A 57,119-nucleotide genomic window follows, 5' to 3' on the forward strand; every position below is an offset into this window, starting at 1 on the left:
TTAGACATGGAGGACACATCTGCGGTTGCCCTGAAATCACTTTTTTTCAATTTGTCAAGAACTGTCTTTTTCCCTTTTACCGTAAAGCTCACGGTTGAGCCCTCTGTGATCTTATACGTCCGGTTCAGCTCATCCAGTACCTGCTCATTGAGCATATCCACAGGGATATTTGAAAAAGACTTGGTTATCACCGGATCTTCTGTGTTGATGACAAACAGCCAAAGCAGGATGGCAAGGACAAGAGAAAATATTTTTAAGACAAGATCATTTCCTAATTTTTCTTTCATTGCGGTTCAATCCTTTCCAAAGCCTGAATTTCCTTCCGTCGCTATAATCGTTCTTCACCACAGCCAGCCGGTCTCTCAGCTGCTGCGGAGTCAATCCTCTGTAAATCCTGCCGCCCTGTGCAATGGAAATACCTCCCGTTTCTTCTGAGACAACAATCGTCACACTATCAGAGACTTCACTGATCCCCACTGCCGCCCTGTGCCTGGTTCCCAGTTCCTTTTCAATCTCCAGGCTGTCGCTCAGAGGCAGATAGCAGGTAGCTGACACAATGCGGTTATTTCTCACGATCACTGCCCCATCGTGAAGCGGGGTATTGTGTTCAAAAATATTGATCAGCAGCTGACTGCTCATCTTGGCGTCAACAGGAATTCCTGTCCGCTCAAATTCACCCAGAGGGACTTCACGTTCCATCACGATCAGTGCACCGGTCTTGACCTTCGACATCTCAATGGTAGCCCTAACGATCTCCTGAAGAGTCCGGTCTGTATATCCCACCTTCTCATCCCGGCTTTCGTCGGATGAAAACAGATTTACAATAGGATTCTTCCTGCCCAGCTGCTCCAGGGCATTCCTGAGTTCCGGCTGAAACACAATGATCGCCGCAGTGACACCCACACCCATGGTATTATTGATCAGCCAGGATATTGTGTGCAGCTGACATACATAAGCTGCCATAGCTACAAAAACAAGCAGCATAATGCCTTTCAGAAGGGTCCAGGCTCTGGTATTCTTGATCCATTTGGCGATTTCATAGATCAACACGCTGACGATCAGGATATCCAGGATATCCGTGATTGACATCTGGGGAATGGATAACCAATATAAATATTTTTCGATGACTGATAAAAACTGCTCCAAATCTACTCTCCCTTATGTTTTTTAAATCCAAATTTCTTCCCGGCAGGATTGATCTTCGTGATATTGATCTCTTCCTCATTGACCCTGCTCTTGGGAATCGCCTTGACATAATAGTAATAATCCTCATCCTCAAACTCCAAGGTCTCTTGTCTGGAGTAGTCAATGACGATCTTGAAAAACTGCATGATCATCACAACCAGAATGCTTACCGCCGCAATGATCAGCTCTCCGCCGATATCTACGCGGTTTCCAGTAAAAAATCCGCCAACCAGCACGATGGTCACATAGGCAATACCTCCGATAAAGATTGAAAAATACCATCCGTAATCCACCTGCATCCTGCGAATCCCCACAATCAGGGCTGCCACAAAAATAAAACACAGAATATAGATAATTAACTGCTTATTCTCTATCGTTCCCTGAAGTACAAAATTATACAACTGGCTGCCAAATGAACCGTTATTTACCTGTACTACTCCGCTCTGGACTGTCTGTGCAAAGATGTACAGAAATGTTCCCATAACAATCGCCGGGATTCCCGTGATCCCAATGAAGCTGCCCACAAACAGTGGGATGACGGCAGTCAAATGGAAAAAGAAAAATACCGGGGTCATAAAAAATAAATATCTCATTTCAGGAAACATCCGCTGATACAGCAGATAGTAAATACCCATGATAATAAAATACAATATTGCGATCTCCATCGATACCACAGATAAATGAATGATAATGATCAGATTGCACAGCAAATATGTCATCGAAAATGGCAGGAATACGCAGATACCCGCCAGAATCAATGTGCTGAACGGCTGGCTTAGTATTTTAGAATATCCAAACAGTGAATTGATCACATAAAATATGAACACCCCTCCTATGAACTTTCCCAGAGGTCCGCAGACCTGCCAATGGGATGACAGGAATTTTAATAGCTTTTCTCTATAAATCAATAATTTTTCCATCTGCCAACTCCTCTGTATCTATCTTCGGGCTTTTATCTTCGTTCTCTTCTTCCTCATAAACTTCCAGAAGCTTCTCCAACTGTCTTTCATATGCATTGATGCGCACCATAGCCTCATTATAGCGATGCTCCGCTCTGGACCGGGTGGTCTTTACATAGCAAAAGAAAAGGATTCCAAAACAGAATAAAATCAATATTGCCGGTACAGCGATGGTCCCTTTCCGCATCATAGAAATTACGTTTTCTATCTGAAATATGATTATGATCCCGCTGAGAAGCAAGAGCGCCACCACTAGAGCAACTCCTACTTTCATTGTTTCCATTCTTACATAATCACTGCAGCTATAACGGTTGATCCTTAAATCCTTGACGCCCTCTTTTTTTTCGTACTGGGCGAGCGAAGTCATAATCTTTATTTTTTTTTCTGAAATCATAGGATTCACCCCTCCTTTTTAGCTGCACCGCCGGACATGGTGACATTATATCACAAAATGAGGTACAGACCAAGGCGTCTGTACCTCATTGTTTACTCTTTTATTTTCTTTCTCATCCGTGTGTACTCTGTGAGAGATGCCGGCCCCTCCAGCACTTCCCGCTCCACTCTTAAGATTCTGTCTCCTCCGGAACGGACAGACCATTTCACCAGAGAGATCTCATTATCTTCAATCTCAATACATGTGATACACCGCGGATGCACACAGCTCCCGGAATTAAAATAGAATCCTTCCTCCGGTGTGGAGAATGCGGGCCGGTGTGTATGCCCGGCGATCAAGATCTGCTGCCTGTTGCAGCTGTAGTCAGCCAGCCTTTTCTCAACTCGTTCTTTGGCTTTTCTAGGGCGTCCGGCACCGGTTGGATCCAAAAATCCTATCAGCTCCATATGACGCCACACATACCGCACTAAAAACCGGGCCAGCGGCCATAGTGTATCATTCAGGAAATCTCCCTGGAAACCGTGTACCATAAATATTTCATTTCCATCTTTCCTGTTTTGGAAGACCAAACCTTCTTCCACAGTAATTCCGGGAAGAAGAGGCTGTTCAGTATGGGCGGAATTACAATAATAATTGTGGCAGTGGCGGTTCATATACCCCTTATTCCGTTTGACTATGTCATGGTTTCCATACACCATATAAAGCCGTTTTTGTTCGTAAAATCTGGACAAGATCCAGAAGATGTCATCGTGAACCTCCGCAATGGTCTTCAGTCTCCTATTTTCCCACAGTTCATCACCGTCTCCAAGTTCAATATACGTAAATCCTTCATGGAAATAATATTCCAGAGCGCCAAGACACACATCCTGATTGGCCAGAAAATTATCTCCTGCGTTCCCCTGTCCTCGGTGACAGTCGCTCATGATCACCAGTTTTGAATCAGAATCAAACGTTACAACCGGTGCATGTTTATAAACCTGATCCAGTTTTCTCTTTACGGTCCTATAACTCATTCTTCTTTCTGCCCTTTGCAATCATCACAGGAGTCTGTATTCTGGCAACGGCAGTCATGCGGCTTGCATTCCCGTTTCGGAGGAGAAGGGTAACAGAGATGACATACGGGCCCCTGCGGACATGAAGGGTCTTGAGAACACGGCGGCTCTGGCGGACGCGGTGGCTTCGGCGGTCTTGGATCCGGTCTCTTACCTATCAGCCAGTCTTTGATCCATTCAAATGCCCCATAGAGACCTTTTGTATATAGGGAGTCCACAAATATCGCGTAGAGCTCCGGCATGATGGCTTTTATATATTCCACCTTATCAAGTGTGTCACTATACTTTTCAGTAGAGAATTCATATAATCTACAGTTATTTCTGTTTGTTTTCTGAACAACAGCTTCCTGCAGTCCATCCCTTGCTTCCGGCTGCACTGAATGAGGTGTCGTATAATGGATACGCACCGTGTTCCTGCGTACAGAAAATTCCCTTTTTCTATATCCAAGATTCCTTAAACTGTCTATAAATACATCTCTCATTTCCCGGTTAGGAAATGTTATGGATGCATCCATAACAAGTGAATCCGGTTCTGAAAATTCCCCCAGCTTGAAGCCAGTCAGCCACCAGTGGACATCCTTACGGCGCAGAATAACTTTTCCATTTCTCTTTAGAACATATGACATTGGCAGTCTTTCATCATCCCGTATATTTTCATAAAAAGTTCCTTGAAACTTTTCATGATCGATGTCTTCCCTCTCCGTATTATATATACCAATCTCCCCTCCGGTAGTGATTCCGTACTGACCTTTCCACAGTTCTATCAGCCATCTTTTTCCCCCATAAGAGAAAGTGATAGGCTCACAATCCATAATCATATTAAACAAGGGCGCACCCTCATCATAAAGACGACAATATCCAACTTCCCGCTGCCAACAGTCCATCAGAGAATAGAAGTAATCACCATTTATTTCATATGCAAACCCGGCTTCTTTGAGGTCGGCATTTAATTCCATTTGTTGTTGCCGTTTATTCGCATTCGGACGAAACCTGCGGCTTCTGATCCGCCATACGATGACAACAGCCAGCACAGCTATTATGACAACAGCTGCAATAATTATAATAGGCGTCGCTAACACAATAATCCTTCCTTTATTTATCTTAGTAATACATTTTATTCCACGCCTCCTTCTTTCGTTACATTTGGCACGTGTATGATACTCTTTTTTGGACTTACTATTTCATCCACGCAAATGTCACTATAAACAACAAAAGAAGACCACTTCTCAGTAGTCTCCCTTTCTTTTCATTATCTCTTATATTTATTGTATAAACAATCGTCTAGTTCTGTTGATTACAGCTGCCTCTATTTATCCAGGCTCTTCATCGTCGGGAATAACAATACATCCCTGATCGCAGATGAGTCTGTCAGCAGCATGACCATTCGGTCTATTCCAAAACCAATGCCTCCTGTCGGCGGCATACCAATCTCTAATGCATTCAGGAAATCTTCGTCTGTGGAATTTGCTTCTTCGTCACCCTGGGCGAGCAGTTCTTCCTGTGCCTTAAACCGTTCTCTCTGATCGATGGGATCATTAAGCTCGGAGTAGGCATTTGCCATCTCCCATCCGTTCATGAAAAACTCAAACCGTTCCACATAGTCCGGATTTTCCGGCTTCTTCTTCGTAAGAGGAGAAATCTCAACCGGATGATCCAATACAAATGTAGGCTGTACCAGATTGTCCTCCACGAACTCCTCGAAGAACAGATTAAGGATATCGCCTTTTTTATGGCGTTCTTCATATTCTACGTGATGTTCATCCGCAGCTTTTCTTGCCTCTTCAACCGTATGGATCTCGTCAAAGTCAACACCCGCATATTTCTTTACAGCCTCAACCATTGTGATCTTTTCAAACGGTTTGCCCAAATCCATCTCAATGCCATTGTATGTGATCGTGGTGCTTCCCACGACTTCCTGTGCCAGATAGCGGTACAGATTCTCTGTCAGTTCCATCATTCCATTGTAATCTGTATACGCCTGGTATAATTCCATCAGAGTAAATTCCGGATTATGTCTTGTATCTACACCCTCATTTCGGAATACACGGCCAATCTCATACACCTTTTCCAGGCCGCCGACGATCAGTCTCTTTAAATAAAGTTCCAGGGAGATGCGGAGTTTTACATCTTCATCCAATGCATTATAGTGGGTCTCAAACGGTCTGGCCGCCGCTCCTCCGGCATTCGGCACCAGCATCGGTGTTTCTACTTCCATAAATCCCTGTCCGTCTAAGAAGGAACGGATCTTGCTGATGATCTTAGAGCGTTTAATAAACGTGTCTTTGGATTCCTCATTCATGATCAGATCCACATACCTCTGACGGTATCTGGCGTCGGTATCCTTTAAGCCATGGAATTTCTCCGGAAGGGGCTTCAGGCTTTTTGATAAGAGTACAACCTCTTTTGCGTGGATGGACTTTTCGCCGGTTTTGGTCGCAAATACAGTACCTTTGATTCCGATGATATCTCCAATATCCATCTTTTTAAAGTCCTTGTATTCCTCCACACCGATTTCGTCTCTGGCCACATATGCCTGAATCCGTCCCTCAAGATCCTGTATATTACAGAAAGAAGCCTTTCCCATGACCCTCTTGAACATCATCCGGCCTGCAACAGACACTTCTTTTCCTTCCAGTTCTTCAAAATGGTCTTTGATCTCCATAGAGTGATGCGTTGTATCATACTTCATGATCTCAAACGGATTTTTTCCTGCACTCTGTAATTCTTCCAGTTTATTTCTGCGTACCTTGACAAGTTCGCCCGCATCTTTGTTCTGTTCTGCCACTTTCCAATCCTCTTACTTTCTCTTAACGTCTAAAACTTTATATTTATTCACCTGGCCTACGCCTTCCACTTCTACCACATCTCCGATCTTCGCTCCGAGCAGTGCCTTGCCAATCGGTGCTTCATTGGAAATCTTGTTATTCAGAATATCAGCCTCTGTGGAACCGACGATATGATAAGTAACTTCTTCATCAAATGTGATGTCTTCTAATTTTACAAGGCAGCCAAGGCTGATGACACCGTGCTGAAATTCCTCATCGATCACCTCTGCATTTTTCAGGATCTGTTCTAATTCTTCGATCCTTGCCTCAATGTCCCTCTGCTCATCTTTCGCAGCATCGTACTCGGCATTCTCTGATAAGTCTCCCTGCTCCCTCGCTTCTTTGATCTTCTGGGCTACTTCTTTTCTTTTGACAACTTTTAAATCCTGTAATTCATCCTCTAATGTCTTTAAGCCCTCCTGAGTCAGAATATTCTTTTTTGCTTCTGCCATATTTTCGCTTCCTTTCCTTCTATATCAATGCTTTTGTCCGTCTGGTTCGTACACGCTCATCCGTAAATTATATCTCAGCGGTAATTTGTTTGTCAACTAAGGATGTTCTCTTTCTTTAGTTTTTCTCTTTTACAATGAAGATCGGCCTGTTTTTTGTCTCCAGGTATGCTTTTGATAAGTACAATCCTACAATACCAGTACATAGAAGCTGTACTCCACCCAAAGATGTTATAATACACACCAGAGAGGGCCAGCCCGCTACTGGATCACCAACCAATAATGCCCTAATAATAATCACGAGCAAAAGGATAAACGACAAAAAGCAAATTACCATTCCAATGACGGATACAATTGACAGAGGTGTCGTTGAAAAAGCAATAATTCCTTCCAAAGCATAACGAAATAGTTTCCAGAATGACCATTTGGTTTCTCCGACTACCCGTTCAACATTTTCATACTCAAGCCATTTTGTTTTAAATCCGACCCATCCAAAAATACCTTTTGAAAACCGGTTGTATTCCTTCATTGATAGAATAGCATCCACCATAGACCGCTTCATAAATCGGAAATCTCTGGCACCATCAACAATATCCGCATCTGACATCTTATTAATAATCTGATAAAACTTCCTCGCAAAAAATGACCGGATCTTAGGCTCCCCTTTTCTTGTTACCCGCCTGGTAGCAACGCTGTCGTACTCGCCTTGCTGAATCACCTTATACATTTCCGGAATCAATGACGGAGGATCCTGTAGATCCACATCCATCGTCACTGCATAATCTCCGCCTGCATTCTGAAGCCCTGCGTAAAGTGCTGCTTCCTTTCCAAAGTTTCTTGAAAAAGAAATATACCTGACTCCAGAATCCTTTTGAGCAAGTTCTTTCAATACCTTAAGTGTCCCGTCACAGCTTCCGTCATCCACAAACAGCAATTCAAAATCCAGTTCAGGGACTTTCTGCATGACCTTCTGCATTTCTTCATAATAATAGGGTATAGCCTCTTCTTCATTAAAACACGGCACTATACATGTACATACTTCCATACCAAGCTCTCCTATCCTTCGTTTTTGTATCCGCTCAGAAGCTCAGCCAGCTTTCCGATACTTTCCGCATGATTTACCTGATCTCTCAGCTTTGCTGCTCCGGCAAGTCCATGCGTATACCACGACACATGCTTTCTCATCTCCCGAATCCCAATGTATTCTCCCTTACAGTCGATCATCATCCTGGCATGCCTAAGAACCATCTGGATGATCTCCTCCATGTCCGGCCTGTCAAGGAGTTCCCCTGTCTCAAAATAATGACTGAGTTCCTTAAAAATCCAGGGGTTTCCTTTGGCGCCTCTGGCAATCATCAGGCCGTCACATCCAGTTTCATCCAGCATCCTCTCCGCATCCAGCGGTGAATTGATATCCCCGTTTCCTATGACTGGAATAGAAACTGCCTCTTTGACCTGCCTTATAATGTCCCAATCCGCTTTCCCGGAATAATACTGCTCCCTTGTCCTGCCGTGCACAGCCACCGCTGCCGCTCCGCTTTGCTCTGCGATCTTTGCCATTTCCACCGCATTGATGTGCTGGTCATCAAAACCTTTCCGGATCTTTACGGTAACCGGAACGTGAAGCTTATCTGACATGGCCCGGATAATCCGTCCGGCAAGCTCAGGATTTTTCATTAAAGCTGACCCGTCTCCATTGTTGACGATCTTTGGGACCGGACAGCCCATGTTGATGTCAATGATGTCAAAACCCATATCCTCGATCCTGACAGCCATGTCTGCCATCAGTTCGGGATCGGAACCAAAAATCTGGGCTGCAATGGGCCTTTCTTTTTCCTCTTTTGCAAGAAGAGGACCTGTGTTGGGGCTGTTGTAGTACATTCCCTTGGCACTGACCATCTCTGTACAGAGAAGCCCAGCCCCCATCTCCTTACATAAGAGCCGGTAAGGAAGATCCGTGACCCCTGCCATAGGTGCCAGCACAAAGGGATGTTCTATTTTAATATCCCCAATGGCCAATGGCTTTAATCTACTGCTGCTTTTCATAAATAATCCGCAATCCCTTCAATGTCAGTGTATCATCAAAACAGTTGATCTCCGGAACCTCTCTGGAAATCATCTTGCCCAATCCTCCTGTTGCCACGACTTTCATGTCCTCAAACCCAGTTTCTTTCTTCATCTGCTCAATGATATATTTTGTCTCTCCGATGACCCCGTACATAAGTCCTGCCTGCATGCTCGTGATCGTATTGGTGGCAAGTATACTCTCCGGCGTCTTTATCTCGATCTCCGGAAGCCTTGCCGCTCCCTTCCACAAGGCATTGGCAGAGGTCCGGATGCCCGGCGCGGTGACTCCGGCCAGAAATACTCCGTCTTCCGTAACCACGTCATAGGTGGTCGCAGTCCCGTAATCAATCACCAGAGTAGGCCCTCCGTAAATTTCATAGGCAGCTACAAGATCCACGATCCGGTCTGCTCCTACTTCCCTGGGATTCAGCCTTCCCAAGTTAATCCCGGTCTTGATGCCGGGTCCGACGATCACCGGAGTCACATCAAAATATTTGATGATTCCGTTGGTGAGAGAATACATGATATTCGGCACTACCGATCCGATGATCGCAGCGCTGATCTCCTTTGTATCCAAACCCTTGGCGGCGATCATATCCCGGATCAGAATTCCGAACTCATCTGAAGTTCTCGGAAGTTTCGTTGTGATGCGAAACAGTTCCACCAGATCCTTCTCCACAAAAATACCGGCTGTAATATTGGTATTTCCCACATCCATTGTCAATAACATTGCTTATACCTCTTCTCCCAGAAAGAACACCCGAAAAAACAGTTCCAGCGATTGCCAGAGGTCCGCTCTGTCCCGCTGCATTTCTTTTATCTTCAGTGCACTTCCGATTTCATCATAAAAATAATCATTTTCCCCGGCTGTCGTTTTAAATGACAGCTTCCCGTCCTCATCAAACTCAAGCGTTAAAATGCCCCCGATCTCTTCTGTGTACAGCACACAGGCAATCTTTAATTCATCCTTGATCTGCTGTGGAAGGGATTCAAAATCTTCATTTAAATAATACTTCTTTTCATATCCATTGGAACCGCATAGAGTTATGGTCTCCTGATACATACTTCCTCCTGTTTATACACTGTAACCGTGGATTCCCCGTATCGATACTTCTCCGGAAAAAATCTCTCTGGTCCGTCCGAGAGAATCTTCCACGATCAATTCTCCGCGCCGGTTGATCCCCCCGGACTTACAGATATATTCATCATTTCCCCTTACAACTTTGATCTCCTGTCCGCGATGTGCAAGAAAACTGTTATATTCTTCCATCAGAATGGAAAAATCCTGAGTTTTTTTAAAGATTTCATAATCACACTCAAAATATTCCAGCACCCTGCAGAGAAGTTTGATCCGGTCGGCAGATTTTCCCGTCTCTAAAAGCAGAGATGTAGCTTTGTCCCTGACTTCTTCCGGAAATTGTCCAATATTGGCATTGATCCCGATTCCTACAACAATATAATTCAGTTCATCCATCTGAGCGCTCAGTTCCGTGAGGATTCCGCATACTTTTTTTCCGTTGATCAGGACATCATTGGGCCACTTGATCTTTCCGTCAATGCCTGCTTCATCTTTGATTCCTTTTTCTACGGCCAGAGCCGCCACAAGAGTCAGCATGGAGCTGTTTTCCAGCTCGACATCCGGTCTCAGTACAAAACTCATCCAGACACCCTGTCCCGGCATTGAAACCCAGGAACGGCCTCTTCTGCCCTTCCCTGAGGTCTGTTCTTCCGCTGTCACAAGTGTCCCGTGGGAAGCTCCCGCCTCCGCGAGTCTCCTCGCCTCCAGATTGGTGGAATCCACTGTTTTCATCACCTTGACCGTTTTACCAAGCCAGGAAGTTGAAAGACTGCTCTTTATATCTTCTGCCAGGAGAATATCCGGACATTTCACCAGTTTATATCCCTTATTACTCACAGAGTCAATAACATAGCCTTCTTCTTTCAGAGCCTTTATGTGTTTCCAGACTGCGGTTCTCGACACCCCGAATGTTTCGCACAATTCCTGCCCGGATACATAGCCTCCGCATTGTTTTAATTGTCTGAGGATCTTTTCTTTCATTGTTTATTTTTCCCCAAGAGTTGCGACCATAACCGCCTTAATCGTATGCATGCGGTTCTCCGCCTCATCAAAAATCACTTCCGCATGCTTTTCAAATACATCTTCCGTGACTTCATTTCCTTTTACCGCCGGCAGACAGTGCATGACAACGGTTGTGTCTTTCTCTGTTTTCTTCATCAGTTCATCGTTGACCTGGAATGGCTTTAGCAGAGCCACCCTCTCTGCGGCTTTGTCTTCTTCACCCATAGAGCACCAAACGTCGGTGTAAATACAGTCGGCTCCCTTTACAGCATCGGTGTCTTCAGTAAAGGTAAGCTTGGCTCCGGACTCCTGGGCATACTTTCTGCACTGCTCTATCAATTCTTCTTTCGGCCAAAGGCTTTTAGGGGCCAGACAGGTGAAGTTGATCCCCATCTTTGCACATCCTATCATGAGAGAATTGCCCATGTTATTGCGTCCGTCCCCTGCGAAGACGAAGTTTAAGCCCTTTAATTCTCCGAACTGTTCTCTCAGCGTCAGAAAGTCTGCCAAAATCTGTGTCGGATGATAATCGTCGGTGAGGCCGTTCCATACCGGAACACCGCTGTATTTCGCCAGCTTTTCCACATTTTCATGTAAAAATCCCCTGAATTCGATGCCGTCGAACATTCTTCCGAGGACTCTGGCCGTATCCTCCACGCTTTCTTTATATCCAAGCTGAATATCGTCCTTTCCCAAATACTCAGGATGTCCGCCTTCATCAATACATCCGATGGTAAATGCGCATCTCGTCCTCGTGCTCGGTTTTTCAAAAATAAGGGCGATATTTTTACCCTTCAAACTGTCTCCTGTTTTGCCTTTTTTCTTATCTTCTTTTAACTGTGCCGCAAGGTCCAGCAGATAACCGATCTCTTCCGGGGTAAAATCCTTCAGTGTTAAAAAATTTCTTCCTTTTAAATTCATCTTTCTTCCTCCGTTTTATGGCCTTTGCATAACAATCATTATATAGCACCCAATATGTTTTCACAAGCCTTACTGATGGCTTCTCCCAGCTTTCTGTGTCCCTTTGCACTCAAATGGCATGCATCTTTTTCGGACGGTTCTGCAAACTGTGCGGCATCCATAAAATGAATACCGTAACGGTCTGCCCACTCTTTATAAACAGGCGCCAGACGCCTGGAATATTCACACGCCCGCTCAAAGCCCATTGTCTCTCCATCTGCCACTTCTCTTATATTCTCCCCGATCAGGATCGGCGACACCAGGAGAATTTCGGCCGGTTTCCCATCCTCTCTCTTCTGAGGCGTGATCTCCAATATCTTTTTGATCAGCCGTTCAATGGCTTTCCCAATATCCACCGGTGTCAGCTGAAACCGGATCTTCAGATCGTTGGTACCCAGCATGAGTACCACGAGGTCCAAAGGCCCATGCGAATGGAGACAGGGCTCCAGGTAGGCAAAACCGTTTCTTCCAGGACGGATCTCATCTTCAAAGCAGGTGGTCCTTCCGTTGAGGCCTTCCGGGATCACCCTGGCCCGTCCCTCCATATTTTTCTCTAATATACTCGTCCATCTCAAGTCATATGGATACCGGAAACCGTTTTCCGGGTTATAGCCGTATGTATTTGAATCTCCGTAACACAGAATTGTCTTCATGAGAAACCTCCTTATAGAATAAAAACAGCCGCTTCTTATTTTCATATCATAAGAAGCGGTTGCTCTGTATCGTTTATTATAATACCTGATTTAAGAAATTAATGGTTCTTGGTTCCTTTGGATTGGCCAGCAGCTCATGCGGTTCTCCCTGTTCGACGATATATCCACCGTCCATGAAGATGATACGGTCCGCAACTTCTCTCGCAAAGCCCATCTCATGTGTCACAACAACCATGGTCATTCCGTTTTTGGCCAGCTGTTTCATAACATTTAGAACTTCACCGACCATCTCCGGGTCCAGCGCGCTGGTCGGCTCGTCAAACAGCATGATGTCAGGATGCATGGCAAGCGCTCTCGCAATCGCCACACGCTGTTTCTGTCCTCCGGAAAGCTGTGCCGGATAGACATCGGCCTTTTCTTCGAGTCCCACATCTTTCAGTAAGTTTCTTCCGACAGTCTTGGCTTCGTCCAATGTCATTTTCTTTAACTGTACCGGGGCCATTGTGATGTTTTCCAGTACGGTCTTGTGCGGGAACAGATTGAAGTGCTGGAATACCATGCCGATATTCTCTCTCACTTTGTTAATATCTGTACCCTTGTCCGTGATGTCGAATCCGTCGACAACAACTTCTCCGCCAGTGATAGTTTCAAGGCGATTAAGGCACCTTAAAAATGTACTCTTTCCGGAACCGGAAGGTCCGATCAGACATACGACCTCTCCGTCTGCGACTTCCAGATCCATTCCTTTTAATACCTCTAACTCACCGAAACTCTTGACCAGCCCTTTTACTTGAACCTTCACTTTTTTATTATCTTTATTTTCCATAAGACAACTTCCTTTCCACAATATTTGCCACCTTAGAAAGGATGGTGCAGATCACCAGGTAATAGATAGCTGCCATCACATAAATGCTCATGACAGAGGTCGGCTCGTTCGCCGTAATGATCTGGCTGTTCATCGTAAGTTCCCGGATACCGATGGCATACACCAGAGAGGTATCCTTAATGGAAATAATGAACTGGTTAATGATAGAAGGAAGCATTGTCCTGATCGCCTGCGGAAGAATGACCTTTGACATGGCCTTTCCGTAAGGCAGTCCGAGGCTTCTTGCCGCCTCCATCTGGCCCTTGTCCACAGACTCGATCCCCCCGCGGACGATCTCAGCCATATATGCGCCGGCATTTAAACTGAGGGCTACTACGGCAGCCATAAAAGGACCTCCGAAATCATCCCAGTTTAAATCCATAGGCTGCAGAAAGGCTCCCGCCACTCCGTAGTACATGATAAATACCTGTACGACAAGAGGAGTTCCCCGGATAATATCTACGTAAATCTTGCAGATAATATTCAGTATCTTGTTTTTTGATACGCTGAACATACCAAAGATAATACCGATGATGCTGGCACAGATCAGAGAAGCCAGGGCAAGCTGCAGTGTCAGTCCCAGCGCCGTCGAGAATGACGGAAAATACTGTTGAAATAGTTCTATAAAGTTCATAATCTGTCCGCCTACTTAGTCTTTGTATATTTATCTACAATTTCCTGATATTTTCCGTTGTCTTTAATCTTCTTTAATCCGCTGTTAAACTTCTCTACGAGTTCAGAGTTTTTGCCCTTCTTTACAGCAAATCCATACTGGCTTCCGCTCTCGGATGTGAAAGCTACCTGTAATTTCAGATTCTTCTGCCCAATCTGATAAGAGATGACCGGGAAATCTTCAAAGCATGCGGCTGCATTTCCTGTCAGCACTGCCTGGTACATTGTCGGTGAATCCTTGAACTGTCTTACTTTATAGCCATACTTTTCAGCATTTTCATTGGCATATGTGGCACCTACCGTACCTACTTTTGCTGCCACTGTCTTTCCTTTCAGGCTGGAAAGTGCTTCTTTTTCTGCTTTTTTCTTGTCTTTAATATTATCAAATGTCTTTCCGCCTTTTTTTACAGCGAAAGCGACTTTGGAATCATAGTAAGCTTCAGAAAAATCGTATTTCTGCTTTCTTTCCTTGGTTATAGACATACCGGCGATCATTGCGTCGCTCTGTCCGGACTCTACAGAAGCCATGGCAGCATCGAAACCAACCGCTGTCACTTTGTACTTGAATCCTTCTTCTTTTGCAATCGCATCTAATAAATCAAGGTCGATCCCTACACGGTTACCATCCTTATCCTCAAATTCAAATGGTGTAAATGTTGTGTCAGATGCAATCTTATATGTCTTTTCCTTGGAGTCTTTCTTATTTCCGCCGCCGCATGCAACCAGGCTGATCCCCATGACAGCTGCGAGACCTACTGCTAAAACTTTTTTCAATCTCATTCCTTTTTCCTCCTAAATGATAATATTCGTGCCTTTTCGTTTTGAAAAAGTACACACTAATGGATATTATATCTTATTTTGAAGAATTGGTCAAACTCTCTTCAATTTCGTCCCTTAGAGAAGGTTTTTCGTCCGCGGCCACTTCCGTGATGGATTTCACCAGTCCTGCGATTCCCTGGATCTCAGATGGGACAATGATCTTCGTAGCTTTTCCGTCTGCCGCCTTTGCAAATGCTTCCAGGCTCTTTAACTGGAGTACCGCATTATCTGGGGAGGCTTTCTTTAAGAATTCAATACCGTCTGCGTTAGCCTTCTGGATCTGTTTGATCGCTTCCGCCTGTCCCTCAGACTCCCTGATGGTCGCTTCTTTATTCGCCTCTGCACGGAGGATCGCAGATTCTTTGTCACCCTCTGCTTCCAGGATCACTGATTCCTTATGGCCTTCTGCGCGGAGGATGGCGGATTTCTTTTCACCTTCCGCACGGAGGATCGCTTCTCTTCGCTCCCTCTCCGCCTTCATCTGTTTTTCCATGGCATCCTGGATCGCTGACGGCGGAATGATGTTCTTTAATTCCACCCGGTTGACTTTGATTCCCCATGGGTCTGTCGCTTCATCTAAAGTAGCACGCATCTTCGTATTAATAGTTTCTCTGGATGTCAATGTCTGGTCAAGCTCCAGGTCACCGATGATATTTCTCAATGTTGTAGCTGTCAGATTTTCGATGGCCATGATCGGATTCTCAACTCCATATGAATAAAGCTTTGGATCTGTGATCTGAAAATAGACGACTGTATCAATCTGCATGGTGACATTGTCTTTTGTGATAACCGGCTGAGGTGGAAAATCCACAACCTGTTCCTTCAGGTTTACTCTTCTTGCCACTCGGTCAATGAACGGGACCTTGATATGAAGCCCTACAGACCACGTTTCCTTGAATGCTCCCAGACGTTCCACCACATAGGCATTTGCCTGCGGAACGATCCGGATGCTGGAAAGCATCGCCATGATGATAATGAAAAATAAGATCAATAATAAAATAAACATTCTGCACCTCCTACTTCTTGCTCACGATTAGTTTCACACCTTTAATTTCCTCTACGATTACCTCTGTCTCTTCCGGGATTTCCTCATCATCGGCAGAACGCGCCGTCCAATCCATACCCTGGATGTAGACCATTCCCTGGCCTTTAATATTGATGATTCTTTTTTTAACAATACCTGTCTTCCCAATCAGGCTCTCTGCATTGGTCTTTTCTGTCTTGCTGTTCAGATATTTTTTGGCCCACGGCCTTGCAAATACAAAAACGACACAGGAAACTGCCGCGGCCAGGATCAACTGCCCGAAAAATGGCAGGCCCAGTCCCGCGCCGATGGCTGCTGCCAAAGACCCGACCGCAAACCAGATGCTCGTAAGTCCCAGGGTCAATATCTCCAACAAGAGGAAAACAGCGACCGCTATCAACCAGTATACCATATACATAATCAGCTACCTCCTTTTCTCTGCCTCCTGGCCTCATACATGAGAAGTCCTCCGGCCATAGCTGCATTTAATGATTCGACCTGGCCTTCCATCGGGATCCTGATCCTCTTATCTGCCAAAGCCGCAATTCGGTCTGTCAGCCCATTCCCTTCGTTGCCTATGAGAAATGCACTGATTTTATCATAGCATTCATCCGTGTAATCTGAACCGTCCAGATGCGCCGCGTAAACATGAATGGAACGCTGCTTTAACAGTTCCACTATCTCAGCCAGATCCTCCACATAACAAAACGGCACCCGGAAGATGGAACCCATAGTAGAGCGTATGACTTTTGGGTTGTAGATATCCACCGTATCTTTACTCATGATGACACAGCAGACTCCTGCTCCTTCTCCGGTCCTGATCAATGTCCCCAGATTTCCCGGATCCTGTAGGTTCTCCAGCAAAAGAATGCTGTTGCCGTCCCTTTTGAATATTTCAGAAATCGGGGTCTGCTCCATTCTCACCAGGGAAAGAATCCCCTGGGGTGTCTCTGTATCAGAGATCTCACGGAAAACTTGGGGAGATACCTCCTCAAAAGAAATTCCCCGGAGTATTTCTCTATGCTCCTTTATAAAATCACTGGAGACAAATACTTTTTCTCTCCGGTCCTCCGGTATCTCCCGAAACATGCGGAGTCCCTCAATAACAAACAGTCCGGTCTTTTTTCTCTCTCTGGAACTTTTCAGTAATTTTACCACCTGTTTGATCTGTTTATTCTGTGATGTTGTAATCATAAGTTTTTCTCCACTATCTAAAGCCGGTACAGGAAAACCCCAGTCCGGACATCACTTCCATTTATCTAAGCTTGATCAAATCTTCTTTATTTCCAATCACAATCAGGCTGTCGCGCTCATTTAATATCTGGTCTGGATCCGGCGCCCCGTTAAAATCTTCTCCACTATGGATGGCCACAACATTGATGTTATATTTCCCACGGATATCCAGCTGGCGCAGATTTTTCCCAACCCAGCCTTTTTTCAGATGGATTTCCACGATACTGGTCTTGGATGACAGGTCAAACAGGTCCATCACTTTTCCACTCACAAGATTGTAGGCAGTCCTGGCACCCATTTCCTCCTCAGGATACACCACCTCATCGGCTCCGATCCGCTTCAGGATCTCTCCTTTCAGTCTGCCGTCAGCCTTGGCGAGGATATACGGAACACCGATCTCCTTTGCGATCATCAGTGCCATAACACTGGCTTCCAGACTTTCCGCAGTGGCAATGACCACCCCGTCCATCTCCTCCAAACCGATGCTGTTCATCACTTCCATATCGGTGACATCCGCGCAGACTGCACAGGTAACATAATCCACAATATCCCTGACCAATTCTTCCTTCTGGTCTACTGCCAGCACTTCCGCCCCATCTTTCATCAGATTTAAGGCCACACTCTTGCCAAATTTACCAAGCCCAAGCACTGCATATGATTTTCCCATTATCCTTACTCCTTTATATGCTTTTATCCTAAAATAATATCTTCTTCCGGATACGCTGCCAATACTTTCTTTTTACCCCGGACTGCAAATCCCACTGCCAAAGAGACAGGACCGACCCTTCCCAGATACATGGTGACGATGATCGCCAGCCTTCCGATCACACTCAAATCCGGTGTCAGTCCCTTGCTAAGACCCACGGTTCCAAGTGCGGAGACACATTCATAACATGTATCCATAAAGGATGCGGTGTCAGATACCAGTACGATCAAAATAGAAGACAACAGTACAATCAGATTGACACAAATGATCGTCAGTGCCTTTGGTATAACATGCATTGGTATGGTTCTCTTAAATATATGGATCGCTCCCTCCTGCTTGACCGTTACGAGCACACAGTAAACCAAAACAACAAATGTGACCGTCTTAACTCCGCCTGCTGTTCCCACAGGAGAGCCTCCGATGAACATAAGAATCATAGAGATCAGAGAGGAGCCCTCGGTCAGCGCCGCCTGGGGAACAGTCTCAAATCCCGCCGTTCTTACTGTGACAGACTGAAACATCGATGCCATAAGCTTATTGCCAAGAGAAAGGTTTCCTATTGTTTTAGTATTTGCATATTCAAAGATAAAAATAAATACGGTACCGATAAAAATTAAAATCACTGTGGTGGACAATACGATCTTAGAGTGAAGTCTCAGTTTTCCGAAAGCTCTGCGAAGCGGGAATTCCCTATGGATCAGTTCCCTGAATACCCGTAGCAAGTCCCTCCAAACGATAAAACCGAGGCCTCCTAAAATGATCAGCCCCATGACAGTAAAATTCACTACTGGGTTTGTAATGTAGCTTCTGAGACTATCCATCTGCACGATATCGATCCCTGCGTTGCAAAAAGCGGAAATAGAGTTAAAAACAGATGCCCATATGCCGTATTTTACACCGAATTCCGGAATAAACTGTGTTGCAAATAATGCCGCTCCGATCCCTTCTATAATAAAAGTCCCCTTTAAAATCTTGCGGACCAGTTCTATGAGACCGGACATTGTATTCAAGCTGAAGGACTCCTGAATCAGGATTCTGTTTTTCATTGTCAGCTTTTTCTTCAGAAACAAGAACATTCCTGTGGTGAATGTGATAACACCCAGACCTCCCAGCTGTATCAGCACCAGGATCACCAACTGTCCGAAAGTACTCCAGTAAGTCATCGTTGTCTCCACCACCAGCCCGGTGACACACACAGATGTTGTGGATGTAAACAATGCGTCAATATAAGGCGTGGCGTGGCCGTTCCTTGACGCGATCGGCAATGTCAGCAGCACAGACCCAATCAGTATGACAAATAAGAATCCAAATAATATAATATGGACCGGCTTAATCTTCTTCATTCCCTTTCATTTCTCCTTATATACAGAAAAAGCCATCTTTAAAAGATCGCTTTTTCCATAAAATCTTTTTATTTTCCAAGTAAATGGGCAATCTGTAATTGATAGTCATCCACATGCTTTTCCATTGCCAGACCCTCGTCCATATCGATGTCCATGAACTTTCCGTTCTGATATCCGACGATACGGTTGCTCTTTCCTGCACATAAAAGATCCACTGCATAGGCTCCCATCATAGAAGCATACACCCTGTCTTTTGCTGTAGGGCTTCCGCCTCGCTGCATGTGACCTAAGATCGTAGCTCTTGTCTCAATTCCTGTAGCTGCCTCGATCCTCTTGGCCATGCCGTAGGAATGTCCAACACCTTCCGCATTAATGATCATATGATGAGTCTTTCCTAACGCTCTGTTCCTGAGCAGATGTTCGATGATCTGCTGCTCTAACTTCGGCATGTTGCCGTCAAAGCTTTCCGGGATCAGGATATCTTCCGCTCCGGTTGCCATTCCGCACCACAGTGCGATATATCCGGCGCCGCGTCCCATTACCTCAACGATACTGCAGCGCTCGTGGGATGTGGATGTGTCCCTGATCTTATCAATGGCTTCCATCGCCGTGTTGACTGCTGTATCAAATCCGATGGTATACTCGGTACATGCGATGTCAAGGTCGATGGTGCCGGGAATTCCGATGGTGTTGATCCCAAGTTCCGCAAGTCTCTGCGCTCCCTGGAAAGAACCGTCTCCACCGATGACAACAAGTCCGTCGATTCCCTGTTCGCGGCACACCTCTGCGCCTCTCTTCTGTCCTTCCGGTGTCTTAAACTCATCACAGCGGGCAGTAAATAAGATGGTTCCTCCCCGTGAAATACTATCTGCAGTGTGTCTTGAAGTCAGATCGATGATATCTTCATTCAATAAACCATTATATCCTTTTCTGATACCCTTTACATTTAAACCGCGCTCTAAACCGACTCTAACGACTGCTCTTGTGGCAGCGTTCATTGCGGGTGCATCCCCTCCGCTGGTCAGTACTCCAATTGTTCTTACTTTCGGTGTTCCCATGTTAAAATCCTCCAAATAATAGCATAAAATTATATTTTGTTAGACTCATTTTAATGCATTTGTTAAAGATTTTCAATATAATTATTTTAACCCTGTTTTCTTGATCCTGATATTTTCTTTTCCATATCGTTCTCCAAGTACATATATGAGTTCATTCTCACTGTTCACCGCGAAAGCCCGGTCCAGTCTGTTCACGGCTCTCTCCTTCCTGCAATAGACGATCACCGGATTGCTGCCCCTGTAAGGCTTCAGCATCTCATAAAACCGTTCCTGCTCTGCAAAAAAACAGTCCTTGTCATCAAACTGTACCCAAATCTCCTGGGACAGGTCGTCAAACGTGCTGATCTGGCTGCAGATCATCTTGCTCTCTTCCTCTGAGATAGAGGTGTTTCCTTTTACAAAGATCTTGGCATCCTCTTTGAGAAGATGCTGGAAGTTGTTAAATTCTCTCGGAAATACGATGACTTCCACTGTTCCCATCAGATCTTCCACCGTCAGAAACGCCATATTCTGGTTGTTTCTGGTGAGTTTTATATTCATGTCACTGATAATGCCTCCGATGATACAGGTCTGCTTATCCTTTAATACCGGCTGCCCCGTCTCTTCTTCCGCAACAAAATCGGATGTACTGGCTGTTGTGAGTCTCTCCAGGATCTCAACATCGTCTTCCAGCGGATGTCCGCTTACATAGATGCCCAGCACCTCTTTTTCGATTGCCAGTCTCTGTTCTTTGTCATATTCCCCAACGTCCGGGTACTTTATCTCAAAGCTCTCCTGCTGGTCCTCCGACATAAAGTCTAAAAGGCTCATCTGTCCGGAGATCTCCTGTTTGCGTTCCTTCTGGACACTCTCCAAGATACTTGCGTAGACGAACATCTGCTGTTTCCTTGTCCGCCCAAGTCCGTCCAGTGCCCCGGATTTGATCAGGCTCTCCACGGTCCGTTTGTTCATTTCCTTACTGGACAGCCGTTCCACCAGATCTTTCAGGCTCCTGAAAGGCCCATGTTCGGTTCTCTCTTTTAGAATCTCTTCTATGACCGGCTTTCCAAGACTCTTGATGGCACTGAGCCCGTAGCGGATACATCCGTCATCCACGGAAAACGCTCCTTCACCCTTATTGATATCCGGCGGCAGTATCCTGATCCCCATCTTTCGGCAGGCATAGATATATTCTGATACTTTATTAGTGTTTCCCAAAACGGATGTAAGCAATGCAGCCATGAATTCTTTTTGATAGTAGCATTTCAGATAAGCAGTCTGGTAAGAGACCACGGCATAGGCTGCCGCATGGGATTTATTAAAGGCATACTTTGCAAAGTCCAGCATCTCATCCCAGATATGATTTGCCAGCTTTTCGTCGATGCCATTTTTGATACAGCCGGGGATTCCTTCCTCTTCATTGCCATATACAAAATTCTTCCGCTCCTTCACCATGACGTCGCCCTTTTTTTTGGACATGGCTCTGCGCACAAGGTCACTGCGGCCGAGTGTATATCCGGCCAGTTCCATTACGATCTGCATTACCTGTTCCTGATATACGATACATCCATATGTGGGCTTTAAGATCTTCTCCAGCTGCGGGCAGTCATAGCGGATGCTCTCTTTATCTACTTTTCCCTTAACGTATCTCGGGATAAAGTCCATCGGTCCCGGCCGGTAAAGAGAGATACCCGCGATGATCTCCTCCAGGCTCTCCGGCTTCAGTTCCTTCATGAAAGATTTCATGCCGCCGCTTTCCAGCTGGAACACACCCTCTGTCTTTCCCTGGCCGATCATCTCATAGACTTTTGCGTCTTCCGTATCGATATCATTAATGTTAAACGGCCTGCCCTCTTTCTTCTCAATCAGGTGCACCGCATCCTGGATGACAGTCAATGTCCGAAGTCCCAGGAAATCCATTTTGAGCAGTCCCAATTCTTCGATGGTGGTCATGGTAAACTGCGTCGTTATGGCATCGTCTGTACCTTTTGCCAAAGGCACAAACTCATCGATGGAATCCTTGCCGATCACTACGCCTGCGGCATGCATGGATGCGTGCCTCGGCAGTCCTTCCAGACGCTTCGACATGTCGATAAGATATTTTGTTTCTTCATCTTCCGCATATGCCTTTTTCAGATCAGGACTTTTTTTCAACGCCCCCTCAATGGTGATATTCAGCTCATTGGGCACCATTTTTGCAATGCTGTCCACCTTGGCGTAAGGAATATCCAGAACTCTTCCCACGTCCCGGATGACCGCCCTGGCCGCCATGGTCCCGAACGTTATGATCTGGACTACTTTGTCTTTTCCGTACTTCTCGACCACATAGTCAATGACCTCCTGTCTGCGCTCATAACAGAAATCAATATCAATATCCGGCATGGATACACGCTCCGGATTCAGGAAACGCTCAAACAGAAGCTGGTATTTGGTGGGTTCAATATCTGTGATCTCCAGACAGTAGGATACAATGCTTCCCGCCGCAGATCCCCGCCCGGGTCCCACAGCGATACCATGGTCTTTGGCATAGCGGATAAAATCCCATACGATCAGGAAATAGTCCACATATCCCATATTTTCAATCGTGTCCAGCTCAAATTCCAGGCGCTCTCTGAGTTCCCCGGACACCTCTTTGTAACGGCGGCTGATGCCCTCATCACAAAGCTTTTTTAAATAAGAAGTAGATGTATAACCCTCAGGCACGTCAAACTTCGGCACCTTCTGCTCTCCGAAGATAATCTCCACATTGCACCGCTTTGCTATCTTCCCTGTATTGTCTATGGCTTCTCTGGCATACGGAAAAAGCCGTTCCATCTCCTCAGGTGATTTGAGATAATATTGTCCGCCTTCATACCGCATCCTGTCCTCATCCGCCACTTTTTTTCCGGTCTGGATGCACAGCAGGATATCATGGGGCTCCACGTCCTCCGCAAAGGTATAGTGGAGATCATTGGTGGCCACCAGCTCGATCCCTGTCTCCTTGGACATCTTTAGCAGGGCCGAGTTGACTGTTGTCTGCTCACTGATCCCATGATCCTGGAGCTCCAGAAAGAAATTGCCCTTGCCGAAGATCTTCTCCAGCCTCAGGGCAGCTTCTTTTGCCTTCTCATAGTCTCCTTCTCTGATATAAGTAGGGATCTCTCCTCCCAGACAGGCACTCAGCGCAATGATGCCTTCACTGTAAGTCTCCAGCACTTCATAATCTACTCTCGGCTTATAGTAAAACCCTTCTGTAAATCCTCTGGATACAATCTTCATCAGGTTGTGATACCCTTGGTCATTTTCAGCCAAAAGGACCAGATGGAAATAATTGTTGCTGCCCTGTCTGCCGTCCTTTTCAAATCTGGATCCAGCCGTCACATAGATCTCACATCCAATGATTGGCTTGATGCCTTCAGCTTTGGCTGCCTTATAGAAATCAATGACTCCGTACATGGCGCCATGGTCTGTGATGGCAATGCTGTCCATCCCCAGTTCTTTGGTCTGATGCACAAGCTCCTTGATCTTACTGGATCCATCCAGCAGACTGTATTCTGTATGAACATGTAAGTGTGTAAAACTCATGGACTTTCTCTCCTGTACTTATTCTTCACCCGGTCTCTGAGGCTCATCGTAAATATTATGTCCAGTCTCCAGGACCTTCCCCTCCACCGTAAACTTCATTGACTTTGTGCCAAGATTCTCACAGATGGTCTTTGTCACTGCCTGAACTGTCAGCACTTCACCGGAGCTGCCCATCCTGCGCAGGGTCTTTTCAAATGTATTATTAAAGTCGACGTAGGCTGTCTGCTTCTTGATCTGGAAAGAGTTGATCTTCGTCCCCTCTTCCAGGGTTCCCATCTTGATCATCTCTTTCAGCAGCTTCTGCGCCGTCACATCCTGGATCTTTACCTTTCCCTGGATCAATGTCTCCACATTGTCATCCGGCGCATAGATGGTACACTCTTTTACAACCGGCTTCTTTGATTCTGCCGTTGTGGCTGCGGCTTTTTTCCCTGTTGTCTTTTTCTTTGCCGTGGTCTTTTCTGCCTCAGTGGAAGCTTTTGTGGCCTTTTCTGTTGCCTTCTTTGTATTATCATTACTGCATCCGGCTAATCCCGCTGCAGCAGCCACAGCCAGCAGTCCGGCAAATATCAGTTTTTTCTTTCTCATAACGTGTCCTCCTTCGGTTGATCGAACAACAATTCTATACAGATATATAGATTTTACCACAAAACCATTTCCTGTGCTATAATGCTAAGGAAAAGATAAGAAGATAAAGGAGTAAGATTATGGAACATATGACCATTCAGGATATTTTAGCTGCAACCGGCGGCACCCTTCTGTGCGGCGATTCTTCTATGCCGATCAAACGCATAAGCACAGACTCCAGAACAGTGGGGCCGGATACCTTGTTTGTACCCATCATCGGTGAACGGGTAAACGCACATAAATTTATCGACAGCGCCCTGAAAGACGGCGGAGCTGCTCTGACTCAGGAACATGACCACGCAGAAGGTCCGCATCCATTTATCAGGGTGCCGGATACCTTAAAGGCCATGCAGCAGATCGCATCTTATTATAGAAATAAAATGTCCCTTCCGATCATCGGAATTACAGGAAGTGTTGGAAAAACCACGACCCGCGAGATGATCGCCCATGTGCTGAAGGGCAAATACCGTGTGTTTGAGACCATTGGAAACCAGAACAGCCAGGTCGGTGTGCCCTTGACCCTGGACCGCCTCACATCAAAGGATGAGATCGGAGTGCTGGAGATGGGTATGAGTGAACCGGGACAGATTACGATTCTCGGAGAGATCATTCGCCCAAATGCTGCGGTAGTCACAAATGTAGGTGTCTCCCATATTGAACAGATGGGAAGCCGGGACAATATCTGCCGTGAAAAACTGGATATCCAGAACGGTCTGGCCAAAAACGGCGTACTGTACTTAAACGGCGACAATGATATGATCCGAAAACATATCGGTTATGTGACACATTCATATAAATTTTTTGGATTTTCAGAAGACTGCTCCTATCGTGCTGAGGAAGTAGAAGAGATCAATGGTCAGACCCATTTTACTTTCGTCCATGAAGATATGAGGGAACCAATCATTTTAAATGTTCTTGGGGATCACAATGTCTCCAACGCCCTTGCCGCAATCGCCCTGGGCCTTGCCTATGATGTTCCGATGGAAACGATCAAACGGCAGCTTGCCACATTTTCCGGACAGCGCCAGAACATTCTCAAAATGCATGGATACACGGTCATTGATGACGCCTACAATGCCAGTCCCGATTCTATGAAAGCAGGTCTTAAAATTTTATCAGATTATCAGGACAGTGGAAGAAAAGTCGCGGTTCTGTCCGATATGCTGGAGCTGGGACCAGATTCTCCGGATTACCACAGGGAAGTCGGCGAATTCCTGGGCACGGCAGATATTACGGATCTATACATCACGGGAACCCTTTCCAAAGAATATGCAAAAGCTGCACAAAAAAAGAATCCCTCACTAAAAACGAAATGGTTCGCTTCCAATCATGATCTGATATCTTATTTAAAGAATTATCTATCAGAACATGATGTAGTACTGATCAAAGCATCCAATGGGATGAAGCTGTATGAAGTGGCAAAAGCCCTTGACTAAGAAAAATTTTGACGGATGCAAAAATGAAAGGCCTTCCACCTGGCGATGGAAGGCCTTTCATTATACCAAAATACACTTAATGTGTGAGAGAGGGTTATCTCTAATTCAAGGGAGGGAACCTTGAATTTAGATTTATTATACATCATATTTCAGATTTTTGTGCGTCAATGTAATAAGTGGCTGTTTTATTGTCATGAAAACTTTTACTGACCCTTATTTTTCCTTTTTTATTACCGTTTATCTTATATTTTCCCCGTTTATTTTTTATGGATTCTTCTGTGATGCGTCTTTTTTTGACATTCTTCGTCTGCTGTGCTACTTTAAATAGGCAAACCGGAGAAGATTCCCTCAGGGAAGAGAAAATTGTCCTCCGGTTTTCTTCATTATCTAATATTAAAAAGGAGATTTATATGAAAAACCAATCATTTTCGTCCGCTCATGATCTGGAAGGAAGAATTCCCTTTCCCCAGGCTGTCCTTTTAGGACTGCAGCATGTCCTGGCAATGTTTGCAGGAAATCTGACTCCGATCATCCTGATCGCCGGCGCCTGCGGCATCGGTGCAGGCAGCCCTCTTCAGGTATCTATCTTACAAAATGCCATGCTGGTAGCCGGCCTCGTAACCTTTGTACAGCTGTTCACCATTGGACCAGTGGGTGCCCGCCTTCCGGTCGTCATGGGTACCAGCTCCGGGTTTATCGGAGTGTGTTCCGGGGTGGCAGCCTCTATGGGCGGCGGAGTGGCAGCATACGGAGCCATTCTGGGAGCGAGCATCATCGGCGGCCTGTTTGAAGGGGTTCTGGGATTTTTCTTAAAGCCCCTGCGAAAGTTTTTTCCGTCTGTGGTCACCGGTACAGTGGTCATGGCCATCGGTCTGTCTCTGATCTCTGTGGGGATCAATTCTTTCGGAGGCGGCTCCGGAGCTGGGGATTTCGGTTCCCTCCCGAACCTTTTTGTGGGAGCTGTGGTACTGATTGTGATCGTTGTCTTAAAGCATTTCACAAAAGGTGTAACCAGCAGTTCCTCTATTCTGATCGGTGTTATTGTGGGCTACATTCTCTGCGCTGTCATGAGCCTGTTTCTGCCCACTACCTATACAAATGCAGAGGGTGCCGTGCAGACAGCTTCCTGGGTTTTAAATTGGGATAAAGTGGCCGATGCCGGCTGGTTCTCTCTTCCTAAGCTCATGCCCGTCAAGATCGTATTTGACCTGAAGGCTATCATACCGATCGCCATTATGTTTATCGTGACTTCTGTTGAGACGATAGGCGATATTTCCGGCATCACAGAGGGAGGATTGTCCAGAGAAGCCACCGATAAAGAACTCTCCGGCGGCGTGATCTGTGACGGTTTGGGATCTTCCTTCGCTTCTGTTTTCGGAGTGCTCCCAAATACATCCTTTAGTCAGAACGTAGGTCTTGTGGGAATGACAAAGGTTGTCAACTTATATTCTATTTCCATGGGCGCAGGCTTCCTTGTAATCTGCGGACTGTTTCCCAAACTGGCGGCATTGGTCTCCATCATGCCCCAGTCCGTGCTCGGCGGAGCTGCGGTTATGATGTTCGCTTCCATCGTAGTCAGCGGAATCCAGCTGATCACCAAGGATGGAGTAAGCAACCGGATTGTAACCATCGTATCTGTGGCATTAGGACTCGGCTATGGGCTCGGCGCCAACTCCCAGGCTCTGGCAAATCTCCCTCAGGCGGTTCAGCTGATCTTCGGCGGCTCCGGGATCGTTCCCGCGGCTCTGGTTGCTATCGTCTTAAATGTAGCGATACCAAAAGAAAAATCAGACAATTAACCACCATTTCAGGAGGAAGATCACATGAAAGTCACGACTCTCATTGAAAATCAGGCTCCGGACTCTCTGTGCAGAGAACACGGGCTGGCAATACATATTGAGTATAAAGGGAAAAACTATCTTCTGGATACCGGTGCCTCCGGACAATTTGCAGAAAATGCGCACCGGCTGGGCATCTGTCTTTCCGATGTGGATGCGGCGTTTCTCTCCCACGCTCATTACGATCACTCCGGCGGGTACCGGGAATTCTTCTCCGAGAATTCAAAAGCGGTGCTTTATCTTCAAAAGGCTGTCAGAGAAAATTGTTATTCTAAATTCCTGCTGTACAGACAATACATCGGTGTACCGAAGGGTGTTCTTAAGAACTATCGAAACCGTCTCAGGTTTATGTCCGGCACAGTGGAAACAGAGCCAGGCGTCTGGACGGTCTCACACAGCATTCCCAGACTTTCGGAGAGAGGCCGCCGCGGGCACATGTATATTAAGGCAAAAAACAGTTTCAGGCCTGATGATTTCAGCCACGAACAGAGTCTCGTCTTTGAACGTGAACATGATCTTATGCTGTTCAACAGCTGCTGCCATGCGGGTGTTGTTTCTATCGTTGATGAAGTCAATCATGCCCTGAAGGCAACGGGTAAGAAAGTCTCTTATGTATTCGGCGGTTTTCACACCATGGGACTCCGGGGTCCGGGCAGTATGAGCGGTCGGCCGGAAGACATCCAAGCGCTGGGAAGACATCTTCTCAATCGGGGTATCTCCTGTGTGTATACCGGCCACTGCACGGGTATTCCCGCTTTCCGCATATTGAAAAAAACAATGAAAGAAAAAGTGCGCTATATGAAAACAGGCAGCGTCATCAGATTATAGGTAAACATTTGAGAAAAGGAAGATGCATTCTTGCGCATCTTCCTTTTCTTTACCAGAGCTGAAATGCTTCAGCCAGCTTTCTGACTTGTTCTTCCGAGATTCCTCTTTGTATCTTTCCCCCGTTCAGCAGATAAACCTGAGCGTTTTTTTCCACCGTCTCTATCAGACCTATTGTATCTTCAAAAGACTTTCCTGCCGCAAAAATTCCATGATATGGCCAGAGCACCACCCGGTACTGCTCCATTTTCTTTGCCGTGGCTGGTCCGATTTCTCCTTCTCCGCACACCATCCACGGGAGCATGCCGAGCCCTTCCGGAAACACAAGCACACACTCAGAGTTCAGACTCCACATGGTTTTCGTAAATGCCTGCTCTTCTGTCTCATGGGCAAAGGTCATCGCGATAGTGTGGGTCGGGTGACAGTGCATGATCAGTTTATTGTTTGCATCGGACTGTAATCTTGCCCGGTGGCACAGCATATGAGCCGGAAATTCACTGGTCGGCCGGTTTCTTCCCTCGTCGAACCCCCAGAGCACGCTAAGTTTTCCGTCATCAATCCTTATAATTCCCAGGTCTTTCCTAGGATGTTTATGAATTGTTCTGAAAAAGGCTCCTGCCCTGGTCACAAGAAAATATTTTCCGCTCAGCCCGCCGGTGTCAAATTTTATCGGTATGCTGTTCAAAATGTTACTCTGGGACAGCCATGTATTCACCTCATCCTCTGAGAGCAGGTACGAAAGATTTCCAGCATGGTTTTCTCCCCATCCTGCCTCCCAGAAATATCGGCATGACTCCACTGCCTCTTCCATAAACGGTGCCTTCATCACTCTGTCCGTCATTGTTTACCTCCCTGTAAAGACCTTGTATATTCATACATACTCTGAAATATGATAGAAACAGAAACCGCTCCCGCATCCTCATAGCCCAGAGACCGCTCTCCCAAAAACTTCGCTCTCCCAAATTTGGCAGTATAGTTTTTTGTATTTTCTGCTCCCTCGGCAGCTACTTTCCATGCAGTCTTTAACAGCTCCTCAATTTCTCTTTCTTCAGATTCCTCCATGGCCCTTACTGCGGGAGCAAGGGCATCAATCATCGTCTTATCGCCTTCATCGGCTCCTCCGGCAGACTTAATTCTTTTAAGACCGCTTTCACACATTCCCCTCAGCAGTTCAGCATCCAGCTTTTCCTGCTCTGGCTGCTTTAAAATACCTAGAAAAATGGCCGAGAAAATAACTCCCGAAGCGCCTCCCATGGAATTCATCATCGCCATGCCGAGACCTCCGAAGATCTCACGGATTGTCTGCGGCTGCTCTTCGGCCAGGAACTTCTTCACCGCCGTAAATCCCCGCTCGATCCCCATACCGTGATCCCCGTCTCCGGTTTTTCCGTCGATCTCACACAGCAGATCTTTTTTCCCTATCATTTGATCCGCCACATAGTTCATCATTTCCGATACATTGGCGGCGTTCATCTCCTTCATCTTCTTACCCGTCCTTTCCATACTTTTGGGTATAACACCGTGTACAGGCCGGCTGATCATACAGCCGTTTCAGCTCCTCATCCAATATAAATAAGGAGACAGACGCACCGGCCATTTCCAGTGAAGTACAGTACTTTCCGACAATGTTGTCATATAAGATGACTCCTGCTTCTTTTAACAGCTCACATGCCTTTTTGTTAATGATGTAAAGTTCCAGATCAGTTGTGGCTGCCATTCCATTTACAAGAAGCACTGCCTCCCTGCCTTTCAGATCTCCAAATTCTTCTTTAAGATCGCCAATCATTTTTTCTGTCAGTTCATCCGCAGATACGAGTGACTCTCTGGAAATCCCCGGTTCGCCATGAATCCCCATGCCGTACTCATATTCCTCTTCTCCCAGTTCAAAATTCGGTGGATTTCCGGGAATAGAACACGGAGTTATTGCGATTCCGATGGTTCGCACATGCTCATTGGCTCTCTCTGCTGCTTCTTTCACCTCTTCAAGAGAATATCCGAGTTCTGCCGCGGCCCCTGCTGCCTTGGCAACAAACAGAATGCCTGCCACTCCCCGCCTTCCCTTCTTATCCTCCTTTGGGGCAGAGGCAATATCATCATTGACAATGACATGGGAGACTTTCACTCCCTCCATCGATGCCAGGTCCTCCGCCACATCAAAGTTCATGGTATCTCCGGCATAATTCCAGATCAGACATAAAACGCCCTTCCCCTGATCTGCCGCCTTGATCGTTTCCTTGATCGTGTATGGATCAGGAGAAGCAAAAACATTCCCCACTGCCGCTCCGGTAAGCATTCCTTTTCCGACCAGTCCGGAGAGCATTGGTTCATGACCGCTGCCTCCACCAGATACAATGGCTGTTTTCCCATTCCTCTCTTTTGAAATAATTCCGCACGCATCCGGCACTTTTTCATATAAATCTCCATTGGCGTATAACAGTCCCTGTAAACTTTCCTCCACCACTTTCAGAGGATCGTTGATGATTTTCTTCATTTTCTCATCCTCCGTTCTTTTCTCATTTTCTTACCCTCATAAAATTCTCCGAAACCGGCATCTTCATAAAAATAAGTCAACAGGATAGCCAGCACAAAACAGCAGCCGCTCAAAAACAGATCCCACGCAAATACGCTTACCACAAGAAACAAAGTATCCACCAGGGCCAGGACCGCAAACAATATTTTCTTGCTCCTCTTACTCATAAAAACAAATCTCCTTTTTCTCCGCACTATGCCTCGGTCTTAATGCCGAGTTCTTTGGCAAATTCCATATCTTCTCTCTTAATGGATTTAAAATAGTAAACTGCCAGCGGAATGGTGACGACAAGTATGACAATGGCAATGATGTTTTTTTCAGATGCCGCCGCAAAAACCCAGCGAAGTTCTGATATATCGATGCCGAACCATGCAAGCATCTGTCCCTTCGGCACGGATGCCCCGCCGGTGATCTGTGCAAGCTTTGTAAAATGCGGCGCAAAATAAGAAGCCACATACAGATGAAGCGGAAGGCCGATCAACGTACCGATCGCCATTTTCAGCATATTTCCCATAGTAAGATAAAACAGCGGAACGATCAGACAGATATCCATCAGTCCTCCGAATGGGAGCACGATATTTCCCGGCAGAAAGATTGCATAGATGAAGATTACCGGGATCGCAAGGATCATCATCAGCCAGTGTTCGGAACGGCCTGCCATAACCGGCCAGTCCATTCCGATGGAAATATCTCTTCCATGGAACTTCTTCTTCATAAATTCTGTCGCCCCATTGCTCACCGGTGTCAGAGCGGTCATGAAAAGTTTCGCCACCATAGGGAACAGCGTCAGCGCTGTACCTGCCTGTACGCCAAGAGTCAGCACTTCTTTATAGTCATAGCCTCCGAAAATCCCAATAAAACATCCTACAATGAATCCCATGATGTGATTCTCACCAAAGATTCCGATCTTGTCCCGGATCTTCTGGGCATCGATGTTCATGCTGTCCGGAATAATTTTGTCCAGAAAATGAGTGAGCGGATAGTAATAAATGCCTGCCAGGAACATCGGATGCGGCATGGAGATCCCCGGTATTCCGGTGAGTTTCTGAAGCCGGTATTTTGTGCAGTCTGCATTTTTCAGTTCAAATACACACTGTATAATGGCACAGGCAAACCCGATTGCCGGATTTCCGCTTACATAAGCCACAAGAAACGCTGTACATACCTTATTTCCCACGTTCCACATATCCACATTCAGACAGTTTGTAAAACCGACTGCCAGTAGAAGAATATTGATTCCAATCTGCACCGGGAACATGAGGAATGCATACTCCCATGTCCAGCAAAGACCGAGTGCCGGTGCCCATCCCATATCCAGCGCCTTCAACTGGACACCTGTATTTTGCACGAATGCCTGAGCTGCCGCGCCGACACTGTCTGTCATCAATGACATCACATGATTCATTCCTACTAAAGCCACACCCAGAGTAAGACCTGCTGAAAATGCCTTGGTAGGTTTCATTCCTAATATGATTCCGATCAGTGTAATGACGATTGGTAAAAATACACTGGCTCCTAAGTCTACTAATCCCTGAAAGACAGTCTGTAATATATCCATAGTTTTCCTCCTCTTTTTCTTTTGCTATTTTCTGAATTCCTCTAAAATCTTCTGTAATTCTTCCTCTGCCCCCATCCCTGTAATAAACGGGACTCCGTTAAAGGTAGGAAGATCAAATTCTTTTTCTCCTTCTCCGCAGATGGACACATAAATGTCCGCTACTTTTTCATACTGAGGCATAGAATTTATATTGATAGCTTCAATGCGGAACTCTGACGGACTGATCCCGTTCTTTTCTAAAAGATCCGCAAGTTTTACCGCACAAGTCTGGGAAGTTGCAACCCCTCCCCCGCATGCTACAACGATTGTCTTCATAATAATATCTCCTTCCTCAAAGATCTGCCGCCTCATAGACGACCTGATAGATTTTCTCTGCAGTTTCTGCTTCTCTCAGCTTTTTCAATACTTCCCTGTCGCTGAACATCCCTATGATCTTCTGAAGTATCTTTAAATGAGCCTCCGGATCTTTTAATGCCAGCATAAAGACCATTTCAACGTCCAATGTATTTTTTTTATTTCCCATCTCGTGAAACGGAATCGGGTTTTCCAGACGGGCAATACTGATGCAGGCCTCATTTACATGGGCGCTGTCCGTATGGGGCATGGCGATCAGCAGCCCATCTGTGTGAAGTCCGGTAGGATATTTTTCTTCCCGCTCTTTTAACGCCGCCACATAGCTGTTTTTTGTAATACCTTCCTTCTCAAGTCTTCCTCCCATGATCTCAAAAAGCATATCCCTGCTTTTTGCCCGCAGATGATCATAGATGTAATCTTTCCTTAATAAAGTCTCCATTGCTTCTCCCCTGTCTTCTCAGTAAACAATACAGTTTTTAATGACCTTTCCTGCCGCATGTTCCCTTATGGCTGCCTCTGTCTCTTCGATCGGATACTCATGTTCTACAAAATCCTCTGCCTTTATGGCTCCCATTTTCAGTAGTTCAAATGCCGCATTTACATGGATTGGTGTCGTATGGAAAACGCCTTTGATCGTGATCTGCTCATAGTGCATTCTTGTACAGTCAATATTGACTGTGGTATCTTTTTTCGTGCCTCCAAAGCAGAGCACCTGGCCTCCTGCTCTCACCTGGCGGAAAGCGGTCTCCCAGACAGCCGGAAGACCTGCCGCCTCGATAGCCACATCCACACCTCTGGAGTCTTCTGTCAAATCCCTCACCGCCTGAATCTGATCCTGCTCCTCAATATTGATTGTCTCGGCTGCTCCAAGCTTTGCCGCCAGAGAAAGACGGTTCGGCTGCATATCGCAGGCGATCACCCTGGCCCCTCTTAAATAAGCCAGACGGATAAACATCAGCCCAATCGGTCCGCAGCCATTGACTACTACCGTGTCTCCCAGTTCAATTTCTACATTTGAGATCCCATACACCGCGCATGACAGCGGTTCTGTCAGAGCCGCCTGTTTGTAGTCCATATCATCCGGCAGCTTAAACATAGTCTCTTCCACGATATTTTTCGGAATCAGCTGATACTCTCCGTAAGCCCCAAGATTGGACGGCAGATCCGCACACATGGAGTGCTGGCCCTTTTTACACCAGTAACATTTATGGCATGGAGCCGTATTATGGGCCACCACCCTGTCTCCGACTTTAAATTTCGTAACGCCTTCGCCTACTGCCACGACATCTCCGGAAGCCTCATGCCCGATCAGATGCGGCGTCTGGTATCTGTATCCTCTCATGAACATTTTGCAGTCGGTACCGCATGTCAGGGTCACTTTGTTTTTTACGACTACTTCCCCCGGCCCTGGTTCCGGCACCGGTGCATCCTCTACTCTGATATCCTCAATTCCATAATAAACAACTCTCTTCATCTTTCTTCCTCCTGATAATGAAATTAATTTGCTGCTTCTATACCGGGCCGTCGCCCGAAATCTGCCTGCAGATGAAACACGAATTTAACAATACGTTTTTATAATCTCTCTGATTTCTTCTTTGCTGCCTGCTTCAGCGATCCTTCTGACATCTCTTTCACTCTCCGATAGTTTTGCCAGCTGCAAAATAGCTTTTAAATGCTTCTTTTCATCCACCGGGGACAGCATAACAAACAAATGGATATTGAGACCGCCGAATAAAACCCCCTCTTTTACAGTTACAAGTGAAAGTCCCACTCTCTTTGTGTCTTTATCCGGCATCGCGTGGGGCACTGCAATTCTTCCTCCGAAAATAATATGTACCGAATTGTCGTGATACTGGGCAAGAACTCTTTTTACATATCTCTCTTCTGCATTCCCGTGGCCGATCAGCGGTCCGGAAGCCATCTGCATGACCTCTCTCCAGCCTTCTGCCCGGTCTGTTTGGATAATATATTCGTCACTCAGAAAATCCATCAGACTGAGGTCTTCCTGATCCTCTGAGTCTCCGAATCCTGTATCTGAAATTCTGGAAGAAAAATATTTCTTCAGATCTTTTAGCAGCTGCATTTCATTTCTTATCATGCCGTGCTGTTTTATAATCCTCAGCACTTCCTCCAAGTCATAGTCTGCCACTGCGATTCCATATACTTCTTCCATTACCTGCCGTCTCAACTGCCTCCGCTCTTTCTGTGAAAGCACCGGTTCCACCACAAAGAGCTTCTTTTCTGTGTTGAGATAAACCGATGAAAAAACAAACTCATACCTGCTTTCCTCCCACTCTTCAAACTCTCTCACCGATATTGCATCCAGAAAAATAAATTCGGGGAACAAATCCTTCAGGGCACTGTGCATGATCTTGGAAACTGTGATCCCGTTGGGACACACGACCAGAGCCCTCGGTTTTTCGGTAATCTTTGTACCCTGCCGCCGAAACCAGCTGGCCATGAACAGCGTCAAAAATTTAAGTTCTGCATCCGGAACCCTGCTGCCGATCAGCTGTTCCACCGGTCCGATACATCCTCTCATGATCGTATGTATTTCTTTTAGTTCCTCCTGATACATCTCTATGTTGACAATATCCAGCAGGTTTCCTGATAGTGTCAGGTTATATTTCATTCGGTAGTAAGCGGGCTTCATGTGTTTGAGAAGCATCTCTTTTAACTCTTCTCTCTCCTTAAATACCACACAGGTTTTATTCTCAAAGTCATGTACCATCTCTTCAATTGCATCCCGGATCACAGAAACTTTTTCTTCTGACAAAATCCCCAGTTCAGATATATTTGCGGACAACAGCATAAGAGCGATAAAAAACCGTTCCTGCCTGGGTACTTTCCCAAGCTCCGCCAGCAATTCGTTGGCCATGGCATATTCCTTCGTATCAGTCAATTCCTCATAAAGCATTTCTGCCTCATCCAAATATTTGCCGTCCTTAATTCTACGGCATACCAGAGCCAGACAGTACGGACTGGAATCCATTTTCTCGTCTGTAAACGTTACGCCCAGTTTTCTCTCAATGGTCTCCAGCCAATCCCGGTATTTCTGCACCTGGTCTTCCTTAAGTCTCCCGAGTTTCCGCACCAGCTGCCTGCCGTCCAGAAGGCAGATCAGCTGTCCTGCCATATCGATCAAAAGCTTTCGTTTCTCAAACTCTTTTCCATCTATGATATACCCCTGCTGCCTTGTATACTTTAACTTTGATCCATAGTCCGCAAAAAGCTGCTGGACCGCCTTTAAATCACTCAGCACCGTATTTTTACTGACTTTCAGTTCAGAAATAAAATGCTGCAGTGAGAGATCACTCTGTGTCAGGATCATAAATGCTATGATCTGTACCCTCTCTGTCTCGGAATAAAAGTAATCCTTCTTTTGCCGGAGTACTTCTCTGATCTCTTTTCCGACTTCCAGATTTCCATTTCGCTTTTTCTTTACAGGCGGTATATTCTGCTCCGCCAAATACGCGTTGATCTTTTTCAGACTGTAATCCATCTGCCGCCTGGTCAGACGAAATTTCTCTTCAATCTCACCGGAATTTTTTCGAAATCCTGCGGCAAGATCCCTGAGAATTGCACTGCTTCTCTCGTCCAGATACATATCGCATTCCCTCCTTACAAACTCATTGTATTGTACGTAATACATGAATTCAATTTCATTTCATCCCACTTTTTGTTCAGTTTGTACAATGAAATTGGGATGAATACCAAAAAAGCACGAAAATAAAGGGCCTTGGATAATTCCAAGACCCTTTTGATATTCTGCCTTTTTATTTAAATTTGTCAATGTAACCCTGTATAAATATAAAAATAACGATCAGCGGAAGAATAAATGTAACATATTTTCTCGTCCATTCCGGATATTTAATTCCTTTTCCCGCATTGGCCTCTTCACTGAAGTTCTTCCATCCCCAGCCGTATTTTGTCACACAGAACAGAAGATACACTAAAGATCCCAGTGGAAGAATATTGTTGCTCACAATAAAATCCTCCAGATCCTGAATCGTACTGTTCGCCCCAAAAGGCATGATATGGCTCCACACATTAAAGCCCAGTGCACACGGAAGCGACAGTATGGTGATCAGTATCCCATTGAAAACACTCGCTTTCTTGACTGTCCAGCCCCATAAATCCTGTGCAAAAGAAATGATATTCTGAAACACTGCTATGATTGTCGACAGCGCCGCAAAGGACATAAACAGGAAGAACAGGGCTCCCCATATCCTGGCACCCGGCATCTCGTTAAATACATTCGGCAGTGTGATAAATACCAGGTTTGGTCCGCTGTCCGGCCGCACTCCGAAAGCAAAGCAGGCCGGAAAGATAATCAGTCCTGACATAAGAGCTACAAGTGTATCCAATACGGCCACGCTGACAGCTTCTCCTGTCAGACGGTAAGACCGGTCAATATAGCTTCCGAAAATTGCGATAGCTCCGATCCCAAGGCTCAGCGTAAAGAACGCCTGTCCCATAGCCGCAGAGACTACTTTCATGATTCCCTGCTCCTTCATGGCCTGGAAATCCGGCACAAGATAGAATGCAAGCCCTTTTGAGGCCCCCGGAAGTGTGACTGCTCTTATGACCAGCACAAGAATAACCACAAATAAACAAGACATCATGACTGTAGTAATCTTTTCCACACCATTCTGAAGCCCCAGAGAACAGATTAAAAATCCAACAATAATGACAACCAGCATCCAGAAAATCAGCACTTCCGGCTTTGATAAAAGTTCTCCGAACACAGCCTCAACCTGTTTCGGATTTTTACCCACAAAATCGCCTTTCAGCATCTTGAAGAAATAACTGATCATCCATCCTGCCACAGTCGTATAAAACATCATCAGCAGATAGTTTCCTGCCATTCCGAAATAGCTGTACCAATGCCACTTTGTTCCCTCGGGCTCCAATGTCTGAAACGAAGTTGCGATACTTTTCTGGCTGGCACGCCCCACTGAAAACTCCATGACCATGATCGGCAGTCCCAGCGCAAATAAGAAAAACAAATATACCAATACGAAGGCAGCTCCCCCGTACTGTCCGGTTACAAACGGAAACCTCCACACATTCCCGATTCCTATGGCGCATCCTGCCGATATTAAGATAAATCCAATCCTCGACGAAAACTTTTCTCTCTTTTCCATAATTACTTTTCCTTTAATTCAAAGATAAATTCTGAACCTTCTCCTTCCTTACTTTTTACCCAAATCTGTCCTTCATGTATCCTGACAATCCATCTTACCATAGACAGGCCCAGACCGGTACCCCTGACTTGATTTTGGCTGTTCCTGCTCCTGTCAGCGCGGTAAAAACGGTTCCATATCTTGTCTAAATGTTCCGCTCCGATGCCCTGTCCGTCATCCTTCACTATTCCCCGGATTTTCCCGTCTTTTTTGAACAGCGATACTTTCACTATTCCATTTCTCTTTCCATAGTCAATGGAATTCTCCACCAGATTAATCAGCATCCTGGTCAGAAGCATCTGGTCCCCTTCTGCTGTAAGTCCAGGTTCAATCTCACTCAACAAATGTATCCTTTTTTCATCGGCTCTTTTTGACAGCTCCTCCAGTGTCATTTCTGCCAGCATACTCATATCCACAGGCTCAAACTGGAAATTCTCTTTTCCTCTCTCGCTCCGGGCAATCATCAAAAGCTGTGAGATAAGATCCGACATTTTCTTAGCCTGCCGGAGAACAATCTGAATCTCATGTTTCTGTTCATTACTGAGTGTATCTTCCTCCAGGGCATATTCACACTGTGCTATGATCACAGAAACCGGAGTCCTTAGTTCGTGGGAGACATCGGAAGTAAACTGTTTTTCATCCTCAAATGATGCTTCCAGACGGTCAAACATTTCATTGAACGTACATGTCAGCTGACGCATTTCATCTTCCGATTTTGGCTCCGGGAGACGTTTTGACAAATCCGCACCGCTGCTGATGTCCCCTGCGGTAGTACATATATCATCTACCGGCTTTAGAGCTTTCTTCGTCATCATGTATCCGATCAGCCCAATGGCCAGAATCAGGAGCGGATATACAGCTAAAAAGGCCAGCAGAACCATATGCATAATCTGTTCCATGCCATGTATAGAAACGATCCCTCTGATCCAGATGGCCTTTCCTGTACCGTACTGATAAGCGGCGTCATAGATCATCCACTGCTTGCTTCCCTTCTCTATGTTTCGGACTTCATGAGACTGAAGCTTTGTTTCTTTCGGAAACTCCACGGGCATACTGCCGTGCAGCAGCCTTCCTTCCTGATCATAGATACAAAACATGACGCCGTCGTCATAATAGTCTACCTCCGGGTCCAGATAATAGGTTCCGTTCTGGAACTCTATATCGTGAGCAAAGTCGGCTACCATTCCCTGAAGATCTTCCTCTGTCTTGGACAGTTCCAGCTGATTGATAAATATGAAAACCCCTGCAAATACTGCTGCCAGCACGACAGCGATCATCCCTGTATACCAAAGGGTAACTCTTTTTTTAATCGAAAATCGTCTCATACTTCTTTCCTCAGAACGTATCCAACGCCTCTCACCGTGTGGATCAGCTTACAGCCAAATCCTTCATCAATCTTCTTCCTCAGATAACGGATGTAGACATCCACCACATTAGATCCGCCCTCAAAATTATAGTTCCATGCATGCTGTTCAATCTGATCCCTGGACAGCACAATATTCTGATTTCTCAGCATATATTCAAGGACCATAAATTCTTTGCTGGAAAGAGATATCTTTTTATCTGCACGGGTAACTTCCTTTGATTCACAGTCCAGGACCAGGTCATCAATCGTCAGCCGGTTAGAAACCAGGGCCGGTTTCCTCCGCATCATGACCCGCACCCTGGCCATAAGTTCTTCAAACGAAAAAGGTTTTACAAGGTAGTCGTCGGCTCCAAGGTCCAGGCCCTTCACGCGGTCTTCAATGCCGTCTCTTGCAGTCAGAAACAATACCGGCGTGTCGCTGCCCTCTCTCCGGATCTTTCTCAGCAGTTCCAGTCCGTCAAGTCCAGGAAGCATAATATCCAGAATTATGCCGTCATAATCTGCCATGGAGATATAATCCAGTGCATCCAGGCCGTTTCCGCAGTCATCTACGGTATAATGCTCTTTCTTCAGTTTCTTTTTTAAGATGCTTCTTAAATCCCCTTCGTCTTCCACAATTAACAGGCGCATGTCATACCTCCATATGGAACTATTATAATATAAATGTAATTTTATGAAAATGTTTTAATTTAATTTTAATAATCGGGAACTATAATAAAGTTATCAAAAATATAAGAAAGGAGATTTTATTATGAAAATTAAAATAACAGCCATATTAGCCTGCCTTACATTTGTATTCTTATTTGCAGGATGCCAGAGTACCCCGAAGGATCAGGCCGAATCAACTACCACACAGGATATCGCCACAACAGCGAAGGGAACTGAAAAAGCCACTGAAAAGTCAACAGCGACTCAGACAACCACTTCCGACACACCTGATTTCAGCAAATATGAGACAAAAATCTCAAAGATTACAAAGAAAATCCAGGCGGCAAAACCCGCTTCCAACGCTTCCAAAAATCAGGATAAATTTTATAGCTTAAAGAAAGAACTGGATGCGATCGACCATGAACTTGATACTCTGGATGACGATTACGAGCATCAATATGATACCGGAAAACTCTCTGCCGAAAAATATAAAGACATCGAGCGCAAGATTGACGCTCTCGAAGACAAACTTGATTTTGCAGAAGATTCTTTAGAAAACAAGTTCGGTATTGATGATTAACAGCTGAATTTAATTTTAAATATCTCAGGCCTGCTTCCTGTCAGCATACGAGGCAGGCCGGAAGATATTTATCACTGCAAACGTATTTAATGACGAAGGAGGTAAAAAGCCATGAAAATCAAAAAAATTTTGTTAATGTTTATGGGATTCATGATGGGACTTTCCCTTTCCCTGTCCCCTGCAGTAATCCATGCAGACAGCGATGACCCGAAACCCACTTCTATCCGAAAACTCAACTATAAAAAGAGGACTGTCAGAGTCGGGCAGAAATTTGAATTGAAGGCTTATGCCAGACCATATGATTATGATGACGATCAGCTCATCTGGTCTACCGGCAACAAAAAAATCGTAAAAATTATCAGCAAAGACCGCAGAGACGATGATATTACATTAAAAGCCATGAAAACCGGAAAAGTAAAGATCACCTGCCGCATCCGCGGAACAAAGAAAAAGAAAACCTGTACAGTAACCGTAAAGAAAAAAGTGAAAAAGAAATACATAAAACCGACAAAGATCAAACTGGATGATAAACGGATGGATGTAGACGTGAATGATACTGAGGATATTGATTATAAGGTATATCCAAAAAAAGCTACGAACAAAAAAGTAACCTTCCGTTCCAGCAACACAAAAATAGCAACAGTAAACTCCCGGGGTGATGTAAGAGGAATCCGCCCGGGCAGAACAAAGATCACACTGACATGTAAAGCAAATCCGAAAGTAAAAGCTTATGTATATGTTATTGTAGAATATGACGATTAAAGATTCATGGGAGGAAAATATGAAAATTAAAAAATTACTGCCTGCTGTACTGGCAGCATTGTTAAGTCTGACGGTCATTATGTCACCGCTCAGCATCCATGCCGACGAAGATGATCCAAAACCGACCTCTATAAGAAGGCTGAATTACTCTAAGAAGACCCTGCGGGTAGGACAAAAATTTGAGCTGGAAGCCTACGCGCGCCCTTCTGACTACGACGATGACCAGCTGATCTGGTCTACCAGCAACAAAAAAATTGTGAAGATCGTAAGCAGAGACCGCAGAGATGATGACATCACTGTAAAAGCAGTGAAAACCGGAAAAGCTAAAATCACCTGCCGTATCCGGGGTACAAAGAAGAAAAAGACCTGTACTATCACGGTAAAGAAAAAAGCAAAAAAGAAGTATACAAAGCCAACCAGAATCTGGGTGGAAGACCGCTACACCGATGTAGATGTTCATGATTGGGAAGACATCGAATACAAGGTTTATCCCCGGACTGCCACAAACAAAAAGGTAACGTTTTCTTCCAGCAACAAAAAAGTTGCGACTGTCAATTCCAAAGGTTATATCTATGGCAAAAAACCTGGAAGAGCAACCATCACGCTGACTTGCAAAGATAACCCGAAGGTAAAAGCCTATGTCCACGTCTATGTGGAATGGGACGACGACGATGATTATGACGATTACGACTGATTGCAATGCATAAAATGTTATTTCCGTATTTTTTGTCTGATTCCGGTCATACTATTTCTGAGGTGATGACTATGAGAAATGAAGATATTCCAATTGGCTTTACGATGGAACTGGCACAGCACGAAAATGCCCTGTCTGCATTTTCTTCGCTGACTTCTGACCAACAGCGTCAGGTCATCGACGGTGCCAAACAGATGAAGACCCGGCAGGAAATGCGGAATTATGTTGAAAACCAATTCAAATAAAAAAGGCCAGGAAACAAAATCAAATTTTTGTTTCCTGGTCTTTTTATTTTCCTGTCACTGTTTTACAAACTCAAGACTTTTCATCACATAGTTAATCTTGATCTTATCGTTCCAATACCCTGCGAGAGCCACCGGAAACCATCTAACTAACACATTCACAATGAGAGTTACGATGAGAAGCTTCTTCTTGTTCTGATAAGACTGTACCAGGTCTGCGGATAGATTTTTTACTTTTTCCGCCTGTACAAACCTTAAAATAATAACGACTACACTATAAACGGCTCCAAACCAGACAAACCAATAACTTAATGCTAACCATGCATAGAAAAGTGTTACAACACTCCAAAAGATACCGGTATTCCGCTTTTTCCTGCTCAGGAACAGACGAAATTACTGGTCCTTTTCATTTAAAGCCTCCAGCTTTAAGCCGCACCATTCGCGGTACAGAGCATCCTCCCTGTTCTCTTTGCCGCAATTATGACAAATTATCTCTATCCCTCCGAATCATTGTATTGTTGTAACTAAATTATAACACAGAATTTACAGCTGAGATATTCTGATATGCACTTTCTAACGATTCCGCTAGAATATTACAAAGCTCATCAGATATTTCTTCTTTTTGTTCTTTTAACACATTAAAATCAATACTATTCTTCTCTCTTTCATTTTTTGTATCTGAAATTGTGATGTTTTTAACAGAGACTGATACTTTTTGTTTATTTTTTTATTAGAAGAATTACTTCGTTGGTTATCTTGGGAGTTCTCTGAAGCTCCCAAGATATCACCTGCCTGCTTCCACAGTTCAAGTCCTCGATCTTTCTTCTTCCCACTTAAAGGAATAATCACTTCAGGTCCGTCCTCACCAACCCAGCTCAATATTGGACCCGAAACAAAACTTCCATTTGCATTTTTTTGATTCTTTTAAAAAACCCAAAATGTTTTTTAATAAAGTTCTCTGCACCTCTCACTCGTTTTGTCCAATAGTTTTTAACATTGTTTTTCTGCCTTTTTATCAAACGGTCAAAATATAATATGGATTTATTTGTCTGACTTTTTGTCGGTCTGGATATTGCCTGCTGCCTTTTAGTGAAATTTTTCTCTTGATATCTTGCATTATTATTTATTTCTGCAGTTTTTCTCCACATTCCACTTTTTTGATAGGAAGATTCAAATCTTTTTTGGGAGCGCCGAATGATATCCAACCCTGTTCTTTTCTTTCCGCCATACTGATCCAGATTGCTCTGAATGAACTTTGGACTGAGTGTATCAAATCGTACCCCTTTCAATTGCTTCTTCTGATTATTTTTTGCCTCATTCATAGCTTGCTGCCCTTGTTTTGTCTTTGCCCACACCGGCGCCTCATCATAAGCTTTTCCCATCCATTCAGTAAAATAGTAACTTGCTAATCCGGCTAAATTTTGTAAGATTCAATCCTTTTTCTATAGCTCCAATCATTGAATAATTTGAAGCACCTGTAATATATCCTGGTTCAACTACTTTATTGGAAGACCTATATTTTCTTCTATATTTCATTCTCTGATATTCTCCCATCATATATGATGGAATAGTATTTGGTGTTTGCATTAACTCTATTTCCCAGTCTTCCATTGATAATCCCTCCTTTTTCCAAAAAAGAAGGAGCTTCTGCTCCTTCTAAATTTGTATACATATGTCTTCTTCCAGCTTTTTTGCTATTTCCTCTGCTTTCTCAGGTTTCCACCTTTTTACGATTTCATAAAAAACCTCTCTTGTCGCTAAGGCCGGGAAAATATCCAACCGTACTTTAAGATTTTTTTCCTCTTTAAGGTAAATATTAATAACAGACTGTTTTATAGAATGAGCTGTTGAATGATAATATTCAACCATTACTATTTCTTTCCCTGTATTTTTGCTCTCGTTTCTCTAATTAATATATCCACACACAAAACAGAATAAATCAGCAGAAACACTCCTAACAGCATATTTTTGATTCCTATGTGATATATAAAAATACTGACTGCAATAGTACAAAGCGATAGTATAATAACGGTGTTGCTATTATCATTATTCCAATAATATTCCTCATCCTGAATGCTCATAATCTTTTCTCCTGTAACAATCCGTTTACTTTTTAATCATTATATCACATATTTTGACTAAGCTGTTCTTCTCCAAAAATATACACAAATATAAGGCGGAAGATTCTTCCCTTCACCACTTTCTCCCTTCGCATCTGTCTGATGCCATGGAATCCAATGCTGATGCTTTCCACCATATGTCACAGACCCCCATGTTGTTGTTTTATTTCCGGAAGAATTCCATCTGGCATAGTTATCACCCTTTGCCGTAGCTTTATCATAAAAGTGTACATTTGTTACAGAATGGTTATGATAACCGCCTTCATTACAGTTAAATCCTTGAATACCATGATTGTGACTGACAGCCACTGCATTTTTCTGTCCCCCAGATTTTTGTGCACTGTTAAAATATCCGTCATTTTCATCAACCCCGAATAATGTTCGTCCATTTCCGAACCTTTCCCATTTTCCTCCAAGGAAAGCAGATGGATTGACATTTGTTACACTGGTATAAATACTTCCAACCGGATAAATCTGTTCGAGAAACTGCTGGAATAGTTGATCTGTCTCTTTTTTTGTATACTTATCATTATAGATTCCCTTTTCTTCTACGGAAACATGACATTCCTGATTGTCTCTATGTTTTGCGAATGTTTCAGAGGAAACAAAACCTGCTGGTTCCATTTTTATTTCAGGATATTCATCTCCTCCGCTTTTAAAATCAAATTTCCATGATATAGTATAACCTTTGCTCTCATCTTTTGCAGGAATTACTTTTGCTTCGGTCGCCTGTGCAAGGCAATAAAGTATTTCTCCTTCGTCCGGATCCTCTGCGTAAAAACCAATCTGCCATAAATCATAACGTTCTGTAATTTTTAAATTATCCAGCATAACCAATACTGATGTAACATTACCTGATGTATCTACGCCTTGGACAGAAAGCTTATCTTTCATCTGAAGAACTTCTGTTTGATACCGCAGATCCGGTACTTCTGCTTTCCCTGCTCCTGCCTCTACTCTTGTAAACTTTAAAGTGTTCCCATTATAAAGTTTTGCATGAAGATCCTTCCCTTTATTTGTAATCACTGTATTTCCCCAAATATTCATTTTATTCCCCCTACCTTGTAATTTCTGCATCGAGGTAAAGTACTGTTACCTCATAATGTTCATGTTCAGATATAGCACATCCGCAGTATATATTTACAACTGCCTGTATCAGCTCTGAGACTCTGATTTCATAAGTTAAATGAGCTGGCTTTACTTTGTCTATAAACTCCTTTGCTCCTGTTAAATCCTGCGTATATCCGCGAACAAGCACATCAAAGTTATTTTTCTCTGTATTCTCTTCAATTTGAACTTGATATCCGGTAAGCGCAGAGAGAGCATTTTCCATCTGTCTGGGATTATGATAATTCTTTCTTATCTTATCCATAATATTTTGTCTTCTTTTTTCTTCCGGCAGATGAGGCGCCTCTATCTCTCCATATTGTTCCTCCCAATATTTCAATGCCCACTGATCAGCTGTCTGAATGACTGTCTCATCTCTCAAATTCTGTATAAAGTCGTCAAGTTTGTCCAATTCTCTCCCAATTATCTGGAACAGCCACAGGCAAACATAGCTTTCTCCATATACAGGGCTTATTTCATCAATAATTTTTTGTGCCTGCTCACTTTTTAGTATCTTTTTCATCAACTCAGTTCTATTCGACATAATTACCTCCTAACCCTGGCTGGTTTCATCCATTAGTTGAAAATCTGCATTTTCAAGAAAAGGAATACTGAGTGCTTCAACCTGAACATTTGCTGTTCCTCCATTCAGCTTTAATCCTGAATAATCATATACTCCCGGAATATCCCCAAGGATATTTCCAATCTGCGTATATCTTATTTTCCCTTCCTCAACCACTTTCTTAAGGTAATCCTGAATAGATGCTTTAAACTTTGTTTGCAGCTCATCAATTGTAATGTCCTCTAATTCTACATTTGCTTCAACTGTAATATTTTGTTTCTGAGGAGGTTTTACCTCCACTATGGCATTGACAGGTGCTAAACGTTTTTCAGGATCATCTGTACCCATAATATAGTCCTTTACTCGTGTACAGAGATCTTGTTCTGCCGGATTTCCTGATGCATCTGTAACAACAATCTTTACTATCCCGCTGCTGTCCTTTGCTTCAATCACATGTACAGATCCCACGCCGTCCACAGATTCAGCCCACCTCTTGTAATCACTTATATTTCCCACAAAGGATATTCCTTGTGACTGATCATATTCCATAATTCTTTCTCTTAGACTGTCATCATCTTCTTCCCCATATCCGCCTGAAATCGGAACATAATTTGTTACCCCGGTGATACCTTCTTTTGTGCTCTGCTGCAAAACGATTGTGTTTACAGCACTATTTCCGATGGTCCCCGCTTCTACACATTGTATTGGTACTTCTACACTCCCTAATTCAGGGATTCGAGCTTCTTCCAGTGTCTCATATTCCTTTGCATCTTCACCATTGATTTCTTCTGTAGTAAAAACACTTCCGGACTCAATCACCGTACCCGGTGTTCCGGTAATTGTTAAGATACCTTCCGCATTTGCAGCTTCTTTCCGTTCCAATCCCCTTGTCTCTGCGTGGTAGTCCAGGTAAATCCCCTCTGCAAATCTTGGCCAAATCAGCTTTAATGCCTCAATCAGTTCAAACTGTTTCATTCTTGATATTTCCATTGCTGTCGGTCTTGTGAGGTCATAAATATATCCTCCTTCTGACACGTCAATGTCATTAGGCAGTTCTCCCAGCATTGTATTATGAATTTCTTCTTCGCTTCCTTCTTCTAAAAACTCGGGAATCTGAAAATCATCCTCATCTGTCTCTTCAATCATTTCTAAAATTTCTTCATCCATCACAATCTCTCCTTTTTAATATTCCATTTTAGTATTAATTGTAATATTGCTGGAATCCATCCCGGTAATATTACATGTTACAATTAAAGAATCCTCTTCCTGCCACTGAAATTCCACAGATTCCACTACCTCAGTCCTACCGTACGGATCTGCTTCCAGCGCTTCCTTAATTTCTGTTCTTAAAATATTTTCGGATTCTTCTCTGGATTCAGCCTGAAAAGCTGCCTCCATATCAATTCCGATATCATCGCTGTAAGTCAGACATGAGTAGCGCTGGGTTTTCAATATTTTCATGCACCACTGAATCCACGCCTCAATACCACTGCTTTCTACAATTTTTCCAGTTCCGTCTCTTTTCAGATCTCCTGTCTCCTCATCAAAAAAAATACTTTTTTTGTATCCGGGACGGTCTTCTGTCAGTTCATCTTCCAGCTGATCCAGCTCATCTTCTTCTATATCCAAATCTTCCGGGAATACATTTTCCATATTTCCACCTCTCTTTAACTTTCTTGTTTTAAGACTCCTACGATTACTGGCAGATCATCAGCCCAGACAATCAGAACCTGATCCCCTTCTCGGGGTTCCTGTTCCTTACCAAGACAACACAAACCATACTCATCAGGTCCTATTACATCATCAGGAAAATCCTCTAATATAATTCCGTTTTTCTGCATTTTCCCCACTTCTGCTGTCTGGGATTGATTTACTTGATTTACCGTGCCCATTCTGCTCTGCAAAACAGCTGCCAGTCTTGACTTCCCCTTCTTTGCCATTTACTTTTCCACCTCCAATGTCATTGTCCCATTGGCACAGTCATGCTCCACGCCTTTGACATAGTAATATCCGTTCAGCGCACCAGCATTGCTCTTGATTTTATGTCCTTTTTCTATATACGGATTATCCACGGCCTTCACTGTTCTTGTATATTCCGGCTTAGAATGTTTTTTAAGAAGTTCTTTCGCTTCCTTCTTCGCTTTTTTAGAATTTTTATCATCCTGATCCCGAATGATAATCTCCTGCAAAGTTCCATATTTTTCTGTATTTTCTTTCATTGAAGTAAGCTTTTTTGGCGCCTTATCCTTTTTACCAGTAATCTCCTGCTCCTTATAAATTGAAACCTTTGTCACCATACCATCCATTGTCACTTTTGTATTCTGGGATAGTGCATTTTCCTTATGATTCAACTCATATATTTTTTTGTTATACCCTCTCTCTCTTATATAAACAATGCCTTTTTTACAAAACACAATGTATTTTGTTCCTGTCTTCTTTTTTGCCTCTTTTAATATTTTAGTCAGGACATCGGAAACTTTTTCTCCTCTGTAAACCTTTCTTTTATGTTTCGTCCCCTCATAATCATAATCAAGTTTCACATTCCATTTTTTACATATGCTTTTGACAATACTCTCAGTCGTTCTCCCTTTTGCAAAAAAGAAATTATCTTTTGTGTTTTGAAGATAAATCAGTCTGTCATATGCAGTCAATGTAAGATCTTTTTCTACATCACTGTTATAATTTTTTTCCCAAATAATCCCGCGAAAGATCTCTTTCCTTCCGCTTCCTGTATCACAGTACAAAACTAACGAATCTCTGACATTAATGTTGTTATATAAATGCTTGTATGTATCTTTGAGATTTGGAATTGTCAATGATACACCCTTAGCCAGGTCATCTTTATTTTGAGAGATGACCAGATTCGTCATCAACCCTGACACATCATATTTTGTTTTCTTTGTCTTTATAATGCAGGAATATTTGGGTTCTTTATAGGTCTGGCTCATTCTTCTCCCCTCCTAACTCAACATTCTTCTCAATGTATCATACCCTGCGATACCATCCACTGATAAACCATGTTTTCTCTGGTATTTCCGGATAGCAGCAACTGTCTTAGCTCCACAGATACCATCCTGGTATACCTTTACCTTTTCCTGTACAAAGAAGACAACTGCACCCCTGGATCCTCTCTTAATAAAAATTTTCTTCATTGCATTTTTTGTCTTGCTGTCCAGCACCCCATTCGCCGTCAGTTTTGCATACTTATCTTTATTAATAGCTTTCTGCAATTTAAGCACGGAGGCTTTTTTTGCAGAAAAGGCAGTTGCTGTTGATGGTATCGTCAGCACCTGCCCTTTAAAAATCGTATATTTACTGATTGATTTTTTCTTTTTCCTTTCTCTCTTCACTCTGGTATCAATTAATTTTTTATTAGCTTTATAAATAACTTTATATTTGGTCCCATCTTTATAAAACTTCTTTGCGACTCCATGGAGAGTTTCTCTGTTTCGCTTTACCTTATACTTCTTGGTTCCCTTTTTTGAAGATCTTTTCTTAGCCTTTACCTTCAGGTCAACCGCCTCCACAAGAGAAATGGTATATTTATAATCTCCCAACGACGTGAGTACATAACTGAAGCTGTCAATATATACCTGTTCATTCACCGATGTCCCACTGATAATAAGCTTGAGTTTTTTATGCTGTTTCCTCCAGTACTCCATTATATTGATATAATAGGATGGTGTTTTCAATGTTCCATGGATAAATGACATTTTTTCTCTTGAACTGCCGGGAAATAATGCTGTCCATTTATAGGTACACAGATTTCTTCCCTTTGGCAGTTTTACCTCTCCCAGATCCAATATTTTATATTCCTGGAATCTTGCTGAACTGGAATACTCAATTTCTTCCGGAAGCATAGGAATTTTTATTTTTTTGTTCGCCTTATCTTTTAATTCAATATCCATTTTTTCGTTTCCTTTCTGTTCTTATGATACTGCCGGAATATTCTGATAAGCACTTTCCAGTGCGTCCGCAAGAATATTGCACAATTCATCAGAAACTTCCTCTCTTTGCTCCTTTAGTGCAGAGAGCAGATTGGTACTCTTTCCTCCTCCGCCGCTGCTCTTTAATGAGATATTAATATTTCCGACAGACACACGGATTCCTCCTTTCGCCTGCCCCATACCCTGTGCGGACTGTCTTCCCGGTGCTCCGCCTACCATTCCGCCATTCGCGTACCCGGTGACTCCAAGTGCCTGTCCCGCCTGCTGCCACAGGTCAAGGCCCCGATCTCGTTTATGTCCGCTTAAAGGTATAATCACTTCCGGACCTTCTTCTCCGACCCATCTGAGCATTGGATTATCCACAAAACTTCCATTGGCATTATGTTTGAAGAGACCCCATAGCTGCCTCTTTAATCTGCTGAAAAAGTTTTCTTTCTTTTTAGGTGTCGATTTTTTTGCTGCATTTTTTTTGCTATCTCTCTTCATAGCATCATAACTGTCCATTTGCTGCTGTTTGTATTTATCTGATGCCGCAAAACCGTATGTGGGAGCTTTACTTTTATTAAAACTTTTTAAAATTTCACGGCTGTACGAAGGTTTATACTGCAGTTCCCCTTTCTTATTGCTGTATTTCTTTACCAGTGGATCATACGTCTGTTCCCAAACTTTGTTTCCATGTTTTTCCGCAGCGGCATACACATCATCCCCATATTCTGAGACCAGGTACCCTGCTAGTGCTCCCGCAACAATTCCTGCCGGACCTGCAAATGCACCATACTCTGCACCCAGTTTGCTAAATAACAGCTTTGTGCCACCTTGTGCAATCTTAGTTGTTCCCCATGATACGCCTTCAAGAATTACTTGTTTCCCTGGATCACCTATTTCCGTTCCTTTCCCTTCTTTATAACGTTTATACTTCTGTGCTTCTTCTGCCACATTATGAACAGCCATCAAATTTCCAAGATTCAAAAACTTTCCATATTCTTTTTCTGCAAAGCGCCCTGCTTTACCTATGTTCGCTGCATTGATTATTTTTCCATCTGTACGAATTAATCTTGAGTACAACCCTGTATTCTGAATTTCACTTCCAGCCATATCTGTGATTTCTTTCGCCATTATTTTATTAATATATTCATCTGACAGACCAGTCGCTATGCTCCCTGCACCACCATATACTTTATCTGATACACCTTTTACTTTATAATCTACATTTTGATTTATGATACTTAAAATTTGCTGTTCTTTCTGATTTAGATAATGAAAAGAGCGATTATAGCCCGGTCCGTTATTAGAAATTTTCCTGGAAGTTTTTTTTATTTCCTGATCCAGTTTTTCTAAATACTCCAGGTATTCTTTGTATTCTTCTTCTGTCATATGTCCTCCTCTCCACAAAAAAAGAAGCCCTTACGCTTCTTTTTAAATCGTTTTATAATAGTTCCAAAATGCCTCTATATATTCCTTTATTTCTACAACTTCACTTTCCTCTGGCATTAAACAGGCTGTAGATTTCCTCTTTTTCCCCGGTTTACGATGATAAATAAAAATTCTATCTTCAGGTCTTGAACCTCTTCCAACTGGCACTTTTTTTATTTCAACGTTTATAACCAAATTCCACTCAATAAAAGAACCATTGATTTTTAAACCTTGTTCATTCATATATAAATTAGGAATTTTTCGTCTGCGAAGATATACAGTCCGTCCTATAGCTACTCCAAATAAAACCATTAAACAAGCTACATAGACTAAATCAATCAGCGGTGCTTTAATATACCGAAAAAAGAAAATACCTACTATTATAACCATAACACCTATTATGATTACCAATGTATCTTGATCATCATTATTCCACCAAAATTCATTTCCGTTTTCCCCGAACTTCTGCATGTCTTTTCCTCCACCCTTTTATTTCGCCAAACAACCTATTCTTTATTCTCATGAGTTCTGTATGTCAAACAGTAATTTCTCCGGTTTCTGAACTACTTGTTTTATAATAGTTCCAAAATGCCTCTATATATTCTTTTATTTCTACAACTTCACTTTCTTCCGGGCTTAAACAGGCTGTAAACTTTCTTTTTTTTCCCGGTTCTGAATGAAAAATAAAAATTTCATCTTTAGGTCTTGAACCTCTTCCACTTGGTACTTTTTTTATCTCAATTTTTACGACATGATTCCAAGCAATAAAATATCCATTAACCTTTAAACCTTGTTCATTCATATAAAGCATGACGATCCCTTTTTTACGAAGAAAAACCAATCGTATGGGTAATATTATACAAAACACTGTAAAACTTGCTACTAAAATCCAAACTCCTATTGGAACTTTTATGTATTTTAAGAAAAAGATACACCCTGTGGCGAATAGGACACTGAGTATAATTAGCATAGTGTCTTGATCATCATTATTCCACCAAAATTCATTTCCATCGTCACCAAATTTCTGCATATTATTTTCTCCCGTGCTGCTCTTATATTTATTAAAAGCCAGAATCTCAAAGTACATCTTATAATGCATTATATTCACTCGGTCTTATAGTACTGCCAAAATGCCTCTATATATCTTCTTATTTCTTCTATCTCATCTTCATCCGGCATTATACTTATGGTATGCTCCCCTGTTTCTTCAGGTTTATGATAATAAATAAATATCATTTCTGAATCTTTAACCGTTGGTCCATATGAAACAGTTTTTATTTCCATTTCTATAATCCAGTTCCATGAGATAAAACTTCCCCTTATATTCACTCCTTGTTCATTCATATAAAGTTCAGGTATCTTTTTTTTTCGACGATACATAGTGCATCCTAAAGTACCCGCAAACAACAAAAGTAAAAGCAAGATAACAATAGTCATAATATAGGATGAAGTCCCTATTTTCAAATATAGAATACATCCAACAATAAGTAAAAATCCAGCTGCAATAGATTTGGCATCTTGATCATCATCATTCCACCAAAATTCATTCCCATTTTCCCCAAATTTCTGCATAACGTTTCCTCCCAATCATCACCTATTAATATAATTATACCTTATTTTTCCCTTTATCTTAATAGTCTTTAGGACACTGCCGGAATATTCTGATAAGCACTTTCCAGCGCATCCGCAAGAATATTACACAGTTCATCAGAAACTTCCTCTTTTTGCTCCTTTAGTGCAGAAAGCATATTGGTACTCTTTCCTCTGCCGCCGCTGCTCTTTAACGAAATATTAATATTTCCTACAGACACACGAATTCCTTCCTTCGTCTGTCCCATACTCGGCGGGGACTGTTTCCCTGGTGTTCCTCCTATCATTCCGCCATTAGCATAACCAGTAACTCCAAGTGCTTGTCCCGCCTGCTGCCACAAGTCAAGACCCCGGTCTCGTTTATGCCCACTTAAAGGTATGATCACTTCAGGACCTTCTTCTCCAACCCAGCTGAGCATTGGGTTGTCCACAAAACTTCCATTAGCATTGTGTTTAAAGAGCCCCCATAGCTGCCTCTTTAACCTGCTGAAAAAGTTTTCTTTCTTTTTAGGTGTCGATTTTTTTGCTGCATTTTGTCTTTGTAGCACTTTGTTTTTTTTACTCTGTCTCATCATTGCATTATAGCTGTCCATTTGCTGCTGCTTATACTTATCAGATACTGCAAAACCATATGTGGGAGCCTTACTTTTATTATAACTTTTTAAAATTTCACGGCTATATGAAGGTTTATACTGCAATTCCCCTTTCTTATTGCTATATTTCTTTACCAGTGGAGTATACGTCTGTTCCCAAACTTTGTTTCCATGTTTTTCCGCAGCGGCATATGCATCATCCCCATATTCTGAGACCAGGTATCCTGCTATTGCCCCTGCAACAAGCCCTGCTGGCCCTGCAAGTACGCTGTACTTAGCAAGTACACCAGATACAACAGTTGCCGTTCCGCTTGAAGCCGCCGTTGAACCTGTTTCAATAATCAGCTGTTTACCTACATCTCCTCCTTTCTGTGCCTCACTAACCACATTATGTGCAGCTGTTAAATATCCGATATTAAGAAAGTTCCCATACCCTTTTTTTGCAAGCTTCCCTGCTTTCCCTAAATTATTAGCATTTATTATTTTACCATTTACACTATTTATTTTGGAATACAATCCCATACTCTTTATTTCTTCTCCTGCAAGTCCTGTAATTTCATTTGCTATTTCTTTATTGATATATTCATCTGCCAGAGCTTTTGTAACTTCACCTCCTCCGCCATATATATAATCTGGTACTCCTTTTAATTTATAGTTAACATCTTGATTGGAAAAACCAAGTATTTTCTGTTCTTGCTGCTTTAGGTAATTATATGATCGATTATAGCTTAATCCTGGACTTGAAATTTTTTGCGCCGTTTTTTCAATTTGTTTATTTAACGTTTCTAAATATGTCAAATAATCTTCATATTCTTCTTTTGTCATCAATATCTCCTTCCTCCATAAAAAAAAGAGCAATCAGCTCTTTTTTACTGGTTTTTATAATAGTTCCAATATGCTTCTATATATTCTTTTAATTCCTGAATTTCTTCCTGAGGCGGCAGAATTCCAGAACTTTTTTTGCGTTTCTTTCCTGGCGCATAGTAATATATTGCAATTTGATATTTTTCTTTAATCTCATAGTGTTTTGGCACTCTCTTTTTCGTAACTTCTGTTATCCAATCCCATGATATAAAGTGTCCTCTTAATTCAATCCCCTTTTCATTCATATAGAGCATAGGAATCTTCTTTATTCGGAGATAAATTAGTTTTACTGCACATATTCCAAAAAACAATGAACAACAAAAAGTCAAAAACAAACCAAACAGATCAAGGTGCACATGAATCATTAAGCATATCAGCCCTGCAAACGCAAGTATACAAATTCCTATATAAATGAAATCTCCTTCATCATCATTCCACCAAAACTCATTTCCGTTATCTCCAAATTTCTGCATAAGATTTCCTCCCAATCATCACTTATTAAAATAATTATACCCTATTTTCCCCTTTATTTTAATTGTCTTTAGGACACTGCCGGAATATTCTGATAAGCACTTTCCAGCGCATCCGCAAGAATATTACACAGTTCATCAGAAACTTCCTCTTTTTGCTCCTTTAGTGCAGAAAGCATATTGGTACTCTTTCCTCTGCCGCCGCTGCTCTTTAACGAAATATTAATATTTCCTACAGACACACGAATTCCTTCCTTCGTCTGTCCCATACTCGGCGGGGACTGTTTCCCTGGTGTTCCTCCTATCATTCCGCCATTAGCATAACCAGTAACTCCAAGTGCTTGTCCCGCCTGCTGCCACAAGTCAAGACCCCGGTCTCGTTTATGCCCACTTAAAGGTATGATCACTTCAGGACCTTCTTCTCCAACCCAGCTGAGCATTGGGTTGTCCACAAAACTTCCATTGGCATTATGTTTAAAGAGACTCCATAGCTGCTTCTTTAATCTGCTGAAGAAACTATCTTTCTTTTTGGGTGCTGACCTTTTGGAAACGCTGTTATTTGCAGCTCTCTTTTTCTGAAATTCCCTCAATTCATTTTGTCTGTCTTTTACTGACATTGCAGCACCATATTTGACAGCCTTTTTATTTGTACCAAAATATTTTATGGCTTTCTCCTTATTTGCAGTTGTATAATGTATGTCGCCTTCTTTATCCTTAATCTGATCAATAAAAGGATGGAATTTCTTTTTATGAACTTCCTCTCCATATTTTCTGGCACCTTCATACCAGGTATCTCCATATTTTGATACTACATATCCTCCAATTGCACCAGCCAGAATTCCCACTGGTCCGGCCCATGCTCCATATTTAGCTCCCGCAGCAGCCTCTATTATCCCAGTTACTGCTGATGTTGTTCCCACAGATGCTGCTTCGATTGTTGTCTGTTTAAAAGGGTCTCCATCCTTTTTATTTGCTTCTTTTGCAACGTTATATCCAGAAACAAGTATGGTAGCCGGCATGAAAGTTCTGGCAGGAGTTATTTCAGGCAATTCCCTCTGAATAATGGCTTGATATTTATTATCCAGGATAGTGGCAGTTACATTAGTTCCAACCCCTATGATATCATCAGAAGAAGGCTTCACCGCCGATTCAGTTGTCTGCATGTTCAAAATCATTTCTTTCTTTTTTTCCAGCCTTTGATACACTTGATAATATTCCCGCTGATTTTTCGATAATTTTTTAGCCGTTTTTTTGACCTGTTCCTCCAAATAATCTTCATAAGATTTATCACTCATATATATCCCCCCTTTCAAATAAAAAAGAAGCAGGATTGCTTCATTTTTTATTTAATATTTAATTTGTTTTGTAATATTCCCAAAATGCTTCTATATATATTTTTATTTCCATGATTTCTTCTTTTTCAGGAGTTATGGCAAAACACCGTTCTTTTTCGTCTTCTGGAAGCTGAAAATAAATATAAATCCAATCACGCGGACCCGCTGCTCCTCGATACAAAGATTTTATCTCAACAGACTTAACATGATTCCATGAACAAAAATCTCCCCATACGACGATTCCTTCCTCATTCATATAAAGGGCAGGAACTTTTTTTCTTTCTAACATACTAATGTGTATTAAAGCAACAACCAAAAAAACTAAAATACAACCTGATAATATGAATAAAAGCGAGCCTGGTTTTTCCATTTTTAATGGGATAATAAAAAAAATGATACAAAAAAAAACACCAATTTTTAATCCAAGATTTTGAACCTCATCATTCCACCAAAACTCGGTCCCATCATTTCCAAACTTCTGCATATCATGTCCTCCGAACAACTTGTTCTTTGGAATAATTATATCCTATTTTTCTTCTTTTTGCCACTCCATAAGCTCTTCCAGTACAATCTGGGTGGAGGCCAG

The 57,119-nt window shown here is 43.3% G+C and carries 63 protein-coding genes and 1 pseudogene (1 of these 64 only partly in view); 7 read left to right on the forward strand and 57 right to left on the reverse strand.

Annotated features, from left to right (window positions below):
* The 26 genes and pseudogenes from CI597_RS01965 to CI597_RS02090 form a co-directional block, all read right to left on the reverse strand.
* Positions 1-287 carry the 5' end (the start) of a YbbR-like domain-containing protein gene (locus CI597_RS01965; RefSeq protein WP_024726566.1) on the reverse strand. The gene continues 943 nt to the left of window position 1, outside the view, so only the first 287 of its 1,230 coding nucleotides appear in the window; its start codon is at positions 285-287; its stop codon lies beyond the left edge, outside the window.
* Positions 265-1,089 carry a diadenylate cyclase CdaA gene (cdaA, locus tag CI597_RS01970; RefSeq protein WP_051405177.1) on the reverse strand — a complete coding sequence of 275 codons (825 nt, stop codon included), beginning with the start codon at positions 1,087-1,089 and terminating at the stop codon, positions 265-267. The genes CI597_RS01965 and cdaA overlap by 23 nt, the downstream gene beginning before the upstream one ends.
* 59 nt (positions 1,090-1,148) lie before the next feature.
* Positions 1,149-2,105, reverse strand: coding sequence for a hypothetical protein (locus CI597_RS01975; RefSeq protein WP_024726564.1), 957 nt, complete (start codon positions 2,103-2,105; stop codon positions 1,149-1,151).
* Positions 2,083-2,538, reverse strand: a complete 456-nt coding sequence (locus CI597_RS01980) for a hypothetical protein (RefSeq protein ID WP_024726563.1) — start codon at positions 2,536-2,538, stop codon at positions 2,083-2,085. Before CI597_RS01980 ends, CI597_RS01975 begins: the two co-directional genes overlap by 23 nt.
* Before the next feature lie 92 nt (positions 2,539-2,630).
* Positions 2,631-3,551, reverse strand: a complete 921-nt coding sequence (locus CI597_RS01985; RefSeq protein ID WP_024726562.1) for a metallophosphoesterase family protein — start codon at positions 3,549-3,551, stop codon at positions 2,631-2,633.
* Positions 3,548-4,669, reverse strand: a complete 1,122-nt coding sequence (locus tag CI597_RS01990) for a DUF4474 domain-containing protein (RefSeq protein ID WP_024726561.1) — start codon at positions 4,667-4,669, stop codon at positions 3,548-3,550. The genes CI597_RS01985 and CI597_RS01990 overlap by 4 nt, the downstream gene beginning before the upstream one ends.
* 236 nt (positions 4,670-4,905) lie before the next feature.
* Positions 4,906-6,375, reverse strand: a pseudogene (gene lysS / locus CI597_RS01995) (lysine--tRNA ligase); the annotation flags it as partial.
* A 12-nt stretch (positions 6,376-6,387) separates the two neighbouring features.
* Positions 6,388-6,867: a transcription elongation factor GreA gene (gene greA / locus CI597_RS02000; protein WP_024726559.1), complete on the reverse strand. Its 480-nt coding sequence runs from the start codon at positions 6,865-6,867 to the stop codon at positions 6,388-6,390.
* A 115-nt stretch (positions 6,868-6,982) separates the two neighbouring features.
* Entirely contained in the window at positions 6,983-7,909 is a 927-nt protein-coding gene (locus CI597_RS02005) for a glycosyltransferase family 2 protein (protein WP_024726558.1), read from the reverse strand.
* A gap of 11 nt (positions 7,910-7,920) precedes the next feature.
* Positions 7,921-8,910, reverse strand: coding sequence for a tRNA dihydrouridine synthase DusB (gene dusB / locus CI597_RS02010; RefSeq protein WP_024726557.1), 990 nt, complete (start codon positions 8,908-8,910; stop codon positions 7,921-7,923).
* Entirely contained in the window at positions 8,894-9,661 is a 768-nt protein-coding gene (locus CI597_RS02015; RefSeq protein WP_024726556.1) for a type III pantothenate kinase, read from the reverse strand. The genes dusB and CI597_RS02015 overlap by 17 nt, the downstream gene beginning before the upstream one ends.
* Before the next feature lie 3 nt (positions 9,662-9,664).
* Complete coding sequence (locus CI597_RS02020; RefSeq protein WP_024726555.1) at positions 9,665-9,994, reverse strand: DUF6145 family protein; 330 nt, start codon at positions 9,992-9,994, stop codon at positions 9,665-9,667.
* Between the two features lie 12 nt (positions 9,995-10,006).
* Positions 10,007-10,990, reverse strand: a complete 984-nt coding sequence (locus CI597_RS02025; RefSeq protein WP_024726554.1) for a biotin--[acetyl-CoA-carboxylase] ligase — start codon at positions 10,988-10,990, stop codon at positions 10,007-10,009.
* Between the two features lie 3 nt (positions 10,991-10,993).
* A complete protein-coding gene (gene argF, locus CI597_RS02030) occupies positions 10,994-11,932 on the reverse strand; it encodes an ornithine carbamoyltransferase (RefSeq protein WP_095142869.1) in 939 nt (312 codons plus the stop codon).
* A gap of 38 nt (positions 11,933-11,970) precedes the next feature.
* Positions 11,971-12,624, reverse strand: coding sequence for an SGNH/GDSL hydrolase family protein (locus CI597_RS02035; RefSeq protein ID WP_024726552.1), 654 nt, complete (start codon positions 12,622-12,624; stop codon positions 11,971-11,973).
* 76 nt (positions 12,625-12,700) lie between these two features.
* Entirely contained in the window at positions 12,701-13,450 is a 750-nt protein-coding gene (locus CI597_RS02040; protein WP_006565743.1) for an amino acid ABC transporter ATP-binding protein, read from the reverse strand.
* On the reverse strand, positions 13,440-14,123 hold the full coding sequence (locus CI597_RS02045) for an amino acid ABC transporter permease (RefSeq protein WP_024726550.1): 684 nt from the start codon (positions 14,121-14,123) through the stop codon (positions 13,440-13,442). The genes CI597_RS02040 and CI597_RS02045 overlap by 11 nt, the downstream gene beginning before the upstream one ends.
* Before the next feature lie 11 nt (positions 14,124-14,134).
* The gene (locus CI597_RS02050; protein ID WP_024726549.1) at positions 14,135-14,941 is read right to left on the reverse strand and encodes a transporter substrate-binding domain-containing protein; all 807 of its coding nucleotides are present in this window, start codon (positions 14,939-14,941) and stop codon (positions 14,135-14,137) included.
* 73 nt (positions 14,942-15,014) lie between these two features.
* On the reverse strand, positions 15,015-15,986 hold the full coding sequence (locus CI597_RS02055; protein ID WP_024726548.1) for an SPFH domain-containing protein: 972 nt from the start codon (positions 15,984-15,986) through the stop codon (positions 15,015-15,017).
* A gap of 10 nt (positions 15,987-15,996) precedes the next feature.
* Positions 15,997-16,422 (reverse strand): NfeD family protein, encoded by a 426-nt coding sequence (locus tag CI597_RS02060; protein WP_024726547.1) that lies wholly within the window; start codon positions 16,420-16,422, stop codon positions 15,997-15,999.
* A 2-nt stretch (positions 16,423-16,424) separates the two neighbouring features.
* Positions 16,425-17,198 (reverse strand): TrmH family RNA methyltransferase, encoded by a 774-nt coding sequence (locus CI597_RS02065; protein WP_024726546.1) that lies wholly within the window; start codon positions 17,196-17,198, stop codon positions 16,425-16,427.
* Between the two features lie 61 nt (positions 17,199-17,259).
* Positions 17,260-17,904 (reverse strand): potassium channel family protein, encoded by a 645-nt coding sequence (locus tag CI597_RS02070; protein WP_024726545.1) that lies wholly within the window; start codon positions 17,902-17,904, stop codon positions 17,260-17,262.
* A 23-nt stretch (positions 17,905-17,927) separates the two neighbouring features.
* Positions 17,928-19,286, reverse strand: a complete 1,359-nt coding sequence (locus CI597_RS02075) for a TrkH family potassium uptake protein (protein WP_024726544.1) — start codon at positions 19,284-19,286, stop codon at positions 17,928-17,930.
* A 68-nt stretch (positions 19,287-19,354) separates the two neighbouring features.
* The gene (gene pfkA, locus CI597_RS02080) at positions 19,355-20,344 is read right to left on the reverse strand and encodes a 6-phosphofructokinase (RefSeq protein WP_006566089.1); all 990 of its coding nucleotides are present in this window, start codon (positions 20,342-20,344) and stop codon (positions 19,355-19,357) included.
* A gap of 81 nt (positions 20,345-20,425) precedes the next feature.
* Entirely contained in the window at positions 20,426-23,887 is a 3,462-nt protein-coding gene (locus CI597_RS02085) for a DNA polymerase III subunit alpha (RefSeq protein ID WP_034548844.1), read from the reverse strand.
* Positions 23,888-23,905: 18 nt separating this feature from the next.
* Positions 23,906-24,475, reverse strand: a complete 570-nt coding sequence (locus CI597_RS02090; protein WP_235824517.1) for a GerMN domain-containing protein — start codon at positions 24,473-24,475, stop codon at positions 23,906-23,908.
* A gap of 119 nt (positions 24,476-24,594) precedes the next feature.
* Between CI597_RS02090 and CI597_RS02095 the strand changes: the two genes are divergently transcribed.
* From CI597_RS02095 to CI597_RS02105, 3 genes are all read left to right on the forward strand, one after another.
* Entirely contained in the window at positions 24,595-25,950 is a 1,356-nt protein-coding gene (locus CI597_RS02095) for a UDP-N-acetylmuramoyl-tripeptide--D-alanyl-D-alanine ligase (RefSeq protein WP_024726543.1), read from the forward strand.
* Positions 25,951-26,360: 410 nt separating this feature from the next.
* Positions 26,361-27,749, forward strand: coding sequence for a uracil-xanthine permease family protein (locus CI597_RS02100; RefSeq protein ID WP_024726542.1), 1,389 nt, complete (start codon positions 26,361-26,363; stop codon positions 27,747-27,749).
* 24 nt (positions 27,750-27,773) lie between these two features.
* Positions 27,774-28,616, forward strand: a complete 843-nt coding sequence (locus CI597_RS02105; protein WP_024726541.1) for an MBL fold metallo-hydrolase — start codon at positions 27,774-27,776, stop codon at positions 28,614-28,616.
* Positions 28,617-28,665: 49 nt separating this feature from the next.
* Here CI597_RS02105 and rhaD read toward each other — a convergent pair whose 3' ends face one another.
* From rhaD to CI597_RS02165, 12 genes are all read right to left on the reverse strand, one after another.
* Positions 28,666-29,454: a rhamnulose-1-phosphate aldolase gene (rhaD, locus tag CI597_RS02110; RefSeq protein WP_009290588.1), complete on the reverse strand. Its 789-nt coding sequence runs from the start codon at positions 29,452-29,454 to the stop codon at positions 28,666-28,668.
* Positions 29,451-30,095: a dihydroxyacetone kinase subunit DhaL gene (gene dhaL, locus CI597_RS02115; protein WP_198959568.1), complete on the reverse strand. Its 645-nt coding sequence runs from the start codon at positions 30,093-30,095 to the stop codon at positions 29,451-29,453. Before dhaL ends, rhaD begins: the two co-directional genes overlap by 4 nt.
* Before the next feature lie 4 nt (positions 30,096-30,099).
* Positions 30,100-31,104, reverse strand: coding sequence for a dihydroxyacetone kinase subunit DhaK (locus tag CI597_RS02120; RefSeq protein WP_009290586.1), 1,005 nt, complete (start codon positions 31,102-31,104; stop codon positions 30,100-30,102).
* Complete coding sequence (locus CI597_RS02125; protein WP_009290585.1) at positions 31,101-31,310, reverse strand: hypothetical protein; 210 nt, start codon at positions 31,308-31,310, stop codon at positions 31,101-31,103. The genes CI597_RS02120 and CI597_RS02125 overlap by 4 nt, the downstream gene beginning before the upstream one ends.
* 26 nt (positions 31,311-31,336) lie before the next feature.
* The gene (locus CI597_RS02130; RefSeq protein ID WP_009290584.1) at positions 31,337-32,701 is read right to left on the reverse strand and encodes a PTS galactitol transporter subunit IIC; all 1,365 of its coding nucleotides are present in this window, start codon (positions 32,699-32,701) and stop codon (positions 31,337-31,339) included.
* 24 nt (positions 32,702-32,725) lie between these two features.
* Positions 32,726-33,016, reverse strand: a complete 291-nt coding sequence (locus CI597_RS02135) for a PTS sugar transporter subunit IIB (protein ID WP_009290583.1) — start codon at positions 33,014-33,016, stop codon at positions 32,726-32,728.
* A 16-nt stretch (positions 33,017-33,032) separates the two neighbouring features.
* Positions 33,033-33,494 (reverse strand): PTS sugar transporter subunit IIA, encoded by a 462-nt coding sequence (locus CI597_RS02140; RefSeq protein WP_024726540.1) that lies wholly within the window; start codon positions 33,492-33,494, stop codon positions 33,033-33,035.
* Between the two features lie 18 nt (positions 33,495-33,512).
* On the reverse strand, positions 33,513-34,529 hold the full coding sequence (locus tag CI597_RS02145; protein ID WP_024726539.1) for an alcohol dehydrogenase catalytic domain-containing protein: 1,017 nt from the start codon (positions 34,527-34,529) through the stop codon (positions 33,513-33,515).
* An 84-nt stretch (positions 34,530-34,613) separates the two neighbouring features.
* Positions 34,614-36,662, reverse strand: a complete 2,049-nt coding sequence (locus tag CI597_RS02150; protein ID WP_024726538.1) for a BglG family transcription antiterminator — start codon at positions 36,660-36,662, stop codon at positions 34,614-34,616.
* 169 nt (positions 36,663-36,831) lie between these two features.
* Entirely contained in the window at positions 36,832-38,202 is a 1,371-nt protein-coding gene (locus CI597_RS02155) for a sodium-dependent transporter (protein ID WP_024726537.1), read from the reverse strand.
* 2 nt (positions 38,203-38,204) lie between these two features.
* Positions 38,205-39,566: a HAMP domain-containing sensor histidine kinase gene (locus CI597_RS02160; RefSeq protein ID WP_024726536.1), complete on the reverse strand. Its 1,362-nt coding sequence runs from the start codon at positions 39,564-39,566 to the stop codon at positions 38,205-38,207.
* Positions 39,563-40,237 (reverse strand): response regulator transcription factor, encoded by a 675-nt coding sequence (locus CI597_RS02165; protein ID WP_024726535.1) that lies wholly within the window; start codon positions 40,235-40,237, stop codon positions 39,563-39,565. The genes CI597_RS02160 and CI597_RS02165 overlap by 4 nt, the downstream gene beginning before the upstream one ends.
* 121 nt (positions 40,238-40,358) lie before the next feature.
* Between CI597_RS02165 and CI597_RS02170 the strand changes: the two genes are divergently transcribed.
* From CI597_RS02170 to CI597_RS02185, 4 genes are all read left to right on the forward strand, one after another.
* Positions 40,359-40,835 (forward strand): entericidin EcnA/B family protein, encoded by a 477-nt coding sequence (locus CI597_RS02170; protein WP_024726534.1) that lies wholly within the window; start codon positions 40,359-40,361, stop codon positions 40,833-40,835.
* Between the two features lie 111 nt (positions 40,836-40,946).
* Positions 40,947-41,597: an Ig-like domain-containing protein gene (locus CI597_RS02175; RefSeq protein WP_024726533.1), complete on the forward strand. Its 651-nt coding sequence runs from the start codon at positions 40,947-40,949 to the stop codon at positions 41,595-41,597.
* 19 nt (positions 41,598-41,616) lie between these two features.
* The gene (locus CI597_RS02180; protein WP_024726532.1) at positions 41,617-42,291 is read left to right on the forward strand and encodes an Ig-like domain-containing protein; all 675 of its coding nucleotides are present in this window, start codon (positions 41,617-41,619) and stop codon (positions 42,289-42,291) included.
* A gap of 71 nt (positions 42,292-42,362) precedes the next feature.
* Positions 42,363-42,536: a YdeI/OmpD-associated family protein gene (locus CI597_RS02185; protein WP_022261054.1), complete on the forward strand. Its 174-nt coding sequence runs from the start codon at positions 42,363-42,365 to the stop codon at positions 42,534-42,536.
* Positions 42,537-43,408: 872 nt separating this feature from the next.
* Here CI597_RS02185 and CI597_RS02200 read toward each other — a convergent pair.
* The 19 genes from CI597_RS02200 to CI597_RS02285 all read right to left on the reverse strand — a co-directional run bounded on the left by CI597_RS02200 (position 43,409) and on the right by CI597_RS02285 (position 57,017).
* The gene (locus CI597_RS02200; protein WP_024726530.1) at positions 43,409-43,888 is read right to left on the reverse strand and encodes a hypothetical protein; all 480 of its coding nucleotides are present in this window, start codon (positions 43,886-43,888) and stop codon (positions 43,409-43,411) included.
* A 31-nt stretch (positions 43,889-43,919) separates the two neighbouring features.
* Complete coding sequence (locus CI597_RS17685; RefSeq protein WP_143266056.1) at positions 43,920-44,144, reverse strand: hypothetical protein; 225 nt, start codon at positions 44,142-44,144, stop codon at positions 43,920-43,922.
* A 45-nt stretch (positions 44,145-44,189) separates the two neighbouring features.
* Entirely contained in the window at positions 44,190-44,402 is a 213-nt protein-coding gene (locus CI597_RS02205) for a hypothetical protein (RefSeq protein WP_024726529.1), read from the reverse strand.
* 2 nt (positions 44,403-44,404) lie between these two features.
* The gene (locus tag CI597_RS02210) at positions 44,405-44,614 is read right to left on the reverse strand and encodes a hypothetical protein (protein ID WP_024726528.1); all 210 of its coding nucleotides are present in this window, start codon (positions 44,612-44,614) and stop codon (positions 44,405-44,407) included.
* A gap of 57 nt (positions 44,615-44,671) precedes the next feature.
* Positions 44,672-45,700 carry a phage baseplate protein gene (locus CI597_RS02215; protein WP_024726527.1) on the reverse strand — a complete coding sequence of 343 codons (1,029 nt, stop codon included), beginning with the start codon at positions 45,698-45,700 and terminating at the stop codon, positions 44,672-44,674.
* A gap of 10 nt (positions 45,701-45,710) precedes the next feature.
* Entirely contained in the window at positions 45,711-46,304 is a 594-nt protein-coding gene (locus tag CI597_RS02220; protein WP_024726526.1) for a putative phage tail protein, read from the reverse strand.
* Between the two features lie 9 nt (positions 46,305-46,313).
* Positions 46,314-47,489, reverse strand: a complete 1,176-nt coding sequence (locus CI597_RS02225) for a baseplate J/gp47 family protein (protein ID WP_024726525.1) — start codon at positions 47,487-47,489, stop codon at positions 46,314-46,316.
* Positions 47,490-47,504: 15 nt separating this feature from the next.
* Positions 47,505-47,975 (reverse strand): DUF2634 domain-containing protein, encoded by a 471-nt coding sequence (locus CI597_RS02230; protein ID WP_024726524.1) that lies wholly within the window; start codon positions 47,973-47,975, stop codon positions 47,505-47,507.
* Positions 47,976-47,989: 14 nt separating this feature from the next.
* Entirely contained in the window at positions 47,990-48,262 is a 273-nt protein-coding gene (locus CI597_RS02235) for a hypothetical protein (protein ID WP_024726523.1), read from the reverse strand.
* Positions 48,263-49,270 (reverse strand): XkdQ/YqbQ family protein, encoded by a 1,008-nt coding sequence (locus CI597_RS02240; RefSeq protein WP_024726522.1) that lies wholly within the window; start codon positions 49,268-49,270, stop codon positions 48,263-48,265.
* A 12-nt stretch (positions 49,271-49,282) separates the two neighbouring features.
* Positions 49,283-50,230 (reverse strand): PGRP and LysM peptidoglycan-binding domain-containing protein, encoded by a 948-nt coding sequence (locus CI597_RS02245; protein WP_024726521.1) that lies wholly within the window; start codon positions 50,228-50,230, stop codon positions 49,283-49,285.
* 21 nt (positions 50,231-50,251) lie between these two features.
* The gene (locus CI597_RS18315) at positions 50,252-51,643 is read right to left on the reverse strand and encodes a hypothetical protein (RefSeq protein WP_024726520.1); all 1,392 of its coding nucleotides are present in this window, start codon (positions 51,641-51,643) and stop codon (positions 50,252-50,254) included.
* 42 nt (positions 51,644-51,685) lie between these two features.
* On the reverse strand, positions 51,686-52,153 hold the full coding sequence (locus tag CI597_RS02255; RefSeq protein ID WP_024726519.1) for a hypothetical protein: 468 nt from the start codon (positions 52,151-52,153) through the stop codon (positions 51,686-51,688).
* A 64-nt stretch (positions 52,154-52,217) separates the two neighbouring features.
* On the reverse strand, positions 52,218-52,712 hold the full coding sequence (locus CI597_RS02260; protein WP_024726518.1) for a hypothetical protein: 495 nt from the start codon (positions 52,710-52,712) through the stop codon (positions 52,218-52,220).
* A gap of 74 nt (positions 52,713-52,786) precedes the next feature.
* Positions 52,787-53,254 carry a hypothetical protein gene (locus CI597_RS02265; RefSeq protein ID WP_024726517.1) on the reverse strand — a complete coding sequence of 156 codons (468 nt, stop codon included), beginning with the start codon at positions 53,252-53,254 and terminating at the stop codon, positions 52,787-52,789.
* Positions 53,255-53,322: 68 nt separating this feature from the next.
* Complete coding sequence (locus CI597_RS18320; RefSeq protein ID WP_235824518.1) at positions 53,323-54,690, reverse strand: hypothetical protein; 1,368 nt, start codon at positions 54,688-54,690, stop codon at positions 53,323-53,325.
* 44 nt (positions 54,691-54,734) lie between these two features.
* Entirely contained in the window at positions 54,735-55,202 is a 468-nt protein-coding gene (locus CI597_RS02275; RefSeq protein WP_024726516.1) for a hypothetical protein, read from the reverse strand.
* A 68-nt stretch (positions 55,203-55,270) separates the two neighbouring features.
* Positions 55,271-56,494 carry a hypothetical protein gene (locus CI597_RS18325; RefSeq protein WP_235824519.1) on the reverse strand — a complete coding sequence of 408 codons (1,224 nt, stop codon included), beginning with the start codon at positions 56,492-56,494 and terminating at the stop codon, positions 55,271-55,273.
* Between the two features lie 58 nt (positions 56,495-56,552).
* A complete protein-coding gene (locus CI597_RS02285) occupies positions 56,553-57,017 on the reverse strand; it encodes a hypothetical protein (RefSeq protein ID WP_024726515.1) in 465 nt (154 codons plus the stop codon).
* Positions 57,018-57,119 lie beyond the last annotated feature (102 nt).

This window comes from Anaerostipes hominis (ex Lee et al. 2021), from assembly GCF_002270485.1.
Taxonomy (GTDB): Bacteria; Bacillota; Clostridia; order Lachnospirales; family Lachnospiraceae; genus Anaerostipes; species Anaerostipes hominis.

Excerpts from the sequence above, each read along its gene's own strand:
- CI597_RS01975 (WP_024726564.1), bottom strand. The coding sequence starts at position 2,105 with ATGGAAAAATTATTGATTTATAGAGAAAAGCTATTAAAATTCCTGTCA.
- CI597_RS02240 (WP_024726522.1), bottom strand. The coding sequence starts at position 49,270 with ATGAGCCAGACCTATAAAGAACCCAAATATTCCTGCATTATAAAGACA.
- CI597_RS02100 (WP_024726542.1), top strand. The coding sequence starts at position 26,361 with ATGAAAAACCAATCATTTTCGTCCGCTCATGATCTGGAAGGAAGAATT.
- CI597_RS02005 (WP_024726558.1), bottom strand. The coding sequence starts at position 7,909 with ATGGAAGTATGTACATGTATAGTGCCGTGTTTTAATGAAGAAGAGGCT.
- CI597_RS02045 (WP_024726550.1), bottom strand. The coding sequence starts at position 14,123 with ATGAACTTTATAGAACTATTTCAACAGTATTTTCCGTCATTCTCGACG.
- CI597_RS02095 (WP_024726543.1), top strand. The coding sequence starts at position 24,595 with ATGGAACATATGACCATTCAGGATATTTTAGCTGCAACCGGCGGCACC.
- greA (WP_024726559.1), bottom strand. The coding sequence starts at position 6,867 with ATGGCAGAAGCAAAAAAGAATATTCTGACTCAGGAGGGCTTAAAGACA.
- CI597_RS02255 (WP_024726519.1), bottom strand. The coding sequence starts at position 52,153 with ATGCAGAAGTTCGGGGAAAACGGAAATGAATTTTGGTGGAATAATGAT.
- CI597_RS01980 (WP_024726563.1), bottom strand. The coding sequence starts at position 2,538 with ATGATTTCAGAAAAAAAAATAAAGATTATGACTTCGCTCGCCCAGTAC.
- CI597_RS02175 (WP_024726533.1), top strand. The coding sequence starts at position 40,947 with ATGAAAATCAAAAAAATTTTGTTAATGTTTATGGGATTCATGATGGGA.
- CI597_RS02220 (WP_024726526.1), bottom strand. The coding sequence starts at position 46,304 with ATGTCGAATAGAACTGAGTTGATGAAAAAGATACTAAAAAGTGAGCAG.
- CI597_RS02060 (WP_024726547.1), bottom strand. The coding sequence starts at position 16,422 with ATGTATATGGTATACTGGTTGATAGCGGTCGCTGTTTTCCTCTTGTTG.
- CI597_RS02055 (WP_024726548.1), bottom strand. The coding sequence starts at position 15,986 with ATGTTTATTTTATTATTGATCTTATTTTTCATTATCATCATGGCGATG.
- CI597_RS02180 (WP_024726532.1), top strand. The coding sequence starts at position 41,617 with ATGAAAATTAAAAAATTACTGCCTGCTGTACTGGCAGCATTGTTAAGT.
- CI597_RS02185 (WP_022261054.1), top strand. The coding sequence starts at position 42,363 with ATGAGAAATGAAGATATTCCAATTGGCTTTACGATGGAACTGGCACAG.
- CI597_RS02075 (WP_024726544.1), bottom strand. The coding sequence starts at position 19,286 with ATGAAGAAGATTAAGCCGGTCCATATTATATTATTTGGATTCTTATTT.
- CI597_RS02040 (WP_006565743.1), bottom strand. The coding sequence starts at position 13,450 with ATGGAAAATAAAGATAATAAAAAAGTGAAGGTTCAAGTAAAAGGGCTG.
- CI597_RS02230 (WP_024726524.1), bottom strand. The coding sequence starts at position 47,975 with ATGGAAAATGTATTCCCGGAAGATTTGGATATAGAAGAAGATGAGCTG.
- cdaA (WP_051405177.1), bottom strand. The coding sequence starts at position 1,089 with ATGTCAATCACGGATATCCTGGATATCCTGATCGTCAGCGTGTTGATC.
- CI597_RS02285 (WP_024726515.1), bottom strand. The coding sequence starts at position 57,017 with ATGCAGAAGTTTGGAAATGATGGGACCGAGTTTTGGTGGAATGATGAG.
- CI597_RS02160 (WP_024726536.1), bottom strand. The coding sequence starts at position 39,566 with ATGAGACGATTTTCGATTAAAAAAAGAGTTACCCTTTGGTATACAGGG.
- dhaL (WP_198959568.1), bottom strand. The coding sequence starts at position 30,095 with ATGAAGGAGATGAACGCCGCCAATGTATCGGAAATGATGAACTATGTG.
- CI597_RS02205 (WP_024726529.1), bottom strand. The coding sequence starts at position 44,402 with ATGGTTGAATATTATCATTCAACAGCTCATTCTATAAAACAGTCTGTT.
- dusB (WP_024726557.1), bottom strand. The coding sequence starts at position 8,910 with ATGAAAAGCAGCAGTAGATTAAAGCCATTGGCCATTGGGGATATTAAA.
- CI597_RS02070 (WP_024726545.1), bottom strand. The coding sequence starts at position 17,904 with ATGGGAAAATCATATGCAGTGCTTGGGCTTGGTAAATTTGGCAAGAGT.
- CI597_RS02120 (WP_009290586.1), bottom strand. The coding sequence starts at position 31,104 with ATGAAGAAAATCATCAACGATCCTCTGAAAGTGGTGGAGGAAAGTTTA.
- CI597_RS02135 (WP_009290583.1), bottom strand. The coding sequence starts at position 33,016 with ATGAAGACAATCGTTGTAGCATGCGGGGGAGGGGTTGCAACTTCCCAG.
- CI597_RS02245 (WP_024726521.1), bottom strand. The coding sequence starts at position 50,230 with ATGGATATTGAATTAAAAGATAAGGCGAACAAAAAAATAAAAATTCCT.
- CI597_RS02165 (WP_024726535.1), bottom strand. The coding sequence starts at position 40,237 with ATGCGCCTGTTAATTGTGGAAGACGAAGGGGATTTAAGAAGCATCTTA.
- CI597_RS18325 (WP_235824519.1), bottom strand. The coding sequence starts at position 56,494 with ATGAGTGATAAATCTTATGAAGATTATTTGGAGGAACAGGTCAAAAAA.
- CI597_RS02215 (WP_024726527.1), bottom strand. The coding sequence starts at position 45,700 with ATGAATATTTGGGGAAATACAGTGATTACAAATAAAGGGAAGGATCTT.
- CI597_RS02225 (WP_024726525.1), bottom strand. The coding sequence starts at position 47,489 with ATGGATGAAGAAATTTTAGAAATGATTGAAGAGACAGATGAGGATGAT.
- CI597_RS02050 (WP_024726549.1), bottom strand. The coding sequence starts at position 14,941 with ATGAGATTGAAAAAAGTTTTAGCAGTAGGTCTCGCAGCTGTCATGGGG.
- CI597_RS02140 (WP_024726540.1), bottom strand. The coding sequence starts at position 33,494 with ATGGAGACTTTATTAAGGAAAGATTACATCTATGATCATCTGCGGGCA.
- CI597_RS02065 (WP_024726546.1), bottom strand. The coding sequence starts at position 17,198 with ATGATTACAACATCACAGAATAAACAGATCAAACAGGTGGTAAAATTA.
- CI597_RS02085 (WP_034548844.1), bottom strand. The coding sequence starts at position 23,887 with ATGAGTTTTACACACTTACATGTTCATACAGAATACAGTCTGCTGGAT.
- CI597_RS02170 (WP_024726534.1), top strand. The coding sequence starts at position 40,359 with ATGAAAATTAAAATAACAGCCATATTAGCCTGCCTTACATTTGTATTC.
- CI597_RS02125 (WP_009290585.1), bottom strand. The coding sequence starts at position 31,310 with ATGAGTAAGAGGAGCAAGAAAATATTGTTTGCGGTCCTGGCCCTGGTG.
- CI597_RS02035 (WP_024726552.1), bottom strand. The coding sequence starts at position 12,624 with ATGAAGACAATTCTGTGTTACGGAGATTCAAATACATACGGCTATAAC.
- CI597_RS18315 (WP_024726520.1), bottom strand. The coding sequence starts at position 51,643 with ATGACAGAAGAAGAATACAAAGAATACCTGGAGTATTTAGAAAAACTG.
- CI597_RS01985 (WP_024726562.1), bottom strand. The coding sequence starts at position 3,551 with ATGAGTTATAGGACCGTAAAGAGAAAACTGGATCAGGTTTATAAACAT.
- argF (WP_095142869.1), bottom strand. The coding sequence starts at position 11,932 with ATGAATTTAAAAGGAAGAAATTTTTTAACACTGAAGGATTTTACCCCG.
- CI597_RS18320 (WP_235824518.1), bottom strand. The coding sequence starts at position 54,690 with ATGACAAAAGAAGAATATGAAGATTATTTGACATATTTAGAAACGTTA.
- pfkA (WP_006566089.1), bottom strand. The coding sequence starts at position 20,344 with ATGGGAACACCGAAAGTAAGAACAATTGGAGTACTGACCAGCGGAGGG.
- CI597_RS02235 (WP_024726523.1), bottom strand. The coding sequence starts at position 48,262 with ATGGCAAAGAAGGGGAAGTCAAGACTGGCAGCTGTTTTGCAGAGCAGA.
- CI597_RS02090 (WP_235824517.1), bottom strand. The coding sequence starts at position 24,475 with ATGAGAAAGAAAAAACTGATATTTGCCGGACTGCTGGCTGTGGCTGCT.
- CI597_RS02145 (WP_024726539.1), bottom strand. The coding sequence starts at position 34,529 with ATGAAGAGAGTTGTTTATTATGGAATTGAGGATATCAGAGTAGAGGAT.
- CI597_RS02015 (WP_024726556.1), bottom strand. The coding sequence starts at position 9,661 with ATGTTATTGACAATGGATGTGGGAAATACCAATATTACAGCCGGTATT.
- CI597_RS02275 (WP_024726516.1), bottom strand. The coding sequence starts at position 55,202 with ATGCAGAAATTTGGAGATAACGGAAATGAGTTTTGGTGGAATGATGAT.
- CI597_RS02020 (WP_024726555.1), bottom strand. The coding sequence starts at position 9,994 with ATGTATCAGGAGACCATAACTCTATGCGGTTCCAATGGATATGAAAAG.
- CI597_RS02105 (WP_024726541.1), top strand. The coding sequence starts at position 27,774 with ATGAAAGTCACGACTCTCATTGAAAATCAGGCTCCGGACTCTCTGTGC.
- CI597_RS17685 (WP_143266056.1), bottom strand. The coding sequence starts at position 44,144 with ATGGAAGACTGGGAAATAGAGTTAATGCAAACACCAAATACTATTCCA.
- CI597_RS02210 (WP_024726528.1), bottom strand. The coding sequence starts at position 44,614 with ATGAGCATTCAGGATGAGGAATATTATTGGAATAATGATAATAGCAAC.
- CI597_RS02260 (WP_024726518.1), bottom strand. The coding sequence starts at position 52,712 with ATGCAGAAATTTGGTGACGATGGAAATGAATTTTGGTGGAATAATGAT.
- rhaD (WP_009290588.1), bottom strand. The coding sequence starts at position 29,454 with ATGACGGACAGAGTGATGAAGGCACCGTTTATGGAAGAGGCAGTGGAG.
- CI597_RS02025 (WP_024726554.1), bottom strand. The coding sequence starts at position 10,990 with ATGAAAGAAAAGATCCTCAGACAATTAAAACAATGCGGAGGCTATGTA.
- CI597_RS02155 (WP_024726537.1), bottom strand. The coding sequence starts at position 38,202 with ATGGAAAAGAGAGAAAAGTTTTCGTCGAGGATTGGATTTATCTTAATA.
- CI597_RS02265 (WP_024726517.1), bottom strand. The coding sequence starts at position 53,254 with ATGCAGAAATTTGGGGAAAATGGGAATGAATTTTGGTGGAATGATGAT.
- CI597_RS02150 (WP_024726538.1), bottom strand. The coding sequence starts at position 36,662 with ATGTATCTGGACGAGAGAAGCAGTGCAATTCTCAGGGATCTTGCCGCA.
- CI597_RS02130 (WP_009290584.1), bottom strand. The coding sequence starts at position 32,701 with ATGGATATATTACAGACTGTCTTTCAGGGATTAGTAGACTTAGGAGCC.